This is a genomic window from Microbispora sp. H10830 (assembly GCF_014161375.1).
Taxonomy (GTDB): domain Bacteria; phylum Actinomycetota; class Actinomycetes; order Streptosporangiales; family Streptosporangiaceae; genus Microbispora; species Microbispora catharanthi.
Map to the genome: position 1 here is coordinate 1 of NZ_JABBWX010000018.1, position 55,400 is coordinate 55,400.

The following is a 55,400-nucleotide window of genomic DNA, read 5'->3' on the forward strand; positions in this document are numbered from 1 at the left end:
CGACAGGGACATGGTTCCGGAGAAGTCCTCGATGGGACTGATCTCCTCGAAGATCTCTTCGAGACCCGACTGGGCCGGGACGTCCTTGCGCCCGGCCTGGCGAGCCGCCTCAACCCGGCCCTTCCATTTCTCGTTCCCGAGCAGCCAATCAAAGGACTCGGTCTGCAGGGCGAGAAGGTCGGGTACTTCGAGCGGCTCCTCGATGCGTGCGAACGACACGGTTCGGGGACCAGCGGGTACGGCGGAGGCGTTGCGCGAGGCTGCCAACAGATGTCCTTCCGAGGGCTCGCGGACTGACTACACGCACGCCAGACGACCAGGACTAAGAGTTACTCAGAGAGACGGTCGTCAAAGGGCAGCGCAAAGGGGCAGTGTAGCCGATCGGCATACACCTGTCCACTCCGCTATCGCTCTGCGCTCCACGTTGGTGGCAGCATCACCCGTCAGCGCCGAAACGTCAAGCCCGAGAGTCGACATTTCGCCTAACCGACAGGCGTCACGCTGGGTTTTCCCGCCCTCGGGACCGAGCGAGCACCGGGGATCCAGTCCCTACCCGGGACCGGAGACGGGTAACGCTCAGTCACGCGAACGACCCAACGCTGACCGTCGGTCGACGCCGCCATGCCCTGCATACCCAGCCACTGGCACGGCCTAAACGTGTTCTTTGCTAACAATTTAGCCTCGGGCTCAGGGAACGGGCGTGTCACCCAGGAGCGTGGACAGCCGGGAGGCCCGCCAGCCGTCGCCCTGCGTCACCATGACCAGGCGCGCCCTCCCCTGGCTGACCTGCTGCTTCGGCTCCTCCTGACCCGGGCCCGACCGCGTCGTGACCATGTTCACGAACAGCAGCACCCGGACCTCTTCCGGCGTCGCCGACTCCACGCCGGCGGCGGCCACCACCGCGTGTTGCACCGTCCGCCGCTCGCGCGCCTGCGGCCCGAGCGTCGCCGCGAGCGTCCGGTAGTGCTCCGCCAGCTGCCCGGTGGCGTGCGCGCCCGCCCTCAGCATGTCCCGCTCGATCGTACGGTAGTCGTACGACAACATGTCCGGGGCGTAGGATCGGGCGGCCGAGAGGGCTTCCCTGGACGCCCTCTCGGCGGCCTGGACGCGGCGCAGGTCGAGCAGCAGCCACACGGCGGCGACGGCCAGCCCGGCCGCCACGAGGACCGCCAGCGCCCGCAGCAGGCGCCTCACTGCACCAGCTCCGCCCGCGAGACCAGCCACAGGCCCGAGGCCTTCGTGACGTCCATGCGCCAGCGGAAGAAGCGCTCCTCCGGAGGGGCCTTCCTGCCGTCCTCCCAGTGGATCACCGCATCGCCGACGATCAGCACCTGTGCCGTGCGCCGGTCGCCGTCGAGGGAGGCGAGCGCGGAGGCCCGCAGGACGCCCGTCTGGACGGCCTTGTTCTTCAGCGTGGCGGCCCTCAGGGCCGCCTGCCCGGCGGCGTACTGCGCCCGTTCCGGGCCCGTGGAGGTCGCCAGGGCGCGTTTGATGTCGTCGTCGATGCGGCGGTGGTCGATCGACATGAGGCTCACGGCGTGCGCCGCGGCGGCCCGTACGGCCATCTCGCGGTCCTGCGCCGCCGCGAGTGCCTCCGCACGGGCCCGGGCGAGAGAGTGGACCGCCAGGGCGAGCGCGGCCACGAGGAGGACGAGCCCGACGGTCAGCGCGCGCCGCATTCCCGCACCTCCTGAGCACCCGGTCGTCTCGGCCCGTTCACGTCGCGCGGATCCTACTTCCGCACGATAGATCAACGGGCCCGCCCTGCCCATAGGGTCTGGATCTCGTACGGGGTCCGGGCATGCGAAAGGGGCGGTCCCATCCGGCACCTGGATGGACCCGCCCCTTCGGTGAAGCGTGTTACGAGGCCGTCTTACTTGACGGTGACCGTGGCGCCGGCGCCCTCGAGGGCAGCCTTCGCCTTCTCGGCCTGCTCCTTGTTGACCTTGCCGTCGAAGACCGGCTTCGGAGCGCCGTCCACGAGGTCCTTGGCCTCCTTGAGGCCCAGGCTCGTCAGGGCGCGGATCTCCTTGATGACCTGGATCTTCTTGTCGCCGGCGGCCTCGAGGATGACGTCGAACTCGTCCTGCTCCTCGGCCTCCTCGGCGGCGGCCGGAGCGCCGGGGACGCCCGCGGCGGCGACGGCGACCGGAGCGGCGGCCTTGACGTCGAAGGTCTCCTCGAAGACCTTCACGAACTCGGACAGCTCAAGGAGGGTCATCTCCTTGAAGGTCTCGAGCAGCTCGTCGGTGCTGAGCTTCGCCATGATGTGTTCCTCCAGTGGATCTAGCAAAAAACGTGAAAAGGGACCGCGGTGCGCGCTTCCCCCGTCCGCTGCGCGGACCTACTCGCCGGCCTCTTCGCGCTTGGCGCGCAGAGCCTCGGCCAGTCGAGCCATCGTGGTGGGCAGCGCGGCGAAGGTGGCGGCAGCCTGGGACTGCTTGGCCTTCAGTGCGCCGGCCAGCTTCGCGAGGAGCACCTCGCGGGACTCAAGGTCGGCAAGCTTCGTGATCTCGTCGGGGCTCATCGACTTGCCGTCGACGACACCGCCCTTGATCACCAGGAGGGGGTTGGCCTTGGCGAAGTCACGCAGACCCTTGGCCGCCTCCACGACGTCGCCCTTGACGAACGCGATGGCGGTCGGGCCCTGGAACAGATCGTCCAGGACGGTGATCCCGGCGTTGTTGGCCGCGATCTTGGTAAGCGTGTTCTTCGCCACGGCGAACTTCGCATTCCCACCGAGAGAGACGCGCAGCTGCTTGAGCTGAGCGACGGTGAGACCGCGGTATTCGGTCAGAACGGCGGCGCTGGATCCCTCGAACTCACTCTCGAGCTCGGCGATCGCGACGCTCTTCTCCGCCTTCGCCATGGGCCTCCTTCCAGATGTGCCGCCGGCGAAGGCCCTCAGAAAAACAGACAAGCCCCGGCGCAGGCGCACGGGGCTTGGACGGACGTCGAACGTCCTCAAGCGTCTCCACACCTACGCGGGCCGTCCACTCACGTGGATCCTTCGGTCACTGGGCTGCACGCCCGGTGACGACCGGCGGTCTTCGGCAGGAGACAGACTACGTTGTCAACCGGCAGGACGCCAAATCAGCTTCCGGCGCCGGGCGACTGCTGCGTCGTGTGCGGCAGCGTCTGCGGCAGCTCACCGACCTGGTCGGCGGCCGGCGCCTCGATCGAGACCGGCTCGTTGAACGACTTGAACATCGCCGTGGCCTTGAACGTCCCGGCGTCCGGCTTGCCGCCGTTCAGCTCGACCTTGCGCGGCAGGCCCTGGGCGTCGATCCAGGCGTCGAACTTGACGTCCTTGGCGTTCGCGAGCTCGCCCTGCATGCGGCCGCGCTGGTCCTCGGGAAGCTGCTTGACCGCCTCGTCCACCGGGAACGAGCCCGAGTAGTGGGTCGTGTCCACCCCGCCGACCTGCTCGCTGCCCACCGACTTGACGTCCTTGGACGCCGTGAGCATGGCCACGCTCGTCTTCAGGTCGAACTGCTGGGCCTGGGCGAGGTACTGGTCGATGTTCACGCCGGCCTGCGAGCCGAGCTGCTTCAGGTCGAGCCTGATCCACGGCTTGGTGGCGCCCACCAGGGTCTTGAGCATGTCGAGCTTCACGTACGCCACGTCGCCCTGGAGGATCACCCGCACGCCGCCGGGCACGCTCTGCCCGTTGAACGCCACCTGGCTGAGGTTGATGTCCGAGGCGATCTGCGGGGTCTTCTGGTAGAGCATGGTGCCCTGAACGACCCCTCCCTGACCGCCCTTGGCGTCGGTGACGTTCACCACGAGGTCCGCGGCATAGGTGTTGACGTCGTCGGCCTTCTGCGCGGTCTGCTGGATGACCTCGGCCGCCGAGAGCTGTGCGTTCTCGAGAGACGGAGTCGCGGTCGTCCCGCATCCCGCGACCGTGATCGTGGCCACCGCCCCGGCGGCCACCAGTAGTCGTCGCATTGTGTCCATCCCTTCGGTGTCCCCCTTTACCTGCCCTTGACCCTATGCGCCTAACGCCATCGGCGCGCCGCTCCGGTGCAAACCCCCATGAGCTGTGCACAAAACCTCCACATCGCACTTGTTTGCCTTCTTATAGTTAGACTTCGTACTATCTGACGCGGAACCAAAAACGGACGGTGAAGGAGAGCCATGCGTACGCTGATCAAGGACGTGCGGGTGTTCGACGGGGAGCGTGCCATTCCCCGGGCAGACGTGCTGATCGAGGACGACCGGATCGCGGAGTGGGACGGAGGCCCGACCGACGCCGAGATCGACGGCTCGGGCGGGACGCTGCTCCCCGGACTGCTCGACGCCCACACGCACGTCTCCGACGGCATGCTCGCCCAGGCGCTGGCCTTCGGGGTGACCACCGAACTCGACATGTTCTGCCTGCCGTCCAACCTGGCCAGGCAGCGGCGGCTCGCGGCGGACCGCGACGACGTGGCCGACCTGCGCAGTTCGGGAGTGCTCGCGACCGCGCCGGGAGGGCACCCCAGCCAGATCATGGTGGCCGAGGCGGCCGGACTGTCGCACCTGGGCGATGCCGTGGGCCCCTTCGACACGATCGCGGACGCGGGCGAGGCCGAGGCGTTCGTCGAGGCGCGGCTGGCCGAGGGCGCCGACTACCTGAAGATCGTGATCGACGACGGTTCCACCGCCGGGCTGGACCTGCCCGTCCTGTCCCCCGGCGTCGTGGCAGCCCTGGTCGAGGCCGGGCACGCGGCGGGGCTCATGGCCGTCGCGCACATCGCCACCGCCCGGGAGGCCGCCATCGCCCTCGACTCGGGCGTCGACGCGCTCACCCACGTCTTCCACGATCTCGGGCCCGAGGATCCGTACGCGGCCGAACTGGCCGCGCGCATCGCGCGGCAGGGCGTCTTCGTGGTCAGCACGCTCAGCTACATCGAAGTCGTCAACGGAGGCGACGGCGCCGCGGAGGTCTTCGAGGACGAGCGCATCGCGTCACGCCTGCCGGAGGGGTCGGCCGGGACCGCGCGCAGGGACCCCGGGGCGGTCCCGGTGCACCCGCGGGGCCTCGTCAACGCCCTCGGCGCGGCCCGGGCGCTGCACGCCGCGGGCGCGGCCATCGTGGCGGGCACCGACGCCAACTTCCTCGCTCCGCCGCACGGCGTGAGCATGCACCGCGAACTGGCGCTGCTCACCGAGGCGGGCCTCACCTGTGAGGAGGCGCTCGCCGCGGCCACCGCCGTCCCCGCACGGCTGTTCGCGTTGCACGATCGGGGCCGGATCGCGCCGGGCCTGCGCGCGGACCTGCTGCTGGTGGACGGCGATCCGACTCGCGACATCACCGCCACACGCGCCCTCCGCGAGGTCTGGCGCCGCGGCGTGCGGCAGAGCCGGGCCTGAGTACGGCCTACGCGAGGGCGGTCAGGAGATCACGCAGCAACCGATCGAGCGTCAGGGCGTCCTTCGGGGCCAGCCCCGACGCGAGCCGGGCGAGGTTCGCCGCGTGGTCGGTGAGCGTCGCGTCGATGACCTCGCGCCCCTTATCCGACAACGTGATCTTGAAGCTGCGCCGGTCGGCCGGGTCGAGACTGCGCTCGACCAGTCCGGCGGCCTCCAGCCGGTCGAGCCGGCTGGTCATGCCGGCGCGCGACATCATCACCATGTCCGACAGCTCGGACGGGATCAGCGTGTACGGCGGGCCGGAACGGCGCAGCGCGGCCAGCACGTCGAAGTCCCCTGAGCGCAGGCCGTGCCGGTTGAGTACCTCCTCGACCCGGCCCTCGACCACCCGGGCCACCTGGGCGAGGCGACCGAAGACCCCCATAGCCGACAGGTCCAGGTCGGGCCGCTCGCGCCGCCACTGGTCGAGGATGTGATCGACGGAATCGCTGCGCTCTTCGGTCACGGGCCGAGTTTATTCGCCGTCTGATTATCGGCGGACGCGCGGAAGCCCCCGCCCGGAAAGGGCGGGGGCTTCCGTCGTCGTTATCGGCCTGGGTGACGGCTCAGGCGTCGATCTCGGCGGTCATCGCCCGCGTCACGTTCGGGTCGACCGGGATGCCCGGGCCCATGGACGTGGTGAAGGTGACCTTCTTGAGGTAACGGCCCTTGGCCGCCGACGGCTTGAGACGCAGCACCTCGTCCAGCGCCGCGGCGTAGTTCTCCACGAGCTGACGGTCGTCGAAGGACGCCTTGCCGATGATGAAGTGCAGGTTCGCGTGCCGGTCGACCCGGAACTCGATCTTTCCGCCCTTGATGTCGGTGACGGCCTTGGCCACGGCGGGCGTGACGGTGCCGGTCTTCGGGTTCGGCATGAGGCCGCGGGGGCCGAGCACGCGGCCCAGACGGCCGACCTTGCCCATCATGTCCGGGGTGGCGACGACCGCGTCGAAGTCGAGACGGCCCTTGGACACCTCGTCGATCAGCTCGTCGGAGCCGACGATGTCGGCGCCCGCCGCGCGGGCCTCCTCGGCACGGTCACCGGTCGCGAAGACCAGGACCCGGGCGGTCTTGCCGGTGCCGTGCGGGAGGTTGACGGTGCCGCGGACCATCTGGTCGGCCTTGCGCGGGTCGACGCCCAGCCGCAGGGCGACCTCGACGGTCGCGTCGAACTTCGTGGTCGCCGTCTTCTTGGCCAGCCGTACGCCCTCGAGCGGGTTGTACAGGGCCGCGCGGTCGACCTCGGCCGCCGCGTTCTTCCAGTTCTTGCTGCGCTTCACTTCATGCTCCTCGTGGAGATCGTGGTCCGGGCCTGCGCCAGCCCTCCCACTGCGTTTGATGAGGCTGAGAGTCAGTCGGCGATGGTGATGCCCATGGAGCGGGCGGTGCCGGCGATGATCTTCTCGGCGGCCTCGACGTCGTTCGCGTTGAGGTCCTGCATCTTGGTCTCGGCGATCTGGCGAAGCTGCTCGCGAGTCAGCTTGCCCACCTTGTCCTTGTGCGGGTTCGCGCTGCCCTTCTGCAGACCGGCGGCCTTCTTGATCAGCTCGGGCGCCGGCGGCGTCTTCGTGATGAAGGTGAAGGAGCGGTCTTCGAAGATGGTGATCTCGACGGGGATGATGTTGCCCCGCTGGGCCTCCGTCGCCGCGTTGTACTGCTTGACGAAGTCCATGATGTTGACGCCGTGCGGACCGAGCGCGGTACCGACCGGCGGCGCGGGGGTGGCCTGTCCAGCGGGAAGCTGGACCTTCACCAGTGCCGCGACTTTCTTCTTTGGAGGCATTTGTCCTTCTCCGGGTCCTTGGTCCTACAAAAGCCTCACAGGCACGCCGAAGCAGGGCGTGCGTGAGGACGGCTATCGAGTCTACGCGAGGCGGTCAGATCTTCGAGACCTGGTTGAACGACAGCTCGACCGGGGTCTCTCGACCGAAGATCGAGACGAGGACCTTGAGCTTCTGCGACTCGGCGCTGATCTCGCTGACCGTGGCCGGCAGCGTGGCGAACGGCCCGTCCATGACCGTGACGGACTCGCCGACCTCGAAGTCGACGGTCGCGGTGGTCGTCTTGGCCGTGGCCTTCTTGACTTCCTCGGAAGGCTCCGGGGCGAGCAGCTTGGCGACCTCGTCGAGGTTCAGCGGGCTCGGCTTGTTGGACAGGCCGACGAAGCCGGTCACACCGGGCGTGTTGCGCACCGCGGCCCAGGACTCGTCGGTCAGGTCCATCCGGACCAGAACGTAACCGGGAAGCACGCGCTCCTTGATCGGAGTCTTCTTGCCGCCCTTGAACTCCGTGATCGTGTGGGTCGGCACCTCGACCTGGAAGATGAAGTCCTCCATGTTGAGTGACCCGATACGACTCTCGATGTTCTGCTTCACGCGGTTCTCGTAACCGGCGTACGAGTGGATGACGTACCACTCGCCGAACTGGCCGCGAAGCTGACGCTTGAACTCCTCGACCGGGTCGACATCCGGGAGGACGTCGCCGTCCTCGTCGACCTGCGCGGCGGCCTCGGCCGAGTCTTCGCCGCCGTCACCGCCGTCTGAGTCGGCGACCGTGGTCTCCTCGACCTCTGCTACGGCCTCGTCCTGCTCGGTGCCCCACTCGTCATGCTCGTCATGGGAGCGGTCGGCCGGCATCGGGGACTCGGACACGGGACTCTTCCTTCTTCGCTTGGTGTCTTGACGTGCTGTGACGTCTCGGGCGGGATCAGGATCCGCCGAAGAGCCAGAGCACTGCCTTACCCAGCAGCGTATCGATCCCGAACACGAGCCCAACCATGATCACAACGAAGACCAGGACAACTACCGTGTACGAGATCAGGTCATTGCGCCGGGGCCAGATGACCTTGCGCAGCTCGGCGACGACCTGCCGGTAGAACAGAGCGGGCGAGGTGCGCTTTGCCTTCTTCTCACTGGTCGGCTTGCCTGGCTTGCCAGCGGTTTCACCGCGGGTGTCGATCGCCACAGTCCTCACCTGATCCGTCGTGTCCGTCGCAGTTGCGGCGCGCTTTCACGCCATTGTTGCGCGGACCGCACTCCGCAGGGCACGAGGGACTCGAACCCCCAACCGCCGGTTTTGGAGACCGGTGCGCTACCAATTGCGCTAGTGCCCTAAGCCGTGCACCACGATACCCGAGAAACGCGTCGAAGCGTCCGCCGTGGCGTTCACGTGGCCCACTAGTCGGTGAAGTGTACGCGGGATTCACCACTCCGTCGAACCACATGGTCGCCGCACCGCCCGGAGGCGGCCCGGGTGCCGTTCCTGTGCGGTCTAAAGCTACCGTGCGAACCCGTCCGCATCCTGGATATGGAGACGAAACCGCGTGGCGCGTCTGGAACGATGGAGGCATGACCCGACCTCGCATCTCCGCACGCATATCCGCGATCTCCGAGTCCGCGACTCTGGCCGTGGACGCCAAGGCCAAGGCGATGAAGGCGGCCGGTCGCCCGGTCATCGGCTTCGGCGCCGGCGAGCCCGACTTCCCCACGCCCGACTACATCGTCGAGGCGGCCGTCGAGGCGTGCCGGAATCCCAGGTTCCACAAGTACACGCCGGCCGGGGGCCTGCCGGAGCTCAAGCAGGCGATCGCCGAGAAGACTCTGCGCGACAGCGGGTTCCAGGTCGAGGCCGCCCAGATCCTGGTGACGAACGGCGGCAAGCAGGCGGTCTACGAGGCGTTCGCCACACTGCTCGACCCCGGTGACGAGGTCCTGGTCGTGGCGCCCTACTGGACGACGTACCCGGAGGCGATCAAGCTCGCGGGCGGCGTCCAGGTCGACGTGGTCACCGACGAGACGACCGGCTACCTGGCCTCGGTCGAGCAGCTCGAGGAGAAGCTGACCGACCGCACCAAGGTCCTGCTGTTCGTCTCGCCGTCCAACCCGACGGGGGCCGTCTACTCCCCCGCCCAGGTCGAGGAGATCGGCCGCTGGGCGCTGGACAAGGGCCTGTGGGTCGTGACCGACGAGATCTACGAGCACCTGGTCTACGGCGAGGCGAAGTTCTCCAGCATCGCCACCGCCGTGCCCGAGCTGCGCGACCGGGTCGTCGTGCTGAACGGCGTGGCCAAGACGTACGCGATGACCGGCTGGCGGGTGGGCTGGCTGATCGGCCCGTCCGACGTGGTCAAGGCGGCGACGAACCTGCAGTCCCACGCCACCTCGAACGTCTCCAACGTCGCCCAGGCCGCCGCGCTCGCGGCCGTCTCCGGCGACCTGTCGGCCGTCGCCCAGATGCGCGCGGCGTTCGACCGGCGCCGTCAGACCATGGTCCGGATGCTCAACGAGATCCCCGGCGTGGTCTGCCCCGAGCCGTTCGGCGCGTTCTACGCGTACCCGTCGGTCAAGGCGCTGCTGGGCAAGGAGATCCGCGGCAGGCGCCCGCAGACCTCGGCCGAGCTGGCCGAGCTCATCCTGGAGGAGGCCGAGGTCGCGCTGGTGCCCGGCGAGGCGTTCGGCACCCCGGGCTACTTCCGCCTGTCGTACGCGCTGGGCGACGACGACCTGGTCGAGGGCGTCAGCCGGGTGACCAAGCTCCTGGCCGAGGCGCACTGAGCGTCATCGAGGCCACCAGGACCTCGCGAACCCGGCACGAAGGCCCGGTCCCCACCACGTGGGACCGGGCCTTCGTCATGCCGACGACCTGTCGAAAGCAGTACGAAGATGACCCACTGCGGCGGTCGGGTCAGCCCGGGGCGGCCGCGCCTCCGGGCCCGCTGGGGACGCGGAGGCGCGGAACGGGACGGGGTCACTTGTCGAGGGTGACTCCGGCGGCGATCTTCTTGAGCTCCCTGTCGGCCGCCGCCTTGCCGAGCTTGGCCGCGTAGTCAGGGCTGATCATGACCTCGACCCCGACGCCGGGAGCGAGGGTCCACACGATCGTCCGGGTGCCGCCGTCCAGGATCCGGTCGCCGCCCTCCGACAGGCTGACCAGGTAGGCCTTTCTGCCGCCGGCCTCGACCGGCTCGGCGCCCTGTGCGGCGTAGCCCTGCATGCGCTTGGCCAGCACGCTCGCGGCGTCCTTCCGATAGACGATCATCTGGACGCTGTACATGCCGGGTTCGAGCCCGGGCTCCACCCAGCTCGTGGTGTAGCTCCGCTTGCCGAACCCGTCCTTGCCGGACCACTTGCCCCATTCAAGCCCTTCGGGCAGGTAGCCGACGTGCACGCCGCCGAGCGTCCTGCCGTCCCCGAGGTCGCCGAGGTCCTGGGGCATCTGCGGGTCCTGCGTGCCCTCCGTGGTGGATGGGGTCGGGCCGGCCGTTGTGGCGATCGTGATCGTGACCGCCGCCCCGGCGGGAGCGGCCGTCCCCGGCTGCGGCATCTGGGCGAAGACCGTCCCTGCCGGGGCCTCGTCGGTGACGACCTTCGTCACGCGCACCGTGTAGCCCGCCTCCTTCAGGAGGGCGTTGACCTCCGCGGCGCTCTTGCCGACCACGTCGGGGACGACCCCTTCCGGCGTGGCGACCGTGTCGCCGGAGGAGACCGCGGACGCGGCCGGGACTCCCGGGCCGGTGGCGCCGGTCCCGGCGAGGCTGCCGGCGGGCGGGGCGGCGTCGGGCCGGGCGGTCAACGCCACGGGCACGCCCACGGCGACCGCAGCGGTGAGCACGGCCGCCCCCGCCGTACGAAACCTGACGACGTGGCGACGGCTGCGCCGCCGCACGGCCTGGCCCAGCGACGGCGGCGCGTGCACGCCGGCGACCTGAGCGGCCATGGCATCCCTCAGCGCCTCTTCGACGTTCATGCGGACGCTCCTTCCAGGTTTTCCATGCGTGCGCGCACGCGTGCCAGACCGCGGGCGGCCTGGCTCTTGACGGTGCCGACGGAGCAGCCGAGCAGCGCCGCGGTCTCGGCCTCCGACAGGTCCTCCCAGTAGCGCAGGACCAGTACGGCCCGCATCCGGGCCGGCAGCTTCCTGAGCTCGGTGACGAGCACGTCCCGCAGGCCGAGGTCGGGCGACTCCACGGGTGTCTCCGGCGGCTGGGCGAAGGTGATCTCTTGGAGCACCTTGCGCCGCCTGGCCTTGCTGATCGCGCCGTTCACCACGACCCGGCGCGCGTACGCCTCGGGGTTGTCGTGCCGGATGCGCGGCCAGTGCCTGTAGACCTTCTCCAGCGCGTTCTGGACCATGTCCTCGGCGTCGGACGCCGAGGCGCCGCAGACCAGAATCGCGGTGCGCAGGAGGGCGGTGCTGCGCGCGGCCAGGAACTCGTCGAAGGCCGCCTCGTCTTCTTCGGTCATGAGCTCCCCTTTCGTCCCTCCCCAACGCGCCAACCCGGCGACGGGTTGAGAGCGACATGCGGCAACATATGGAGATGGCACGTCCACTAGACACGCTCCCCAAGGCACATCTGCACCTGCACTTCACCGGCTCGATGCGGCATTCGACGCTGATCGAGCTCGCCCGGGAGCAGGGCGTCCACCTCCCCGACGCGCTGGTGGAGGATTGGCCGCCGAAACTGCGGGCGACCGACGAGCGCGGCTGGTTCCGGTTCCAGCGGTTGTACGACATCGCACGGTCGGTGCTGCGCCGGCCCGAGGACGTCTACCGGCTGCTGCGCGAGGCCGCCGAGGACGAGGCCCGGGAGGGGTCGCGCTGGCTGGAGATCCAGGTCGACCCGTCCGGGTACGCCCAGCGTTTCGGCGGGCTGACCGAGACACTCGAACTCGTCCTCGACGCGACGGAGAAGGCGGCCAGGCAGGCCGGGATCGGCATGGCGGTGATCGTGGCCGCCAACCGCATCCGGCACACGCTCGACGCCAGGACGCTGGCCCGCCTGGCGGCCAGGTACGAGGGCAAGGGCGTGGTGGGCTTCGGCCTGTCCAACGACGAGCGGCGCGGCCGGGCCAGGGACTTCGAGCACGCCTTCCGGATCGCCAGGCGTGCGGGGCTGCTCGCCGTGCCGCACGGCGGCGAGTTGCTGGGCGCGGAGAGCGTCGCCGAATGCCTCGACGACCTGGGCGCCGACCGGATCGGCCACGGCGTGCGCGCGGCCGAGTCGCCTCGCCTGATGGAGCGGCTGGCCGACCGGCAGATCACCTGCGAGGTGTGCCCGCTGTCCAACGTGGGCCTCGGGGTGGCGGAACGCCCCGAGGACGTGCCGCTGCGGCGGCTGTTCGAGGCCGGGGTGCCGATCGCCCTCGGCGCCGACGACCCGCTGTTGTTCGGCGCCCGGCTGCTGCCGCAGTACGAGCTCGCGCGGGACGCCTACGGCTTCGGCGACGCGGAGATCGCCGAGCTCGCCCGGCAGTCGATCCGGTCGTCGACGGCGCCCCACGCGGTCAAGAAGGAGTTGCTGAGCGAGATCGACGCCTGGCTCGCCTCCCCCGAGTGAGTCTCCGGTTCATCGGACCGAGGAGGCGATCCGCAGCGCCTCTGCGCGGTCCGGCCCCTCCAGCCGCAGCCCGACCAGCTTGTGCTGCCAGATGAGCGTCGGCCCGGCCACCCGCTCCTCGCGCGGCGCGCCGCCGCCCGAGGGCACGTACGACACGCCGTGAGACCGCGGGATCCACCATCCGCCGACGACGCCCACCTGCTCCGGGAACGGTTCTCCGAGTTCCTTGTGCCAGACGACGCCCAGCGTGCCGTCGAACTCGTCGAGCCGGACGCCCGGCCACAGGAGTGTCACCACACGGCCACCGTCGGCGAGGCGGACGTCGGACGGCTCGCCGAGCGCGGACGGCACGGCGACCGGGAAACGGGCGGTCCGCCGCGCCTCCTCCAGCGTCACCCGGCGCTCGCCGGGCAACGGGCCCGGCACTCCCGTGGGCAGCGGTCCGGCGCCGCCCACGTGGATCTCGACGCCCGCGAAGCGCAGCACCGACACGACCGCGGCCCGGCCCTGCGGCGTGGCCCCGAGCAGCACGGCCATCAGCACCGCCACCGCCGCTGCCGCGACGCGCGGCGACGGCCGCCACGCGGCCCGCCGCCGTGCCCTGTCGTCGGCCCCACTGTTTTCGATGCGGGCGCGTACGGCACGCGCCACGTCGGCGGGAGGCGGCACGGGGGGCACGGCCAGCCCCTCGCCGAGGGCCCGGAGCCGCGCCTCGAGGTCCTCCGGTGCGATCGGATCGCTGTCATCCGAAGTGCTCACGGCCCACCTCCTCCCGCAGGCGCCGCAGGGCCCGGAACGTCCGCGACTTGACCGTGCCGAGCCGCACGCCGAGGACCTCGGCCGTCTCCGCCTCGGACAACTGCAGGAAATACCGGCAGACCACGGCTTCGCGTTCCCCGTCGGGCAGCGCGCGTACGGCCTCCAGCAGCCGGGTCCTGCCGTCGGCGTCCACGGCCGCGCCCTCCGGGTCCTCGGGATCCCCTGGTCCGTACGGCTCCCGCTCGCGGCCCAGCCGTACGGCGAGGTCGGAGCGGCGGCCACGTGACCGGGTGAGGTCGTGGGTCTCGTTGGCCACGATGCGCAGCAGCCAGGGGCGGAAGGACGAACCCCGGCGGAAGCCCTTGAGGTGACGGAACGCCTTGACGAACGCCTCCTGGACGACGTCCTCCGCCTCGTCGGCCGCCCCGAGCAGGCTCGCCGTACGGTGGGCGACCGCGCTGTATCGGGTGACCAGCACCTCGTAGGCGTCAAGGTCACCGGCCAGGGCGCGGGTCACTGCCTCGTCGTCGTCCATAAGGGGGCAATCGGGGGTCGGGACGGAGGTGAAGCCTACGATCAGGCGGGCATCCCGTCCACAGCGCCCGCCGAAAGATCCGAAAGAACGGTGCCGCGGAAAGATTCACAGTGCCGCCGGTGCCGCCGGAACAACCGTGCCGCCCGGAGCTCCCGTCGGCGGCCCCTCCGGCGAAGCGGACGCCCGCCGATGGGGCGGGCACTACACTTTCCACGACCGTCAGCGTGCAGATCGAGGATCCTATGTCTGGGTATGACCGAGTAGTCCAGCCGGCGGCCGGGGACGAGGCTCTGGAGAACCACCTCGGCGGCGACGAGGCCAAGAACTACCGGCAGTACGAGTTCGACATGGTCGCGCCGCACGTCGGGCGGTCGCTCCTGGAGATCGGGTCGGGTCTCGGGCATTTCGCCGAGCAGTTCCTGCCGCGCCTGGACAGGCTCGTGGTGAGCGACTTCGATCCCTACTGCGTGGAGCAACTGCGCAAGAGGTTCGCCGACCGCGACGACGTGTCGGTGCTCCAGTTCGGCCTGCCGACCGAGATCCCCTTGGCCGACCCGGTCGACACCGTCGTCATGATGAACGTCCTCGAGCACATCGAGGAGGACGCCGAGGCGCTGCGGTCACTGGCCAAGGTGACCGCTCCCGGCGGCCGGATCATCATCTGGGTGCCCGGTTACATGCAGCTCTACGGGGACTTCGACCGCAAGGTGGGGCACGTCACCCGCTACACCCCCGCCACGCTGCGCAAGACGGTCACCGCCGCCGGCCTCGACGTGCAGGTGCTCAAGCCGATCAACTTCCTCGGCGGCATCGCCTGGTGGGCGGCCGTGCGGCGGGGTGGCGTGGGCTACCCCGACCCCCGGCTCGTCAAGATCTACGACCGCACCGTCGTGCCGCTGACCCGGCTCATCGAGCGGTTCGTCCGTCCGCCGTTCGGCCAGACCGTGTTCTGCGTGGCCCGCGTCCCGCGCTGACGCACGAGTGCCGCGCGGAGCGGCCACGGAGACCCGAATTGTGCGACAAATGCCTTCTACCTGCACAATGGGTCCCCCATGAGTGAAACCAGGATCCTCGTCGTCGAGGACGAGCCAAACATCCGGGACATCGTGGAAGTCGCCCTCAGGTTCCACGGCTTCCGGGTGACGGCCGTGGGCACGGGGGCCGCGGCGCTCGGCGAGGTGCTGAGGAACCAGCCCGACCTGGTCGTCCTCGACGTCATGCTGCCCGACATCGACGGCTTCGAGGTGTGCCGGCGGATCCGGGCCGACGGCGTGCACCCTCCCGTGATCTTCCTGACCGCCCGCGACGCGGTCGCCGACACCGTGCGCGGGCTGACCCTCGGCGGCGACGACTACGTCACCAAACCGTTCTCGGTCGAGGCGCTGGTCGCGCGGATCCGCGCCGTGCTGCGCCGTACGACCGTGCCGGAGGCGGCCGAGCGGGCGCACGGGCCGATCCTCCGGGTCGCCGACCTGGAGCTCGACGAGGCGCGCTGGGAGGTGCGGCGCGGCGGCGTCCCGGTGGAGCTGTCGCCGACCGAGTTCCGCCTGCTGGCCTTCCTGATGGCCAACGCCGGCTTGGTGCTGACCAAGCGGCGCCTGCTTGAGGAGGTCTGGGGCTACGGCGGGAGCTCGCAGGTGCTGGAGACCTACATCTCCTATCTGCGCCGCAAGCTCGACCCGCTCGGCCCACCGCTGATCCACACCCAGCGCGGCATCGGATACTCCCTGCGCCCGGCCCAGGACATGTGACGGACCGGTGATGTCGCTCAGGACGCGCCTGCTCGCCGGGCTGCTCGGAGTGAGCGCGGTCCTGCTGGTCGTGTTCTCCCTCGTCAGCGTCGTCGTCCTGCGCGGCCACCTGCGTACGCGGCTGGAGGGACAGGTGGTGGCGGCGACCGTCACGGCGGCGCGCCGGGTGGTCGAGGGGGACCCGCTCGCGCAGGCGCTGACCGGCTCGACCTACGCCCTCGCGGTCTACAACCTCTCCGAGCAGCACGCGCATCTGGTCAGCGGCGACGCGGACGAGGCCGCGGCCGTGCCCGGCCTGACCGAGGCGCTGGGCAGGGACAGGCTGCTGGCGTACGCGGCGCAGGGCCGCACCTTCGACCTCGACCCGAGCGGCGGACACGAGCTGATCGCGGCCGCGGCGATGTCGCCGAGCGGTCTGCGGCTGATGGTCATCGCGGTGCCCCTGGACGCGGTGGACGACCCGGTGCGCCACCTGCTGATCAGCGAACTGGCGACCGGCGGGGTGCTGATCCTGCTGCTGGCCGCGGGCGGCCGGCTGCTGATCGCCGGCGGCCTGGCGCCACTCGGCAAGATGGCGCGCACCGCCCATCTCGTGGCCGAGCGAGTCGACCTGTCGGCCCGGATGCCCGAGGGACCGTCGGAGGTCGGCAGGCTCGGCGCCGCGATCAACCTCATGCTCGACAGGATCGCCGGCGCCTTCCGCGACCGCCAGGCGTCGGAGGACCGCGTGCGCCGCTTCGCCGCCGACGCCTCCCACGAGCTGCGCACCCCGCTGTCGACCATTTCCGGGTATGCGGAGCTGTACCGGGCCGGGGCGATCCCGGCCGAGGACCTGCCCAAGATCATGGGGCGGATCGAGGCCGAGGCCAACCGCATGGGCCGCCTGGTGGGCGAGATGCTGGAACTCGCGCGGCTCGACCGTGGCACCGCGCTCGCGCTCAACGAGATCGACCTGGCCGAGATGGCCCGTGAGGTGGCCGCCGACTCGGCCGCCCTCGACCCCGCGCACCCGGTCACGGTGGAGGCGCCGCCGTCCCTGGTCGCGACGGTGGACGAGGCCAGGGTCCGCCAGGTGCTCGTCAACCTGCTCGGCAACGTGCGAGCGCACACCCCCGGGGGCACCCGGGCCGCCGTACGGCTGCTGCGCGCCCCGGAGTCGGTGACGATCGAGGTGCGCGACACCGGGCCGGGGATGAGCCCGGAGCAGGCCGAACGCGCCTTCGACCGCTTCCAGCGCGGAGAGGACCACCTGTACGGCGGGGCGGGGCTCGGCCTGTCGATCGTGAAGGCCATCGTGGAGGCGCACGGCGGCCGGTGCCGGATCGTCTCCTCCCCCGGCGAAGGGACGGCCGTACACATCGCGCTTCCCGCGATGCAAGAGGCTACTGGCGGGTAGGTAACGAGGAGAGCTCGTTTCACCGCCGAGGAGGTCGATGATGACGACCGATTACGCCAAGGCCAGGGAGGTGGCCGAGCAGGCGCGCGAGACGGAGTGGACCCGCCCGAGCTTCGGCAAGCAGCTCTTCCTCGGGGACTTCCGGCTGGACCTCGTGCATCCCGCCCCCCGCCTCACCGAGGAGGAGATCAAGAAGGGAGACGACTTCCTGCGCGCGCTGCGGGCGTTCCTGCAGGAGAAGGTCGATCCCTCGCTCATCGAGCGCACCGCCGTGATTCCGGACGAGGTGATCAAGGGCCTGGCGGCGATCGGCGCGTTCGGCATGACCACCGAGGAGGAGTACGGCGGGCTGGGGCTGAGCCACCTGTACTACTGCCGCGCGCTGGCACTCGTGACGTCGTGCTCCCCCGCGCTCAGCGCACTGCTGTCGGCCCACCAGTCCATCGGGGTTCCGCAGCCGCTGCGGCTGTTCGGCACCCCCGAGCAAAAGCGCCGCTTCCTGCCCCGCTGCGCCCGGGGCGAGATCTCGGCCTTCCTGCTCACGGAGCCGGACGTCGGGTCCGACCCCGCCCGGCTGTCGACGACCGCCGTCCGCGACGGCGACGCGTACGTGATCAACGGCGTGAAGCTGTGGACGACCAACGGCGTCGTGGCCGACCTGCTCGTCGTGATGGCCCGGACCGGCACCAAGATCTCGGCCTTCGTGGTCGAGGCCGACTCGCCCGGTATCACCGTCGAGCACCGCAACCGGTTCATGGGCCTGCGCGGCATCGAGAACGGCGTCACGCGCTTCCACCAGGTGCGCGTACCGGTGGAGAACCTGATCGGCCGCGAGGGCCAGGGCCTGAAGATCGCTTTGACCACGCTCAACACCGGGCGCCTGTCGCTGCCGGCCACGTGCGTCGGCGCGGCGAAGTGGGCCACCAAGATCGCCCGTGAGTGGGGGTGCGAGCGGGTCCAGTGGGGCAGGCCGGTCGGGCAGCACGAGGCCATCGCCCGCAAGGTCGCCTTCATCGCCGCCACCGCGTACGCGCTCGAGTCGGTGGTGGACCTGTCCAGCCGGATGGCCGACGACGAGCGCAACGACATCCGCATCGAGGCCGCGCTCGCCAAGCTGTACAGCACGGAGATGGCCTGGCGGCTGATGGACGAGCTGGTGCAGATGAGAGGCGGGCGCGGCTACGAGACCGCCGAGTCGCTGCACGCCCGCGGCGAGCGCGGCGTGCCCGCCGAGCAGATGCTGCGCGACCTGCGGATCAACCGCATCTTCGAGGGCTCGACCGAGATCATGCACCTGCTCATCGCCCGCGAGGCGGTGGACGCCCACCTGTCGGTCGCGGGCGAGCTCGTCGATCCGAAGGCCGGCCTGCGGGCCAAGGGGCGGGCGGCCACCCGGGCCGGCGCCTTCTACGCCAGGTGGCTGCCGAGTCTGGTGACCGGGCCCGGCCAGGTGCCCACGTCGTACGCCGAGTTCGGCCCGCTGGCCCAGCACCTGCGGTATGTCGAGCGGACCAGCCGCAAGCTCGCCAGATCGACGTTCTACGGCATGTCGCGCTGGCAGGCGCGGCTGGAGCACAAGCAGGGGTTCCTGTCGCGGATCGTGGACATCGGCGCCGAACTGTTCGCCATCACCGCGGTCTGCGTGCGCGCCCAGGAGGACGCGGCCGAGTTCGGGCGCAAGCCGTACGAGCTGGCCGACACCTTCTGCCACCAGGCCAGGCAGCGGGCCGAGGCGCTGTTCGACCGGCTGTGGGACAACACCGACGCCAGGGACGTACGGCTGGCCCGGCGGGTGCTCGACGGGCGTTACACGTTCATGGAGGACGGGATCGTCGACCCGTCGCTGGAGGGCCCGTGGATCGCCCCTCAGCGCACCGGGCCGTCCATGTTCGACGACGTCCACCGGCGTATCGGCTGAACGCCACGGCCCCGTCCCCGCGCGAGCGCGGGGACGGGACCGTGGAACGAGGTATGACTCACACGTCGTAGCACCACATCCAGCCGTAGCCCGAGATGTAGCAGCGGTACCAGCCGTCAGCGGGCTGCATCGCGTGCGCCGGGCTGGACAGGACGCCGAAGGTGGTGACGGCGACGGCGGTGGTGGCGAGAGCGGCCGCAGCGCGCTTGATGGACTTCACGGGTATCTCCTGTGCAAGGAACGTCTCTTTGACGTGTTTGAGTACACAGGAACCCACTTGTCGCGATCTGGTATCCGACTTGCACGCCGCTTGGACGCTTTGGTGCGAAAAAACCCTTTGTCCCCGGCTGTGGCGCGTTGTTAGGGTCACCGGCATGTGGATTCTGTACGGCGACCGCTGATCAGCCCTCTGAGCCGCTGATCCGCTCAGCTTTCCCGGCCCTGTCCATCCGACGCGGCAGCTGAGTGACGGCACCTCGGTGCCGCGTTCCCGACGTACAAGGAGATCCCGTATGCGTACTCGCGCGTCCAGCAAGGGCGGCAAGCAGCAGAACCCGCGCACGCCGCAGCCCCAGCGCTCCTTCCCGCCGCCGCGTCAGATCCCGGCCCCGCCCATGCGGCCGGTGCGGCAGCCGCGGCGGCTGCCGAGAGCCAGGTAAGCCGCTTCGCGGCCGAAAGGGCATCCCGGGTGATCCGGGGTGCCCTTTCTCCACGTCAACGGCCCGGTGGCGTGCCCGGCGCCTCCGCCAGGAGCTTCTCGAGCCCGTCGAGCAGGCAGCGCAGCCCGAACTCCAGGGGCTCGGCCGCGGGCTGGGAGTAGCCGCCGCCCCGCATGGCCGCGACCAGGGCCGGATAGCGGTCGCCATGCCGGCGCAGCCGCTCCCCGAGAGCGGCCGACCACTCGTCGACGCGTAGCCGATCGGCTCCCGTCATGTTCTGCGCGACGCTGCGGACATGCCCGTTGAGGAGCAGGAACGCGTCGTGCTGCTCGACCGGCGGAAAACCGGCGTCCGCGAGGACGGCGAGCGCGGCGTCCAGCCAGCCCAGCTCGTTCGGCCCCATGATGCGATGCCCGCCGGTCGCCTCGATCAGCCAGCGATGGCGCACGAAGAGCCGCAGGCACTGCCGGGCCCAGTCCGCCAGCCGGTCACGCCACCCTCCCGGCACGGACTCCAGATCGGGGCGGTCGCCGATCGCCGTATCGATCATGAGGGCGACCAGCTCCGCCTTGCCCGGCACGTACCGGTACAGCGACATCGTCGTGAACCCGAAGGCGGCGGCGATCCGCTGCATGGAGACGGCCGCCAGCCCCTCGGCGTCGGCGATCTCGATCGCGGTCCCGGTGATCCGCTCCACGGACATGCTCGGCTTCGGACCCCGGCTGGGCCTGTCGGCCGTCCCCCAGAGCAGGTCCATGCCGCGGGCGAGATCGCCGCCGCCCTTGTCACCCTTTGCCGCCACCGGCCCTCCCGATTCACCTTGACCCTCTTCCAAAAACTGTATATAACATAGACAAAACAGTGTGCGACATAAACAGTTTTTGCATGAGCTGAGGAGATGGACGGAATGAGCAAGCTCGCGGGTAAGACGGCGCTGGTCACCGGTGGTTCGCGCGGAATCGGCCGGGCGATCGCCCAGCGCCTGGCGGCGGACGGCGCGTACGTCGCCGTGCACTACGGCCGCAACGAGTCCGCGGCGAAGGAGACGATCGCGACGATCGAGCAGGCGGGCGGCCGCGCCTTCGCCGTCCGGGCCGAGCTCGGCGTGCCCGGCGACGTCGACACGCTGTTCGCCGGGCTGGAGGAGGGCCTGGCCGGGCGGCCGCTGGACATCCTGGTCAACAACGCGGGCGGCGCGATGGGAACCGGCTCGATCGACCGGACGACCCCCGAGGAGTTCGACCGGCTGATCGCGCTCAACGTGCGCGCGCCGTTCTTCATCATCCAGCGGGCTCTGCCCCTGCTGCGCGACGGCGGCCGCATCATCAACATCTCCTCCGCCGACACGCGCATCGCCATCGCCCACGAACTCGCCTACTCGATGGCCAAGGGTGCGATCAACGTGCTCGGCAGGACGCTGGCCCATGCGGTGGGCGAACGAGGCATCACGGTCAACACGGTGGCGCCCGGCGTCACCGACACCGAACCGAACGCCTGGATCCACTCCAGCCCGGAGATCGAGGCGCTCACCGCGACGGCCTCCGCGCTCAACCGCATCGGCCAGCCGTCCGACATCGCCGACGTCGTGGCCTTCCTCGCCTCCGACGACGCCCGCTGGATCACCGGCGACCTCATCGACGCCACCGGCGGCACCTTCCTCGGCCCCCGCATCTGAGGACGGACGCGAGAGCCCCGTACGGCTCTGGGCACACCACGCCGCTCTCCTGCACGAAAAGGGCACCCCGGGGCGATCCGGGGTGCCCTTTTCGTGCGGAACGGTCAGAGACGCTCGATGATCGTGACGTTGGCCTGGCCGCCGCCCTCGCACATCGTCTGCAGGCCATACCGCCCACCGGTGCGCTCAAGCTCGTGCAGGAGCTTGGTCATGAGGATCGCGCCGGTGCCGCCCAGCGGGTGCCCCAGCGCGATGGCTCCGCCGTTGGGGTTGGTCCGCGCCGGGTCGGCCCCGATCTCCTTGAGCCAGGCCAGCGGCACCGGGGCGAACGCCTCGTTGATCTCGATGACGTCGATGTCCCCGATCGCGAGCCCCGCCTTGGCCAGCGCCTTGCGGGTGGCCGGGATCGGCGCCGTGAGCATGTAGATCGGGTCGTCACCGGTCAGCGCGAGCGTGACGATGCGGGCGCGCGGGACCAGCCCGTGGTCGCGCACCGCCTGCTCCGAGGCGATGAGCAGCGCGCCCGAGCCGTCGGAGATCTGCGAGGAGGTGGCCGCGGTGATCCGGCCGCCCTCGCGCAGGGTCTTCAGCTCGGCCATCTTCTCCAGCGTGGTGTCGGGCCGTGGGCCCTCGTCGTCGGTCACGCCGCCGACCGGGGCGATCTGGTCCTTGAAGTGGCCGTTGGCGATCGCCTTCGCGGCCAGCTGGTGGCTCTCGTAGGCGTAGCGCTCCAGATCGTCACGCTCCAGGCCCCACTTCTCGCACATCAGCTCCGCGCCGCGGAACTGGGAGATCTCCTGCTTGCCGTACCGCTCGACCCACTTGTCGCCGAACGGGAACGGCATGCCCTTCTCCAGCGCCGCCGTGATGCTCGACCCCATCGGGACGATGGACATCGACTCGACGCCGGCCGCCACGACCAGGTCCTGCGTGCCCGACAGCACTCCCTGCGCGGCGAAGTGGATGGCCTGCTGCGACGAGCCGCACTGCCGGTCGATCGTGACCCCGGCCACGGTCTCCGGGAGGCCCGCGCTGAGCCACGCGTTGCGTGCGATGTCCATGGACTGCGGGCCGAACTGCATGACGCAGCCCATGATCACGTCGTCCACGGCGGCGGGATCGACGCCGGTGCGCTCGACGAGCGCGGAGAGAGTGTGGGCGGCCAGGTCGACCGGGTGGACCGCGGAGAGCCCGCCCTTCTTCTTGCCGACCGGCGTGCGGACCGCCCCGACGATGTACGCCTCTGCCACAGTGCCTCCATAGGAAACCGAGCAATGTTCGGTTAGTGAGAGGTTACATCAGAACTTTCGTCGGGGGAGGCGACGGTATGGGCGTGGTCGATGGGCAGGGCTCAGGCGTATCGTCCGGGCAGCACGTCGCCGGCCTCGGCGAGTTGGAAACCCCGGCTGTCGGCCGCGATCCCCCGGAGCCCGTCCGCGAGCGCGAGCGCCACGGCCGCCCGCGCGAGCAGCGCCCCCTGCGCCTCGTCCGCGCTCGTCACCTCTTCCGTCCGGCCGTCGGCCGCATCTCCGGCAGCCGCACCGGCAAGCTCCGCGTCCTCGCCTCCCGTCTCCTCCGTACGCGCGGCCGGGGAGACCCGGGCGATCGCGATCTCCGTCAGGTACGGCCAGCGGACCTGGGCGGCGGGCGGCATGCGGTGCCCCTCCTCGACCGTGACCAGCACGTCGGCGCCCGCGTAGACGTCGGCCACCCTGCCACGGCGGACGGGGACGTGGACGACGCCCTCGATCAGCTCACCTTCCGGCCACCTTTCGGTGTCCACGGCGTCGGCGTGCCGCAGTGACTCGGCCAGGATCGGCAGGATCTCCTCGGGCTCCGGCACGGCCGGCAGGTAGACCAGCGGGTCTCCGCCGTCCTCCGCCGGATCGAGCGGCTCGCCCTGGCAGAGTGACCAGCCGCCCAGGCGGTATGCGATGCCCTCGGCCAGGCTCTTGTCGAAGAAGTCCACCGGCAGCGGGCCCTCGGCGGCGATCCGGCACGCCCAGAGCCTGTCCTCGTCGGGCACGCCGAGCTTGGCGAGGACGTCTCCGGTCAGTTCGACGGGCGGCTCGATGCGCGCCCCGCCCGCGAGGATGTCGTCGCCGTCGGTTCTCGCCTCGGGATCGGCGAGTTGTGCGACCGCCAGCAGTGTCTTCGGATCCGGCCGGGCGGGCAGCAGCGCCGTGGGCCCTGTGCGCAGCCGACCGGGCAGCAGGAGTTTCGAGAACCAGCCCATTGGCCCTCCTCATGATCGGTCGAAGAGACCATAGCCCCGACGGCCGCCGGCCACGAGCCCTTCCGGCGAGGTGCCCCGGCTCAGGACGTCGTTTTCGCCAGACGCGTTCCGGTCATCGTGGCGTAGACGATGACATTGTCGAAGTAGTGACCGGTCGAATAGTTGTATTTGCCGCCACAGGTGATCAGCCTGAGCTCGGCGTTGTCGGCGTGCCCGTACACCCGGTTGGTGGGGAACGTCTGCTTGTTCGCCTGCTCGATACCGCCCACGGTGAAGATGGCCACGGTCCCGTCGAGGCGGTACACCTCGATCTTGTCGCCGTACGCCAGTTCGTGCAGACGAGTGAAGACGGCGCTGCGCGAGGTGGTGTCCTTGTGGCCGAGCATGACCGCCGGGCCCGACTCACCCGCCGTCGGGCCTCCGCGATACCAGCCGACCAGATTCGGGTTGCTGATCGGGGGCGTCTGGATCGCACCGGAGCGGTCGAGACCGACCGACTTGATCGACGCGTTCACGCCGATCTTGGGAATGACCAGGCGCTTGGGCGTGGACGGCTGCATCGCCGGAGCCGCCGGAATGTTCGGAACCGGCGGAGGCGCGGTGGCGACCGCCTGCGTCAGCGGCTGCCCGGCGCCGCCCGGCCCCACGGAGGGGGCGAGCCCGTTCTGCGGCGCCGCGAGCTTCACCGTCGAGCGGGTCGGCGCGGCGTACTCGTCGGGGTTGTTCACCATGATCACTACGCCCACGATCACGACGACCAAGCCCAGGATGGCCGCCGTGATCAGCACCCGCCGGATGGCCTCCGCGCCGTCGCCGGGAGGCTTCTCCTCCGGCGGCTGCGGCGGGGGCACCGGCTGCACGTGCTGCATCTGGGGCAGCATGACCGGCTGGAAGACCGGCTGGCCGTAAACCGGCTGCGGGTAGCCCTGCCCGCCCGGCCCGGGAGGCATGCCGTACGGCTGGCCCGGCGGGTACTGTCCAGGTGGCGGGGTGGTCATGGCTCGTCCTACTGCCTCACCGGGCGGCGCCGGGTCCGGAGCACGAGTCCGCCGCCCCCCGCCGCCAGCATGAGCGCGACGCCGGTGAGGACGAAGAGGCGGGCGTCGGGGCCCGCGTCCCCTCCACCGCCGGTGGCCGCGCCACCCCCGGGAGTGTTCTCGACCTGGACGGACCTCGTCTTCTTCGTCTTGGCAGGCGTGGGCGACGCGAAGACCGTCTCGTACACCGTCCTGGTGTTACGCGGCGTGGGCGAGACGCTCGCGGAGGCACTGGGGCTGGCGCTGGCGCTGGCACTCGCGCTCGGGGACGCCGAGGCGCTCGTCACCGGAATCGTCGCCACGGCCGGCAGCGTGCTGCCCGTCGTCGCGACCACGCAGTTGTAGAGCGCGGTGGGCGTCGTGGTGGTCGTGCCCCCCGTGCCGGCGGGCGCGACCATGCTGATCTTGAAGTCCTTCGCCGTCAGCACGACGGAGGTGGCCCCGGTCGACGGCGTGACGGTCAGCGTCGCCATGGGGAGCGGCGGCATCGACCCCTGGGCCGCGACGGACGCGGTCAACGCCGTGCCGGTCGGCGAGGGTGTGGACACGCCCGCGGTCATGCCGGCCGGCAGCGCCGACGCCGACACGGTGGGCTGCAACTCGATCGCCGCGCCGCTCGCGATCTGCACCGGCGCGGGGAACGCCGAAGTCGTGACCGGCTGGATGTTCAGGGTCGCGGTGTACTGGGTGCCGGTCACCGCCGAGGTGCTCGCGGTGAGCGTCACCGTGAAATCGTGCGTGACGGCGGTGCCGCCCGTGCCCGGAGTGCAGCTGTAGGTCACGGTCTTCGTGTCGGCTCGCGCGCCGAGCGCGCCCAGGCCCAGGAGAAGGCCCGCGCTGACCACTCCGGCCGCGGCGGCCCTTCCGGCGACACGGCCCCGCGCCTTTGACTTCAGCACTGACTTCTCTCCACTTCCATGCTCGCAGTCAACAGGCGTACCAGCATGCCAGCATACGGTCACGGTCAGGTAGAGATCTTACGGACAAAAACCCCAAGACCGCCTCCCCTTGCTCAAACTTTCTCACGTTCTCGGCATGTCCGCGTCAGCCGGACACTAGGGAGTGTCTGACAAATGCTGCCCGTCGCGAGCGTGGATCCAGGTGGATGCATCGCAAGGCGGAGGAGGAGCCGATAACAGCGTTATCGGCGACGACGACAACGCAGCGAGGCGCCGCCTGGGCCACGCGCAGCAGGGCCATGATTTGTCAGACACGACCTAGTGCCTGCCGTACGAGCCGGGGTTGTATGAGCCGGGGTTCGGACCGAAGCGCCGGAGCAGCAGCCCTCCGGCCGCAGCCGCGGCCATCAGCGCCAGGCCGGTGAGCACGACAAGCCGGGCGTCCGGGCCCGCGTCGCCCCCGGCCCCGGTCTGCGCGCCGCCGAGCGGCGTGGTCTTGATCTGCTTGGTCGCCGTACGGGAGACCGTCGCGGTCGCCGTGACCGTGGTGGTCGCCGTGGTCCTCGTGGTCGGGGTCGTCGACGCTCCGGGGCTGGGAGTGGGCGAGCTGCTCGTGTTGCCGCCCGCGTTGTCGCTGCCGGACGGGCTCGGCGAGGGGGAAGGCGAAGCGGACGGTGAGGGGGACGGCGAGGCGGACGAGGAGGCGACGACGGTGAGCGCGAGCGACGCCCGGGTCGCGGACGCCGGCAGCGTGCACGTGTAGAGCGCCTCGCCCGTGCCGGTGGTGTCCCCCGCCGGGCGCAGCTTCAGCGTGAAGTTCCCTGCCGCGACTCCGACCGTGCCCACCGCCGTCGGAGTCAGCGTGACGAGCAGTTCGGGGATCGGCGTCAGCGTGGCCGACGGCGAGACAGACGACGGAAGCACCGTGGAGGCGGACGGGCTCAGCGTGATGACCGAAGGACTCTCCTCCTGCGTGCCGGTCTCCGTGTCGTCCGTGTCCTCGCCGGAGGGAGTCGCGCTGGCGGAGGGTGACGCACTCGCGGAGGGTGACGCACTCGCGGAGGGTGACGCATTCGCGGAGGGTGACGCGGAAGTGTTCGTGTCGTCCGAAGACGGCGAGGCCGAAGGGGAGGGGGTGGCCGACGCGGAAGGCGACGCCGACGGAGAGGGCGTGGGGGTCGGCGACGGGCTGGGAGTGGCGGACTCGCTCACGACGGGAGCGCCGGTCACCTCCACCAGGCCCTCGGCGACCATGACGTCGTTCGCCGCGATACCCGTCGCCGGTGCCACCATCGCGCTCTGGCCGCTCGACGGCGACGCGGGAGCGATCCGCCAGGTCACGGTCGCCGTGCTGCTCACCACCGGGTCGTCGGGCGCGACCAGGGTCACGTTCACCGGGTAGGTCGCGGCGGCGCCGCCGGCCGGAGTGCAGGAATACGGCACGGTCGTGGTTTCGGTCGCCGCGAGCACCGGCCACGTCATCAGGGCCAGCGCGGCCGTCGCTCCCGCCGCCGACCGGGCCGCGATGCGACGCCTGGCACTCCTGCGCCGGGCACTGGGGTCGGGCACGACGTCTCTCCTGCCACCACAGTCACGTACGAAGTAGCGAACAGTCTTCCAGGAGTTGACCACCCACATCACCGGCGGGCGCCGTATGTCAGGAAATTCTCAGGGAACCTTCATCGCCCTCCCACGGTAGGGAGGGTGGAGGTACTGAAATGAGACGACTGCTCGTGGCCCTCGCGGCGATGGCCGCGATCCTCGCGCCGGCTCTGCCCGCTCACGCGCGGGCCGGCTTCTGGGCCGTGACCGAACTCGACCCGCTTCCCGCCGAGGTGCGGCCCGATATCTCCTACACGGTGGGCTTCTGGGTCCTCCAGCACGGCACCCATCCGTACGAGGGGCCCGGCGGCCTCGAACCGATCGGCCTGCACCTGACCGGGGAGGACGGCACGACCCTGACGTTCGGCGGGACACCGCTGCCGGAGCCCGCCCATTACGCCACGACCATCAAAGTGCCGGCCGGACGGTGGCGGGTGCAGGGTCTGCAGGGCATGTTCGCACCGTACGAGATCGGCACGCTCACGGTGCCGGGCGGGCTGAAGGCGGCTCCGCCGCAGTATCCGGTGCCCGCCGGCACCGAGGTCATGGATTATTGGGGGCCCGTGAAGCCGCCCGGGTTCCCCTGGAAGGCGGCGGCCGTCATTCCCAACCGCCTTCCGGCCGCGACGCCCGCCGCGTCCGCGCAGCCGGCCCGGACCATCAAACCGGACCGCGCCACCCAGCCGGCCCAGGCCGCTGCGGCCGTCGGTGATTCCTCGCCGTGGCGTCAGCCGTACGCGCTGCTCGCCGTCGCGGTGGCGGCGGTGGCGGGCACGCTGCTGGTCCAGCGCGCGGCTCGGACGGCCGCACGGCGCAGGCCGCACGATCCGCCCGAGCGCGAGCCGCGAGAGGGCGAAGAGGTGATCAGCACGGGCTGATCACCCCGCGATCACTTGCCCTTGGTCTCGGTCAGCGTCGCGTAGACGATGATGTTGTCGGTGTAGTGGTGCTGCTTGGCGTTGTAGACCCCGCCGCAGGTGATCAGCCGCAGCGACGATGTGATCGTGTTGCTGTAGACCCGCTTGGTCGGGAACGTCGACTTGCTGACCTGCTCGATCCCGTCCACCGTGAAGATCGCCATCTTGCCGTCCGCACGGAGAACGGCGATCTTGTTTCCGCGCTTGAGTTCGCGCAGGCGGCTGAAGACGGCGGCGCCCTTACGGGTGTTCACGTGCCCGAGGATGATCGCCGGCCCCTGGTCGCCGGGGGCCGGTCCGAAGCGGTACCAGCCGGTGAGGCTGGGCTTGCTCAGCGGGGGCGTCTGGATGACGCCGGACTTGTCCACGCCCACCGAGCCCACCGCGGCCTTCACGCCGATCGCGGGAATGCTGATCTTGAGCGGCCTGCCGGTGACCTTCTTGGTCGTCGTCTTCTTCGCGCCGGACGACGAGGACGACAGCGGCTTCGAGGACGACGAGGCCACGCTCGTGAGGGTCAGCGGGGCGATCGGCTGCATCGCGGGAGCCGGCGGCGGCGCGGTCGGGTCCGCCGCCGTGAGCGGCACGCCCGGCCCGCCCGGGCCGACGGTCGGCGGCAGGAAGGCCACGCTGCCCGCGTCCTGGACGTTCACCGCGCCCGCGACCGGCCCGCTCTCCTGGGAGTCCGAGGGGCTCAGCACGGCGAGCATCCCGGCCATCACCGCCGCGATGCCGCCGAACGACCCGGCCACGAGCAGGCCCGCGAGGACCGGCTGGGGCAGCGGCTTGCGCGTCTTCTTGGCGTCGGTGCCCGTGCTGCCCTGCTCGGGAGCCCCGCCGTCAGGAGTGTCGTTCATCGTCATCCTCCTCAGCCCCGCTCGCCCGAGTGCGCCGCCCTGCGCCGGAGCATCGCCACACCGCTGAGCATTCCGATCATCAACAGCGCGCCGCCCGAGCCGATCAGCAGCATGCCCGAGGACGACACGCGTTCCGGAGCCTCACCGGTCTGCGCACCGCCCTGCGGCGTGATCGCCACCTGCGCCACGCTCGGCGTCGCGGTCAGCGTGACCGTCTTCGTCGCCGTAGGCGACGGAGTGCCCTGCACTGTAACCACGGTGACGACGTAGTTCTGTGTCGGCGCCAGGTTCGGGCTCCTGCTCGCGGACGGCGACGGCGAGGCCGACGGAGACTGGCCGCCGCTCGGCGACCCCGAAGGCGTGGGAGTGGCCGACGCACTCGGCGAGACGCTTCCTGAAGGGCTGGCCGAGCTGTCCGGAGAAGGCGAGCTGTCCGGCGAGCTGTCCGGCGACGGGCTGACCGGATTGTCGTCGCCGCCGCCGATGTTGACGCGAATCGCCGTCGGCTTCTTCACCGGCTCGCATTTCGCTCGGAACTGCTTCGGCGGATCGGCCATCTCCTCGGTGACCACGCGGAAGCCGTCGACCATCGCCCACTTGGCGTCGGTCTTCTTGACGACCAGCTCGTGCTCCTTGTACTGCAGGCCCCGCATGCCCCAGAGGGCGTAGTTGCCCTGGTTGGCAACCACTACGGGGTTGCCGTCACGGTCCTTCGACGCGTCGGCGGTCGCCGGGATGCCGGGCTTGCCGTCCACGGTGAACTGCACCTGGCCGGCCCGGTGGTCCTGCTCGGTGATGAAGTCGACACCCGTGCCGGTGAACTTGAAGTGGGCTTCCGCTCCCACCACCTCGGACGCGTGGACGTCCTCGTGGATGTCGTGATTCTGCGGCTCGCGATCGTTGAAGTCGGTCCAGTCGGTGCCGACGTACTGCACCGACGGGTGATCGTCGTTGACGACGGTCTCCGAGGCGGGCGGGGTGAAGTCGATGAGCAGCCGGCGTGGCACGACCTCGAAGACCCCGGCCTGGGTCGTGCTCACCGAACCGGACACCAGTTCGGGCAGTTCCAGAGGGCCGCCGTTCTGAAGGAGCAGTTGATCCTTCGAGCCCACAGAGTTGAGCTCACCGGTCCACAGCTCGTCGGTGACGCCGACCACACCTGTCGCGGTGACCCTGGCGCCGGGCTGGAAGAGGCCTGGCGACAGGAAGCGCGTGTTGTCCCGGTAGGCGAGCTTCCATCGCACGTCGAGCGGCTGACCGACAGCCAGGGCGGTCTGCATGGTGAGCGTCACCTTGAGGTTGACCTGACCAGCCCCCGCGACACCCTCGGTGCACCGGTAGTTCATGTCGACCTGCACGGTCTCCGCTCTCGCCGACGTCAGCGGAAGCGCGAGAATTGCTCCTCCGACCACGCTGACGACAGCGGCGGCGAGAGTGCGCCGCCTCGCTTTCCACCGAATCACCGCATACTCCGATCACAGGTCCGCCCTGGCGGGCCTATAGCAAACCGAAGGTAGATCTTAGGGGCATCCGAAGCGGTCAAAGGGGTCGTTATCGCGATGGTTTCGGAGTTGTGACCGTCCGTACAACCTGAAGCCGATCGACCGGGGGAGGACCAGAATCGTATTCTGGTGCGGCCAACAGATTCTGAGCCGGAAGGCGTACCCGATGCGGCGAGACCTCTTCGACGAGGAGCACGACCTCTTCCGCGAGACCGTCCGTGAGTTCATGGCCCGCGAGGTCGTCCCCCACCACGCGCAGTGGGAGAAGGACGGCATCGTCCCCCGCGAGGTGTGGAAGAAGGCGGGCGAGCTGGGCATGTTCGGCTTCTCGGTGCCGGAGGAGTACGGCGGCTCGGGGATCACTGACTTCCGCTACAACATGGTGATCGTCGAGGAGATCATCCGCGTCGGCGCCAGCGGCCTGGGATTCGGCCTGCACAACGACATCATGGCGCCGTACATGGTCGATCTGACCAACGACGAGCAGAAGCAGCGCTGGCTGCCCGGCTTCGCGTCCGGCGAGCTGATCACGGCCATCGCGATGACCGAGCCGGGGGCCGGCAGCGACCTGCAGGGCATCCGCACCACCGCCGTCCGCGAGGGCGACCACTACGTGGTGAACGGGCAGAAGACCTTCATCACCAACGGCATCAACTCCGACCTCGTCGTGGTCGTGACCAAGACCGACCCCTCGGCGGGCGCGCGCGGCACCTCGCTGATGGTGGTAGAGCGCGGCATGGAGGGCTTCACCCGCGGCCGCAACCTGGAGAAGGTCGGCATGCACGCGCAGGACACCGCCGAGTTGTTCTTCGAGAACGTCCGGGTGCCGGTGGCCAATCTCCTGGGCGACGAGGAGGGTCAGGGCTTCTTCCAGCTCATGAACAACCTGCCGCAGGAGCGGCTGTCGATCGCGGTGGCGGCCGTGGCCGCGGCGGAGACGGTGCTGGAGGAGACGATCGAGTACTGCCGCAACCGTACGGCCTTCGGCCGCAGCATCGGCAAGTTCCAGAACACCCGGTTCCTGCTGGCCGAGCTGGCCACCGAGGTGGAGATCGCCCGCCACTACGTGGACAAGAGCGTGCAAGCGCTCAACGCCAAGGAGCTCACTGCGGTGGACGCCGCGAAGGCCAAGTGGTGGACGACCGAGCTGCAGAACAAGGTCGTCGACCGGTGCGTCCAGCTCCACGGCGGCTACGGCTACATGCTGGAGTATCCGGTGGCCAAGGCCTGGCTGGACAGCCGCGTACAGACGATCTACGGCGGCACCACCGAGATCATGAAGGAGATCATCGGCCGGTCCTTCGGCTTCTGACCCCCGCCGGCCGATCAGCTGTGCTGCTGTCCCCAGATCAGCAGCATGGCCACGACGAACACGACCATCACGCCTCCGTAGGCCACCGGGCTCAGCCGGAAGAACCGGCGCACCTTGTTCAGCAGCCACGCGAACAGGAGCGCCAGGAAGACCAGAAGGATGAGTCCGGTGTCCACACTGATCAGTATGCGCGGGTTTCCCCGCCCCCGCGTGTCCCTCGGCACAAGCGGCGCGGGGAGACTCAGCGAGGGTCTTCGCCGCCTTCGAGGACGCTGCCTTCGACGATCACCCGCGCGACCAGCTCCGGGTCGTCGCTCATCGGCACGTGGCCGCAGCCCCGCAGCAGCAGCGCCCGCTGCCCCGCCCACCGCGCCGCTCGTACGGCCTGGCGGCGCGGCAGCAGCCGGTCGCGGTCGCCCCAGGCGATCGTGACCGGCACCTGGGGCGGCGCGGGCGGCGCGACCCAGGCCAGCGAGTCCAGCGTCTCCTCGAACCCCACGCACTCGCGCAGCGCCGTGGCCGCCGCGAGCACGGTCTCACGCGACAGCCGCTCCGGACGGGCCATGAACAGGCCCAAGGCCAACGCCTTCCCCTCGTCCGTGCGGGCCGCGAGCGCGGGCAGCCCGTCCGCCCGCGCCGCCAGCCGCAGCAGGCGCAGCACGGCCCGCGCGTACGCGTGCTCGGGCCGGGACCAGAACCCGGCGGGAGACAGCGCGACGGCCGTGCGAACGTCGGCGGAAGACGCCAGGTCGAGCGCGATGTAGCCGCCCAGCGAGTTGCCCGCGACGTGCGGCCGGCTCAGGCCGAGCCCGGTCCAGAACTCCCGCACCGCCCGCCCCAGCGTCTCCACGTTGTACGGCGTGCCGTACGGCAGCGGCGGGGACTCGCCGAAGCCGGGCAGGTCAACCGCGATGACGTCGTGCCGCTCCGCGAGCAGATCGAGGACCGGCAGCCAGCCGTGCCGGTGGTGACCGATGCCGTGGAGGAGGACCAGCGGCGGGCCGCTGCCGCGACGGTCGTGGGCGAGCTCCATGCGTCCGAGTCAAGCACCAGGGACGGCCGGAAAGAAGCGCGCAGCGTGTCGCGTCCGCCGTCCGTCCGTTGAGGCGGATCCCGTGCGTGCTCGTCCGCGCGGGCTGCAATCATGTTCCGTCGCATTGATTGAAGACGAAATGAACCGACAAATGACCATGACTAAGCCGGAGGAACACACCGGCGTCGCCGACCTGCCGGAGCCGGACGTGAAGGCCGGTGTCATCGACTTGCTGGAACGCAGCGGATCGGTCGTGGTGCCCATCGGCATCGCTCTCTACGCGCTGCTCTATCTCGGCATCCAGCAGGTGTACGGCATCTTCAACATCAGCCCGGAACAGGCGGGCATCGACCAGGCCACCATGTTCGGCCGCCTGGTGGGAACGCTGATCCTGCTCATCATCGCCGGCGCGCTGCTCGCGGGCGTCATCGTGGCGGCCGTCTGGCTGCTCGACAAGGCCACCCTCGGCCATCTGTTCCGCCTGACCCAGGCCGTACGCGTGCGCCCGTGGGCCGCCGCGACCGCCGGCGCGCTGTGGTGCGGAGCGAGCTACTGGGGCTTTCTCGGTTACCTCGGGCTGGGCGAGGGCGCGTCGCTGGCCGGCATCGTGATCACCGCGGTGGTGATCGGCGCCCTGGCCTTCCTCGTGCCGTTCCGGCTGCTGCGGCGGCGTCCTGCCGGCCGCGCGGGCATGAAGATCGTGGTGGCCGCGTTCACCGGCATCGGGCTGGGCTTCGCGCTGATGGGGCAGATGGAGAGCGACGCGCTCGCCGTCGCCGAGAAGGGCAGGCCCGCGAGCATGCTCCTGTCGATGGTGGGCTTCCAGGACCAGTGGGTGGTGCTCAACGACCGCGAAAGCGGCAAGGTGCTGCGCGGCGGTGTGGAGGTGCTGCTGCTCGGCGAACGCGAGGGCGCGTACGCGTTGTACGACTGCGCGAACCAGGAGACCTTCCGCATCTCCATGGAAGCGACCGTGCTGCGGCAGGTGACGCTCGAACCCGAACGCCCGAGCGGCTACAGCTGCATGAAGCAGAAGAACTGACCGTGACGTGCCCCCGCACAGGGGGCGCGTCACGACCTAACGACCGCCGATGGGGATCTCGAACCAGACCGCCTTGCCCTCGCGGGTCGGGCGGGAGCCCCAGCGTCGCGCCAGCTGGTCGACGAGATAGAGGCCGCGGCCGCCCTCGTCGTTCTCCCCCGCGCTGCGGATGCGGGGCAGGCGCAGGTCCTGGTCGAAGACCTCGACCCAGACGGACTCCCCGCCCCTGCGCAGCCGCAGGGTGAACTCCTTGTCGCCCGCGATCTCCTCTTCGAAGCCCGGCACGTCCCACGACTCGTCGAACGGCAGCGGCGGCCCGTCGAGCACCAGCTCGCGGCGCGGCACACTGGCGCTGGCGGCGTGCAGGACCACGTTGGTCACGACCTCGGAGACGAGCAGGCAGGCCAGCTCCGCGCGTTCCTCGGGCACCTGCCATCCCGCGAACGCCTCCGACGCCATCCGCCGCGCCTCGCTCACCATGATGGGCTGGGCCGGGAACGTCCGCTCCTGGGACTGCAGCTCCGTGCCCGCCGAACGGACGACGAGGATGGCCATGTCGTCGTCGATCTCGCCGGGGACGGCCACCGTGGCCAGGTCGGCGATGCGCTCGACGGACTCTCCCGACGCCTTGGCGAGCTTCTCCCGCAGGATGTCGAGCGCCTCGTCGTCGCCGGGGACGCCCGTGGCGGAGTCGCGCGGCGGCCTGCGATCGACCAGGCCGTCGGTGTAGAGAAGCAGGGTCGCGCCGGGCGGCAGCACCCTCGTCTCCTCCTTGTAGACCAGGTCGGCGTGCATGCCCTTGGCCCGCACTCCGAGCGGCTGGCCGACCTCGGTGATGTCCAGGTCTCTGACCTCGCCGTCCACGATCAGCAACGGCGGCGCGTGCCCGGCGTTGGCGAACGACAGCTGCCTCGACCACGCGTCGTACACCATGTATTGGCAGGTGACGATCGGCGGGTTGGTGATGTCGGCGCCGAAGTCGTCGTGTTCCGGCGCGGCGACGATCCTGGTCCACTCGTCCAGGCGGGCGAGGATGTCAGCGGGCGGTTTGTCGTCCTGGGCGAAGGCCCGCAACGCGGCCCTGAGCTGGCCCATGACCGCCGCCGCCTTGGCTCCCCGGCCCTCGACGTCTCCGATCACGATGCCGACGCGGCCGGCCGACAGCGGGATCACGTCGTACCAGTCGCCGCCCACCTGGGTCTGGATGCCCTGGCCGTGCGAGGCGAGCGGGGCGGCCGGGTAGTAGCGGACCGCGATCTCCAGGCCGTCGAGCGAGGGCAGCGGCTGACGCGGGAGCAGGTGCTTCTGGAACGACTCGGCGGTGTGCCGCTCCTCCTCGAACAGCAGCGCGTTGTCGACGGCGAGCGCGACGCGGGTGGCGATGGCGCCGACGAAGTCGCGGTCGAAGGTGTCGTAGTGGGGCGAGCGCCGGTTCGTGAGGTTCGACAGGCCGAGGTACATCAGGCCGAGCGTCTCGCCGCGCACGCACAGCGGGGCGACGATGGCCGAGGTCATCCCGATCTCGCCGCACAGCCGGGCCGCGCCCTCGCTCGGCGCCGGATAGCTGACCTGGGAGAGGTCCTCGACGAGGATCGTCTCCTGGCGGCGCACGGCGGCCTCGGCGTAGTGCCCGAGGGGGTATCTGATCTCCGCGCCCACGGGCCGCCAGGTGTCCGGCGGCGGCGTCCAGCCGTTCACGTGCGTGGAGACCTTGCGCACCAGGCGGTCGCCCTCGACCAGTTCGATGAAGCAGTGGTCGGCGAACTGCGGGACGAGCATCTCCGCGACCCGGTTGAGCGTCTCCTCGACGTACAGGGAGCCGGCGAGCCGCTCGCCGATCCGCTCGAGCAGGCCGAAGCGGTCCTTCTCACGCTCGTTGCTGCGCATCGCCTCGCGCGCGGTGATCACGATGCCGCTCACGGAGCCGGAGGGGTGCCGCAGCGGCACGGCCTGCGCGCGTACGTAGATCATGGAGCCGTCGCCGCGGGCCACGTCGAACGTGCCCTCCCACACACCGCCGCGCAGCACGTGCTTGGCCAGTTCGGCCGTGAGCGGATGGTCCTTCTCCGAGATCCCCAGGGTGTGCAGCGACTCCTTGCCCGGAGACGCGCCCACGCGGCCGAACAGCTGCTCGGCGAAGGGGTTCCAGTACAGGACATTGCTGAAGCGGTCGGTCACGACCACGGCCATCTCCGCGTGGTCGAGCACGGAACCGGCGGAAAGGTGGTCGTCGGCGTCCTGTGACAGATCTCCCCATCGCCTCATGCCACGACCGTCCCTTGACGAGGTGGGTTCGCTATGCCGGGCACGGGCGCTCCTGCGAAGGCTGGGTCGCGAGAAATGAAAGGACTCCCTAGGGGATTCAACCAGGCACAACTCATTCCGTCATCGTCTGGTGACAAAAACGTGTGAGGCGACGTCCCTCGGAAGGTCCGCGGTCGTGGTTCCCACCTCACCATCACCAGTCACCGTTACACCGTTGTCACTCGCCGCGAGCGTCACCTCGCGTCCGGGTTGTATCCCAACTTGCTTGAGTTTAAGCATCACGGCCGGGTCGCTTTGCACTTGTTCGCTGATTCGGCGCACTACAACGGGCACGGGGGCCTGTCCCGCGAGGGTCACCATGGGTGACACCATCTCATCTCCGGCCGAACCGGACTGAGGCACCCCCAGCTCGTCCAGACCGGGGATCGGGTTGCCGTGCGGGCACACCCGGGGGTTCTTGAGAAGGTTCACGAGCCGGGTCTCCACCGACTCCGACATGACGTGCTCCCAGCGGCACGCCTCGATGTGGACCTCTTCCCAGGGCATGCCGATCACCTGGGTCAGCAGGCACTCGGCCAGGCGGTGCTTGCGCATGACGCGGATGGCCAGCGTGCGGCCCAGCGCGGTCATGCTGAGGTGCCTGTCCCCCTCGACCTTGACCAGGCCGTCGCGTTCCATGCGCGCCACCGTCTGACTGACGGTCGGACCGCTCTGCTGCAGGCGCTCGGCGATCCGAGCGCGGAGCGGGACGATGCCCTCCTCTTCGAGCTCGAATATCGTCCGGAGGTACATCTCCGTAGTGTCGATCAGGCCGTGTGCGGTCAAGGCTCCTCCAGTCCTTGTAAATCGATGCTACGACCTCCCCGCGTGTTCGCAGCCGACCTTATTGGGGAAGCGACCCAGGGTGGGAAACATCGGAGCCCAGCGATTCCTTCCGGCGGAGATCAGCCTGCCCGCGCTCAGGGAGGCCGCACGACACTGCGAGGGGTGCGACCTCTACCGAGCCGCCACGCAGACGGTCTTCGGCGAGGGCGTTCCCGACGCACGGTTCATGCTGGTCGGCGAGCAGCCGGGCGACCAGGAGGACCGCGAGGGCGCGCCGTTCGTCGGGCCCGCGGGGCGCATGCTCGACAAGGCGCTCGAAGAGGCGGGCATCGAGCGCGAGGCGGTGTACGTGACCAACGCGGTCAAGCACTTCAAGTACGAGCCTCGCGGCAAGCGCAGAATCCACCAGAAGCCCACCGTGGGAGAGATCAACGCCTGCCGGCCCTGGCTCGAGGCCGAGATGCGCCTGGTGGACCCGGAGGTGACGGTGGTGCTGGGGGCCACGGCCGCCCGGGCCCTGCTGGGCCCGGACTTCCGCGTCACCAGGCATCGGGGAGAGCCGGTCCCCCGGCGCGAGGGGGCTTACTACGTGGCGACGATCCACCCCTCGGCGATCCTGCGCGCGCCCGACCGGGACGAGGCGTACTCCGGCTTCCTCGCCGATCTCACGGTCGCGGCCGGGCTGCCCTGATCGGAGCTGCTCTCATCGGATTTGGGGGCGGGACCTCAGGGGGCGAGACGCTCCAGCGTCCAGGTTCCGCCGGTCCGGCGATAGCGGAGCCGGTCGTGCATGCGGTCGGTCTGGCCCTGCCAGAACTCGACCTCCGCCGGCACCACCCGGAATCCGCCCCAGAAGTCCGGCAGCGGCGGGTCCTGCGGCCAGCGCTCGGCCAGCTCCCGGAACCTGGCGTCGAGCTGCTCCCTCGACTCCACGACCGCCGACTGACGGGAGGCCCACGCGCCTATGCGGGAGCCGTACGGGCGAGAGTGGAAGTAGGCGGCGCTGTCCTCGCGCGGGAGCCGTACGACGGAGCCCTCCACGCGGACCTGCCGCCTGATGGGATGCCACGGGAACAGCAGGCAGGCGCGCGGGTTCTCACCGAGGTCGCGGCCCTTGCGAGACTCGTAGTTGGTGAAGAAGACGAACCCGCGCTCGTCGAATCCCTTGAGGAGGACGGTGCGGGCGGAGGGACGGCCACCGGCGGAGCTGGTGGCGACGACCATGGCGTTCGGTTCGGGCAGGCCCGCGGCGACCGCGTCCGCGAACCACAGCGCGAACTGCGTCACCGGGTCGGCGGCCATACCGGATTCGAGCAGGGGCTCACCTTCATAGCTGTGCCGGAGCCCGGGGAGGTGCGAAGCGCTGTCCACGGAAAGGTATTCTCGCGTGCTCGGCATACGTCTCGCTCGGTGGCCCCTACCTGGGAGAACCCCGTTGGGTAGGGCCGGGGGCGCGACAGTCGGGCGCTGCGGGTTAAATTGACCCGCCGGTATCTCGACATCAAGGCTCTGGACTTCACAAGAGAGGGAGGCGGCCGAGAATGTCCGACTTCAAACCCGGGCTCGAAGGCGTGGTGGCGTTCGAGACCGAGATCGCGGAACCGGACAAAGAAGGGGGCGCCCTGCGATACCGGGGCGTCGACATCGAAGAGCTCGTGGGCAATGTCTCCTATGGACACGTCTGGGGCCTGCTCGTCGACAACACGTTCCAGCCGGGCCTGCCCCCGGCGGAGCCGTACCCACTTCCCGTCCATTCCGGCGACATCCGAGTAGACGTACAGAGCGCGCTGGCCATGCTCGCGCCTTCGTACGGCTTCCGCCCGCTGCTCGACATCGACGACGACCAGGCCCGCGACGATCTCGCACGCGCCTCGGTGACCGCTCTGTCGTTCGTCGCGCAGTCGGCTCGTGGCCTGGGCCTGCCCATGGTCCCGCAGAAGCGCGTCGACGAGGCCGAGAGCATCGTCGAGCGCTTCATGGTCCGCTGGCGCGGTGAGCCCGATCCCAAGCACGTGAAGGCCATCGACGCCTACTGGACGTCGGCCGCGGAGCACGGCATGAACGCCTCGACGTTCACCGCCCGCGTGATCGCCTCCACGGGCGCCGACGTGGCGGCTGCCCTGTCGGGCGCGGTCGGCGCGATGTCCGGCCCGCTGCACGGCGGCGCACCCGCGCGGGTGCTGCACATGATCGAGGGCGTCGAGAAGATGGGTGACGCCCGCAAGTACGTCCAGAGCGAGCTCGACAAGGGCCAGCGGCTCATGGGCTTCGGCCACCGGGTCTACCGGGCCGAGGACCCGCGCGCCCGCGTGCTGCGCCGTACGGCCAAGGAGCTGGGGGCGCCGCGCTACGAGGTCGCCGCCGCGCTGGAGACCGCCGCGCTCGAGGAGCTGCACGCCCGCAAGCCGGACCGGGTCCTCGCGACCAACGTGGAGTACTGGGCCGCGGTGGTCCTCGACTTCGCCGAGGTGCCGTCGAACATGTTCACCTCGATGTTCACCTGCGCCCGGACCGCCGGCTGGGCCGCCCACATCCTGGAGCAGAAGCGCACGGGCAGGCTGGTCCGCCCCAGCGCCGACTATGTGGGCCCGAAGCAGCGCTCCATCAACGAGGTGCCCGGCGCCGCCGAGGTCGTCGGCAAGGTCTGAGCCTCGGCGCGGGTCGTGGCCCTGCGGCGTGCCACAAGCTCCGAGAGGCCGCCGGGCCCGCCCGCGCACCGTCAGAACCCGTGACGGCTCGCCCCTTTCCGGGGGCGGGCCGTTTCCGCGTCACCGGGCGCCCCCGCGTCACCGGCCAGGGTCGGCGGCGTCCTTGCGCGGGCTCGCGGACGGGTGAGCGGACGAGACCGCCGCCGGGGCGTTTCGGGCCGCGCGCTCCCCGGCGTCCCCGTCGAGGTTCCGGCAGATCTCCTTGGCGTCCTCGGGCTCGGTGGTCGCCAGGCGCCCGCAGCGCTCCGCGACCTCGGACCTGCCGGAGTCGTTCACCTTGAGGATCGCGATGGTCTTGTTCTCGGGCTCGTGGGCGGCGGCGCCGAAGGAGATCACCCCGCCCGAACCGTTCCACCTGTCACGCGGGGAGACGAGGGAGATCTGGTAGAGCACGTCTCCCCTGCTGGGCAGCCCGCCCCGATAGGCCGCGTTGACGCGCTCGTAGAAGAGCTTCACGGCGTCGTAGCTGAGAATGAGGTTGTCGTCGGACTCCTTCGCGTGCCGGCCGCTCAGCAGGCTCTGCACGAAGCCCGTCGGCGCCGGGGCGCCGTCGCGCCACAGTTCACGGCTCGCCAGCGCCGCGTAGTAGACCTGGACGCGCCGGTAGTCGCCGATCACCGCGCCGCTGTTGGCCACCGCCTTGATGACGTCGTCGCCCGCGAGGACCTTGATCGGCTCCTTGCCACAGTCCTTGCCCTCGACGTAGCGCAGGAAGTCGAGGAAGTCGGCCGCGCGCCCCGCGTAGAGGAGCAGGTCGGGCCCGTGACCGCAGGCCCGGCTCACCGCCAGGTCCATGCCCGTTCCCCGGTCCTTGTACGCGACGCGGTCGCCGACCGTAATCCCCACCGCGCCGGCCTCGTCCGCGTAGTCGGCGGCGAGGTTGTTCGTGTAGTTGTCGTCGTCCGTCTGGTCCTGGACGATCACCGCGGACGGCTTGGGCACACCGTCGAGGAGCCGGTCGCGGGCGAACCTGGCGGCCAGCCGCGCCTGCCGCTGGTTCGACGGCCCCAGGCGGAACACGTACGGGGAGGGGTAGCCGGACCCGGACCGGGCGGGGTCGTCCGACAGGTACCCGAGCCGGTCGGCGGTCGCGGTGGTCACCAGCATCGGGATCTTCGCCGCGTCCAGCGTCCGGATGGCCTCCTCGACGCCGCCGACGCTGCGCTGGAAACCGATCACCCCGAGCACCCGGGGGTCCTCGGCCGCCATCTCGCTGACCAGCTCCGCCGTACGCCGCCCCTGGCCGAAGTTCGTGCCGGCGTTGGCCACCAGCACCTGGAGGCGGGGCGCGCCGGAGACGCCGCGCTGGTACTCCTCCACGGCCGTCAGCTCCGCCCGGGCCCCGACGAACGCGCTGTCGCTCTGATCCTGCGCGACGGAGTACTCGCCGAACAACACCACGCTCACGTACGTCCCGGCCTCCCTGGCCAGGGCGTTGTTGCGGTCGATCCGGGCGACGAGCCTCGTCAACTCGTCCGACGGGAAGAGCCCGTCCGGCGTGGTCCCGTCGGCGTTCACGACGCCCACGCACTCCTTGCCGACGCGCTCGACCCAGGACAGGCCGCCGCAGTGCGCGTTCCGGTCCTGCTGGATGCGCCCGAGCAGGACGACAGGACCGATGACCAGCAGCGCCATCACGCACCAGTAGCCGATCGCCCGCATCCGGCTGCCCAGCAGGTGCGGCCGGTAGTCGTCGTCCAGCGGGATCGCGGGCGCGCTGACCATCAGCCGCAGCGGCGGCACCCGCCGCCGCGCCGCCGTCCGCCACGCCGCCACCAGCGCGGACAGGTCCGACAGCCGGCCCGCGGTGACCGGCCGGCTGCCCGGGGCGAACGACTCGGGCACCGCGGCCAGCACCAGGAGCGGCGGCAGCAGCCCGGTCTCCTCGACCGTCTCCTCCAACGTGCGCAGTAACCGCTCGTTGACGTCGCCGGACCACCGCGCGTCGAGGGCCAGCATCGCGTACAGGCCGCGCCCCCAGCTCGGCCACGGGATCAGCCACTTCTGGTAGGCCTGGCACAGGTCCCGGCACAACGCGTGGACGAGCAGCCGCTCGACCTCCGCCTCGCTCGCGTTGGCGACGCGCAGCGCGTACTTCGCCAGGCGCTCGAAGGGCTTCCTGCTCAGGTAGGGCTGCTTCCTGAACCAGCCGTTGAAGAGGGACCCCCTGATCGAGAGCATGGCCTGGATCAACGTGCCGACGACGGCGACGAGCACGCCGAGCGCCCACGGGATCAGGCCGACCAGGTCGGAGGCGCCGCCGAGCCCCCAGGCGGCGAGCGTGCCCACCGGCACCCAGGTGGTGGCCGCGCGGCCGAGGAAGTCCGCCGCGGTCCTGCGCCCCCGGTCGCCGCCGTACCTGCCCCTGCGCCAGTCCTTGAGCCGCTCCTTGAACTCCTCCTGACCGGTACGCGACTGCGGGTCGGGCGGCCAGATCCGGCCCGGCACGTCGACCGGCTCCCCGGGAGGCGGCTCCTCGCGCTGGCGCCGCGCCCACAGCACGAACTGGACGAGCGGGAACCGCGGCGGGGGCAGGAACGAGCCGCCGACGGGCATGCCGAGCTGGCCGCGCTCCCCTGCCAGCGCCGCGACGAGCTCACGCAGCGTGTCGTACTCCCCCGCCCTGACCGTGGCTTGCGGGAGGGAGTCCTCGAACGGCGCGGCGAGCCGCCGGGCCGCGTCGAAGGCGCCGCCGTCGCGGCCGACCACGAGGACGAGGGGCAGGGGGCGGTCGGAGCGCCAGAAGAACGGCCTGCGAACCAGTGCCTCGATGACGGCGTGCGGGTCGGCCACGCGGATGTCTCCCGGGGGGTGGAGTCCGTTCTTGAGGTGGTGCGTGATCTTAAAACGAGACCATGATGTCTCACCATCCGGACCATGGTCTAGAGCATCCGCAGGTCTCACTACGCTTGAACCGTGGCTGACATCGTGATTCCCGCTGACATCAAGCCCGCCGACGGCCGCTTCGGCTGCGGGCCCTCGAAGGTACGCCCCGAGCAGCTCGCCGCTCTCGCCGACGCCGGGGCGAAGGTGATGGGCACCTCCCACCGGCAGAAGCCGGTGAAGAACCTCGTCGCCCGCGTCCGCGCCGGGCTCACCGACCTGTTCTCCCTCCCCGAGGGATACGAGGTCGTGCTGGGCAACGGAGGCACCACGGCATTCTGGGACATCGCGTCCTTCGGGCTGATCCGGGAGAAGTCGCAGCACCTGAACTTCGGGGAGTTCTCCTCGAAGTTCGCGACGGTCGCGAAGAAGGCCCCCTGGCTCGCCGACCCCTCGGTGATCAAGTCGGAGCCGGGCAGCCACCCGCTGCCGGTCGCCGAGGAGGGCGTGGACGTCTACGCGCTCACCCACAACGAGACCTCCACCGGCGTCGCCATGCCCATCAAGCGGCCGACCAGCGGTGGCGCGGACGACGAGTCGCTCGTCCTCGTGGACGCCACCAGCGGCGCCGGCGGCCTGCCGGTCTCCGCCGAGGAGTTCGACGTCTACTACTTCGCGCCGCAGAAGAGCTTCGCCTCCGACGGCGGCCTGTGGATCGCGCTGTTCTCGCCGAAGGCGCTCGCCCGGGTGACGGAGATCTCCGAGAGCGGCCGGTTCGTGCCCGAGTTCTTCAGCCTGCCGACCGCGATCGACAACTCGGTCAAGGACCAGACGTACAACACCCCGGCGGTCGCCACGCTGTTCCTGCTGGCCGACCAGATCGACTGGATGAACGCCCAGGGCGGCCTCGCCTGGACCACCGGCCGGTCGGCCGACTCCGCCTCGCGGCTGTACACCTGGGCCGAGAAGACGTCGTACACCACGCCGTTCGTGGCCGACCCGGCGCAGCGTTCCAACGTCGTCGGGACCATCGACTTCGACGACGCCGTGGACGCCGCGGCGGTCGCGAAGGTGCTGCGGGCCAACGGCATCGTGGACACCGAGCCCTACCGCAAGCTCGGCCGCAACCAGCTGCGGATCGCGATGTTCCCGGCGGTCGACCCCGCCGACATCGAGGCGCTGACCTCCTGCGTCGACTACGTGGTCGAGCGTCTCTAGTGGTTCTCCCGGCGGCCGCCTCTCCGGCGGCCGCCGATCTCGCCGACGGTCTCCGGACCGTCGGCTTTTCGTTTTTCCGGTTCTGTGCCGGGGTGCGGCAGCCGTTCGCGCGTCAGGTCGTCGCGATCTTTCGGCGGCGTAGCAGCCAGGCGGCGATCACGCCGCCGATGAGGCCGAACAGGTGGCCCTGCCAGGAGACACCCGGCTGGGTGGGCAGGGCCCCCCACAGGATCGAGTAGTACAGCACGGCGACCACGACGCCGAGCACGATGTCGAGGGCCCGGCGGTCGAACAACCCCCGGGCCACCACATAACCGAAATATCCGAAGACGAGGCCGCTCGCGCCGATCGTCAATGTGTCCGGCGGGCTGGTGAACCACACACCCAGCCCGCTGACCAGGATGATGACCAGGCTCGCCGCGAGGAACCTGCCGATCCCCCTGATGGCGGCCACGAACCCCAGGATCAGCAGCGGCACCGAGTTCGCCATCAGATGGCCGAACCCGGCGTGCAGGAACGGCGCGAACAGGATCCCGGGCAGGCCGTCCGGCTCGTGGGCGAGGATGCCGTATCTGTCGAGCCGTCCGTTCTCCACGTAGTCGACGATCTCGATCGCCCACATCACCGCCACGAGCACGATCATCAGGATCGCGCTGCCGAGGGCGCCGGTGAGCAGCGCGGACGTCCGCTCCCGCATCGACCGGCCCGGCCGGGGGAGCCCGGGCCCGGAATCACTCATGGCTTCACCGTACGCAGTCCCGCTCACGAACGAGCGGACTGCCCCGATCCGCCCGGATCATGCCGTCGGGTTTGCCACGAGAGGCAGGCGGCTGTATTAATAAATGAACAGTCATTTATAAACGAGGAGGGACCGGTGGCGGGACGCCCCCGCGGAGTGGACGATTCGGTGATCCTGCGTGCGGCGGCCGAGGTGATCGGCCGGGTGGGGCCCGCGGGGCTGACCCTCGCCGCGGTCGCCGACGAGGTGGGGCTCGTGCCCGGCACCCTCGTGCAGCGTTTCGGGTCCAAGCGCGGCCTGCTGGTGGCACTGGCGCGGCAGTCCGCGCACGAGGCGGAGGCACACCACGAGCGGCTGCGGCAGGGGCGCTCCTCCCCGTTGGCGGCGCTGGTGGCGCTGGCCGAGGAGTCGATGTCCCTCATGGACACCCCGGAGCGCTTCGCCAATCACCTGGCGTTCCTGTGCATGGATCTCACCGATCCGCAGCTGCGCGAGTACGCCCTGGCCATCCACGAGGCGCAGCGAAGGGCGATCCTGACCCTGCTCGACGAGGCGGTGGCCGAGGGAGAGCTGCGGATCGGCACCGACACCGCCGCGCTGGCCGCGTCCGTCCAGGCGTTGATCGCCGGCACCGGCCTGACGTGGGCTCTCGACCGGCAGGACACGCTGCCGGAGCGGCTCCGGCGGGCGGTCACCGCCCTCCTCTCGCCTCATACGCGTTCGAAGGAGATGTCGTGAACGACAGACAGCCGCTCGCCGGGAAGGTCGCCCTGGTCGCGGGAGGCACGCGGGGCGGCGGCCGCGGGATCGCCGTCGAACTCGGGGCCGCGGGCGCGACGGTCTATGTCACCGGCCGCAGCAGCACGGCGGGCCGCTCCGACCTGGACCGTCCCGAGACCATCGAGGAGACCGCCGCGCGGGTCACCGCGGCCGGCGGCACCGGCATCGCGGTGCGCACCGACCACAGCGACCCCGAGGAGGTGCGCGCCCTGGCCGACCGGATCGCCGCCGAGCAGGACGGGCGGCTCGACGTCCTGGTCAACTCGGTGTGGGGCGCCGACGCGCTGACCGACTGGGAGCATCCCCTGTGGGAGCAGGACCTCGACACCGGCCTGCGACTGCTGCGCCGGGCGGTGGAGACCCATGTCGTCACGAGCCGGTTCGCGCTTCCGCTGATGGTCGCCCGCCGGAGCGGCCTGGTCGTGGAGGTCACCGACGGCAACACCGCCCGCTATCGCGGCTCGTTCTTCTACGACATCGCCAAGTCCACCGTGATCCGCCTGGCCGTGGCGCAGGCGGCGGAGCTCAAGCCGTACGGCGTCGCGGCCGTCGCCGTCACGCCGGGCTTTCTGCGCTCGGAAGCCATGCTGGAGCACTTCGGCGTGACCGAGGCCAACTGGCGTGACGGTGCACGCAAGGACCCGCACTTCGCCCACTCCGAGACCCCCGCCTACCTGGGACGGGCCGTCGCCGCCCTGGCCGCCGACCGCGGCGTCATGGCCAAGACCGGACGCGCCCTGGCCACCTGGGGGCTGTACAAGGAGTACGGCTTCACCGACGTGGACGGCACCCAGCCGGACTGGGCCGCCCACTGGGCCGGCGTCCTGGAGGAGGAGCACGGCCCCCTCGGCGACCCGCTCTGACCTGGCCTCGCTCTCGCCCGCCGGAGGCGAGAGCGATTCCGTCGAGCGCCTCCTCGCCTGCGCCGAGCCGTCCTACGGCTTCGTCAGTGCGACGGCGTTGCGGTCGGAGGGGCCGACGGCGTGGGGGTCGGAGGGGTGGATGGCGTTGCGGTCGGCGTCGCCGTCGGAGGGGCCGACGGCGTGGGGGTCGGAGGGATGGATGGCGTTGCGGTCGGCGAGGTCGTGACGACCTCGGGCACGCTGGTCGCCATCAGCCTGCTCTCGGAGGTGACCCTTACGGAGTACTCCGAAGAGAGCTCGCACGTGAGGACCACCGGGCCGGGCGTGTCCAGCTTGGCTGTGACGAAGAAGGCGAGCAGGATGCCGCCGTCCGACTTGCTGGAGCCGGACTGCCGCGGCAGCGCGGAGGTCACGCCCGTGGGTGTGCTGACCTCGCAGGTGGCGGTCTGGCTCCCGGGAGACGGTGCGACGATCTTGGTGTTGACGCTGGTCTGGATCACGTAGTCTCCCGCCGGCACCTGGGGGATCCGCACCACCTCGACCCGCGTTCCCCTCTCATAGGTGGGGCTCTTCTGGGCGATGTAGGTCTGCCCGTAGGCGGCGCCCGGCTCGCCCTTGTCCCCCTTGGGACCCTGCGGGCCGGTCGCGCCCTGGGGACCGGTCGCGCCCTGCGGGCCCTGGGGGCCTTCGGGGCCGGCGACGTTCCAGGTGACCGTCCGCTCGCCGGGGCGGCACACCGACGCGGGCGCCGTGGCGGTGGGGGTGGGAGTGGGCGCGGCGATCCCCGCGAATCCGGCCTGGCCCGGCTCCAGTGTTGCGGCCATCCGCATCACGCCGTCGGCTCCCACGCAGGCCACGATCGACGAGGTCGTCGCCGCCGTCGTGGCCACGGCGATCCCCCCGCCGCCCACGAGCAGCCCCGCCACCGCCCCGGCCGCAAGCCAGGTCCCACGTCCTGTTCGCAGATTCATCTGTCTCCCCTTCGTGATGATCTTCACGAGAGAAGGTAGGCGGGCGGACCCGGGCTCCGCGTCACCAGAGCGGCCGATGCGCAGTCCGCCATGCGGGTTAGGACAGCGGCCCAACCGGACCCGGACACTACCCCGAGGTCCCGCCCCCGGCGGGGACACGCCGGGGACACCGGTCCCGGGAACCGTCCCGAGTCCGCACGGCGACGCTGCCGACGCCCCCGGACATGACTTGGGGCGCCCCTGCCCGGAGCGCCCCAAGCGGACACTGCGCGGAGCGCCCCGAGTGGCCTTACGACGCGAGGGTTACTCGCCCTTCCAGACGGGAGCGCGCTTCTCGGCGAAGGCCGCCGCGCCCTCCATCGCGTCCTTCGAAGTGAAGACCGGGCTCACGATCTCACCCTGCTTGCGGAACATCTCGTCGAGCGACCAGTCGGCCGACTCGACGATGACCCGCTTGGTCGCGGCGAGCGCCAGCGGCGCGTTCGCGGCGATCGTGCGGGCCAGTTCGAGCGCGCCGTTGAGCGCCTCGCCCGGGTACGTGATCCGGTTGACCAGCCCCAGCTCGTACAGCCGGGCGGCCGGGTAGTGATCGCCGGTCAGGGCGATCTCCATGGCGACGTGGTAGGGGATCCGGCGCGGCAGCCGCATGATCCCGCCCGCACCGGCCACCAGGCCGCGCTTGGGCTCCGGCAGGCCGAACTTGGCCTCCTCGGACGCCACGATGATGTCGCACGACAGCGCCAGCTCGAACCCGCCGGCCAGCGCGTACCCCTCGACCGCGGCGAGGATCGGCTTCTTCGGCGGCGCCTCGGTGATGCCGCCGAAGCCCCGGCCCTCGACCACCGGCATGTCCCCGGTGAGGAAGCCCTTCAGGTCCATGCCTGCCGAGAACGTGCCGCCGGCCCCGGTGAGGACGATCGCGGACACGTCGGGGCTTTCGTCCAGCTCGTCCAGAGCGGCCGCGATGCCGCGCGCCACCGCGCCGTTCACGGCGTTCCTGGCCTTGGGCCGGTTGATGGTGACGACGGCCACGCCGCCGTCGACGATCTCTACGAGTACCTCGTCCGGCTCAGCGGCCGGCCCGGAGTTCACCTCGGACACCTGACCTCACTCGGCTTACTTGGGCTGGAAGCGGATGCCGCCGTCGAAACGGATGACCTCGCCGTTCATGTAGTCGTTCTCGATCAGCGCACGCACCAGGTGGCCGAACTCGGCGGCCTTGCCGAGCCGCTTGGGGAACGCCACCGGCGCGATGAGCTTGGCCTTGAACTCCTCGGCGTTCTTGTCGCCGATCTTTCCGTAGATCGGGGTGTCGATGATGCCCGGGGCGATGGTCAGCACGCGGACGCCGATGGCCGCGAGGTCGCGGGCCGCGGGGAGGGTCATGCCGATGATGCCGCCCTTGGACGCGGAGTACGCCACCTGGCCCGTCTGGCCCTCGATGCCGGCGACCGACGCGGTGTTGATGACGACGCCGCGAGCGCCGTCCTCGTCCGCCGGCTCGGTCTTGGCCATGGCCGCCGCGCCGATGCGCATGAGGTTGAAGGTGCCGATCAGGTTGACGTCGATCACCTTGCGGTAGGACGCCAGGTCGTGCGGCGAGCCGTCCCGTCCGACGGTGCGCTGCGCCCAGCCGATGCCGGCGCTGCTGATCACGGCGCGCAACGGCTTGCCGGTGGCGACCGCCGCCTCCACCGCGGCCTGCACCGACGCCTCGTCGGACACGTCGGTGTGGGCGAACACGCCGCCGATCTCGTCGGCCAGCGCCTTGCCGCGCTCCGCGTTCAGGTCGGCCACGACCACGGTCGCGCCGACACGGGCCAGCTCGCGGGCCGATGCCTCGCCGAGGCCGCTGGCACCGCCCGAGATGATTGCTGCTGCTCCGTTCAGATCCATAGCCGGACCTTAACGCGCGAACCGAATGAAGTTCTACTCGGGGTGCTGCAAAATCGCGGTATCGACGTCGGGGTAGACCTTGATCCGCCGGTCCAGGCCGGTCGTCCGCAGGATGCGGGCCACCGGAGGCTGCGGTGAGGCGAGGCACACCCCGCCGCCCTCGCTCGTGGCGAGCCGCCAGGCCTCGATGAGCACGCTGAGCCCGCTGGAGTCCATGAACGACAGCGCGCCGAGGTCCAGCACGAGCGTCGGGCCGTCGTCGCGTATTGCGTCCCGTATCTCGTCACGCAGGAACGGGGCCGTGAACAGGTCGAGCTCCCCCTCCACGGCCACCACCACGGCGTTGGAAAGCGATTGGCGTGCGAGCCGCAGCTTCATCGTCGGGACCTCCTCAGCTCCGGCCCACTTTACTTATCCATCACCCCGGCTGAGCAGGGACAGCGAAGCCGTAGGGGAGTTCCAGCCGGTGCGCGGCGAGCAACCGCTCGTCGGCGAGCAGCGCGTGCGTCGTCCCGTCGGCGGCGATCACCCCCTCGGACATGATGAGCGAACGCTCGCACAGCTCCAGCGCGTACGGCAGGTCGTGGGTGACCATCAGCACGGTCACGTCCAGGCTCTTCAGGATCTCGGCCAGTTCGCGGCGGGACGCCGGGTCGAGATTGGACGACGGCTCGTCGAGGACGAGGATCTCCGGCTCCATCGCCAGCACCGTGGCCACGGCCACCCGGCGGCGCTGGCCGAAGGACAGGTGGTGCGGCGGCCGGTCGATCGCGTCCAGCATGCCGACCCGCTCCAGCGCGTCGCGCACGCGGCGGTCGAGTTCCGCGCCGCGCAGCCCGAGGTTGGCCGGGCCGAAGGCGACGTCCTCCCGTACGGTCGGCATGAAGAGCTGGTCGTCCGGATCCTGGAACACCAGCCCGACCCGGCGGCGGATCTCCCGCAGGGTGTCCGCGCGCACGGGAAGCCCGGCCACCTCCACCGTCCCATGCCCGGCTGCGAGGATGCCGTTGAGGTGCATGACGAGCGTGGTCTTGCCGGCGCCGTTCGGGCCGAGCAGGGCGACCCGCTCCCCCCGCTCGATCGTCAGGTCCACGCCGTACAACGCCTGCGTCCCGTCGGGGTAGGCGTACGCGAGCCTGCTCACCGTGAGCGAGGGGCTGCCGGAGGTCATGTCGTGCTCCACGCCAGTAGGGCCGTCACCGCGGCGAGGCAAGGCAGCATGCCCGCCACCGCCCAGTCTCGCCCAGTCGCCGATATATCCCTAATCGTCGGCATCTCGCCCGTGTAGCCGCGGCTCAGCATGGCGAGGTGGACCCGCTCCCCCCGCTCGTACGAGCGGATGAAAAGGGCGCCCGCCGACTTCGCCAGCACGGGGGCCTGCCTGAGGTCCCGGGCGACGAATCCCCGCGACTCCCTGGCGATCCGCATGCGCCGCATCTGGTCGAGGATCACGTCCAGGTAGCGCAGCATGAACGTCGCGATCTGCACGAGCAGCCGGGGCAGCCGCAACCGCTCGGCACCGAGCAGCATCATGCGGGGCTCGGTCGTGGCCGCCAGCAGGATCGAGGCGACCACGCCCAGCGAGGCCTTGGCCAGGATGTTCCAGGCCGCCCACAGGCCGGGGGCGCTCAACGACAGGCCGACCACCTGGATCCGCTCACCCGTGCCGATCAGCGGAATCGCCAGCGCGAACAGCACGAACGGCACCTCGATCGCCATGCGCCGCACGATCGCGCCCGCCGGCACCCGGGCGGCGGCCGCCACGGCGGCCAGCAGCAGCGCGTCGACGGCGAACGCCCAGAAGCGTTCGCGCGGCGTGGCGACCACGAACACCGCGAACGCGACGACCGCCGCCAGCTTGCACTGGGGCGGCAGCCGGTGGACGGGCGTGTCTGCGGGCCGGTAGATCGGGTGATGGTGCCCGGCGCTCACTTCGCACTCACCGTCTCATCATCGCCGACCCGCCCCGCCCAGCATGCGGGCAGGCCGCTCACGGCCTCATCGGCGCCGTGCTCATCGAGCTCATCGAACTCAGGGGACTCACTGGGCACCCGCGGGCGTCATCGCGTCGGCCGCGCGCCGGCGCCTGCGGATGACGTAGAACACACCGCCTCCGGCCACGACCGTCAGCGCGACACCCGCCACCCCGGCCAGGCCGCCGGACATCCGCTGGTTCTCCACGCCCTTGACGCTGTATCCGGCCAACGGGCCGCCCTCCACCGCGTGCGGCTTCTCCTGCGCGCTCAGGCCCTTGTCGGCCGCCACCTTCTCCAGCCCGTCGGGGGCGCTGGAGGCATAGAACGAGACGACGCCGGCCAGCAGCACGGCCACGAGCGCGCCGCCCACCAGGATCGGACGCAGGCCGATCCCGGCCGAGGGAGCCTCCGGAGCCGCCGGCCCGACCTGAACATCCCCATCGGCGGTGCGCAGCGTCAGCGCCCTGGTCATCCCGCGCGCGCCGTACACGAGATCGGGACGCACGGCCAGCACGCTGCTCACTGTGAGCGCGGTGATGAAGCCCTCGCCGAGCCCGATGAGCAGGTGCACACCGCCCATCGCGGCGGCCACCGAGCCCACCTCGATCGGCGCGGTGCCGCCGAGCCAGAACAGGGCCGTGAACACGAGCGCCGCCGCCGGGACGGAGACCAGCGCCGCCACGAACGACGCGGCCACCAGCGTCGCCCGCCCGCGGGGCCCGCCCCGGGTGATCAGCCGGAACACCGCCCAGCCGACGACCGCGGTCACGATCGCCATCAGCGTGATGTTGACGCCCAGCGCGGTCAGCCCGCCGTCGGCGAAGAAGAATCCCTGGACGAGCAGCACGACCGCGACGCACAACACGGCGGTGTACGGCCCGACGAGTATCGCCGCCAGGGCCCCGCCGAGCAGGTGACCGCTGGTGCCGGCCGCCACGGGGAAGTTGAGCATCTGCGCCGCGAAGATGAAGGCGGCCACCAGGCCCGCCATGGGGGCGGTCCGGTCGTCGAGCTCCCGTTTGGCGCCCCGCAGGCAGACGGCCACCCCGGCGGCCGCGAAGACCCCGGCACCGACGGACACGGGGACGTCAAAGAACCCATCGGGCACGTGCACGGCTATAACCCCTTCGAAACGGGCGAATCTCCTCCCACTTTAGAGCACCGGGTTGTAGTTGCAAATGATTCGCAATTAGTGCCGCCGCAGGACCCTGACCATCCGCCTGACCACGGTCAATGGGGTCGCCACCCGCACCGACACGCTGAGCCGCCGGTTGACCGCCGTGGCGTACGGCCGGACGGTCCACTGCGCCACCCCCCATCTCAGCGCGCCGCACCACCACCGCAGGGGCCGGCCCAGCGCGTCCGCTTCGGCGACCTTGACCGGGAAGCGCACCGGAGGACCGCCGAGGACGAGTTCGAGGTAGGCGTCCCAGGTGCCGGGCCGCAGGCCGGCCGTCTCGGCCGCGAACTCCCGTGGCCCGACCGCCACCGCCCGCTCACGGTGTTCCCGCCCCGACGCCCGCTCGCGCCAGATCAGATGCCGTACGGCCGCGGCGGCGGCCTCCTCGCCCACCAGCGCCTGTCCCTCGACCCGCAGCCGCCTGCCCCGCCACCACGCCCGCGTCAGCCGTACGACGGCGGGGACCCTGACGACGTGCCCCCCGGCGTCGAGGCCGAGGTGGCCGTGCGACCGGGTGAGGAAGGGCACCGCGACGACCCCGCCCACCAGATGGGCGGGTGGAACGCCGGCGCCGGGTTCGCGGCGGGAGCCGAGCCGGGCGAGCCTGCGCGCGCCCTCGCACTCGACGGCCACGTGGACGTCCCACATTCCGGGCGGCAGCGCGGCCACGTCGAGCACGGCGGTGAAGGATCCTGCGGCGCCGGTCCCGCCACGGGTCACGGAGGGCACGCGCTCCTCACGCGACATGCGCTCGCGCAACACCAGGCCCACAGTGCCGGTCAGCGCGGCGCCGTTCAGCGCAGCGCCGGTCACCCCCGTGCCGTCCGCCACGCCGTCCGTGCCGGCGAGGGCGGCCCACCCTTCGATCACCAGGCGGTCGCCCCGCCACTCGACCCCGGTCAGCCGATGCCGCAGCGGCGCCGCCTCGACGAGCGCGAGCCGTACGAGCCGGTCGGGGTCGTCGAGCGCGGCGACGCGGGCGGCGTCCACGCCGTCGAGACCGGCGCGCACGCCCGGCGTCAGCCACTGGCCGCAGATGTCGGCCACCTCGACGGCGATCTTCTCGCGTTCGGCCTCACAGGCCGTCAGGAACGGCACCCCGAGCTGGGCCAGCACGTCGCGGCGCAGGTGCCGCAGGAGCAGGCGGTCGCGCAGCGCGCCGGGCGGCACGTGCCGCGCCATGACCTCGATGGGCGTGCGGACCACCCGCAGCCAGCCGAGCGGATCCCGCGCGGACGCCTCACCCCCGCCCTCCGCGTGGTAGCAGTCGCCGTCCGCGACCACCGAGATCACCCGCGCGTGGCAGTACGCGTGGACGGCGAAGGTCATGTCCTCACCGCGCCGCTGCGTCTCGTCGAAGCGGATGGCGTGCCGTTCCAGGAAGTCCCGGCGGAAGAGCTTGAAGCAGGACAGATCATCGTAGGCGGCCGTTAAGGAGGCCCTGTCGGCGCTCTCCCGCAATCCCTGGCGCGCCCCGGCGACCTTCCCCACGACGACGTCGGCACCGTTCCCGTCGGCCGCGGCGACCAGGCGGGCCAGCGCGTCGGGGGCGAGGTGGTCCCCCGCGTCGCAGAAGAAGACGTATCTGCCGGCCGCTCGTTCCAGTCCGCGGTTGCGGGCGCCGCCGGGGGTGCCGGGCTGGGCGTCCCGGATCACGGTGATCAGCCGGGGGTGGTGCGCGGTGTAGAGGCCGAGCAGCGCGCGGGTTCCGTCCCGCGAGCCGCCGTCGACCACGATGATCTCCTTGGTGACCCGCTGCACGAGCAGCGAGGTGAGGCAACGGTCGAGTGACGCCCGGCGGTTGTACGCCGGGACGACGACGCTGACGTCGATCCCCCGATCGGCGCGCTGGTCACTGTCCGTATCCATCGCCCTTCATTATGTGCCGACGACCCGCCCCGACCCCGCCTTCGCCGCGCCGGGCGCGTCTCACCGGCCGGGGCCGGCGGCGGCCGTCTGAGTGGCGGGTCCGGCGCGCGACGCGGCAGACTGAGCGCTCACCGAGTCACCGGGGGTTTCGCGTAGATGCGCACCGCGTTGTTCCCAGAGGGTTTCGTCTGGGGAGTGTCCACGTCCGCGTTCCAGATCGAGGGCGCCACCGACCGCGACGGCCGGGGCCCCTCCATCTGGGACGCCTTCGCGGGTGGGGCGTACGGCGACCCGGCCTGCGACCACTACGCGCGCCATCCGGAGGACGTCCGGCTGATGCAGGACCTGGGCATCGCCGCCTACCGGTTCTCGGTCAGCTGGCCACGGGTGCTGCCGGACGGCCACGGCCGCGTCAACGGCCTGGGGCTCGACTTCTACGACAGGCTCGTGGACGAGTTGCTGGAGGCGGGCATCGCGCCGTACGCGACGCTGTACCACTGGGACCTGCCGCAGGCGCTGCAGGACGGCGGGGGGTGGACCTCGCGCGATGTGGCCCGCCACTTCGCCGACTACGCCCGCGTCGTGTACGACAGGATCGGCGACCGCGTGGACACCTGGTTCACGTTCAACGAGCCATGGGTCGCCGCCTTCCTCGGCCACGGCTCGGGGGTGCACGCCCCGGGCCTGCGGTCGGCGGCCGACGCCTTCGTCAGCGCCCACCACATGCTGCTCGCGCACGGGCTCGGCCTGGAGGCGCTGCGCGCGCAGGGCGCCGCGAGGGCCGGCGTCGTGCTGAACCTCTCCCCCGTCCTCACCCCCGCGCAGCTCGGGGACATGTCCACCGGCATCCCCGAAGAGGACGCCGAGGCGGTGGCGAGGATCGACGCCCTGCACAACCGGCAGTTCCTGGAGCCGCTGCTGCGTGGCCGCTACCCCGCCGAGCTGCTGCCCCTGATCGAGAAGACCGCCGGGCTCGGCCACATCCGCGACGGGGACCTCGACGTCATCGGGCGGCCCATCGACCTGCTGGGGGTCAACTACTACACCCCCATCGCGGTGCAGGCCCAGCCCAGCGCCCCGGCCGACCCGGCCTTCCCGGGCAGCGAGGGCGTCCTGTTCTGCAGCGTGCCCACGGCCGTCACCGCGATGGGCTGGCCCATCATGCCGAGCGGCCTGTCCCTGCTCCTGCGGCGCCTGTCCGGGGAGTATCCCGAGACCGAACTAATGATCACCGAGAACGGCGCCGACTTCGAGGACGTCGTGACCGGCGACGGCATCCACGACGTCGACCGGATCAGCTTCGTCGAGGAGCACCTGCGGGCCCTGCGGACCTCGATCGACGAGGGCGCCCGGGTCCGCGGCTACCTGCTGTGGTCGCTGCTCGACTGCGTCGAGTGGGCGGACGGCTACCGGCGCAAGTTCGG

Annotated in this window: 58 protein-coding genes and 1 tRNA gene (1 of these 59 running past the window's edge); 19 read left to right on the plus strand and 40 right to left on the minus strand. The window is 70.7% G+C overall.

All coding sequences use genetic code 11. The annotated features are described in order from the left end of the window. The 6 genes from HHX35_RS34595 to HHX35_RS34620 all read right to left on the minus strand — a co-directional run. Positions 1-267: hypothetical protein (locus HHX35_RS34595; RefSeq protein ID WP_139580521.1), on the minus strand; the 267-nt coding region annotated here is incomplete at its 3' end. A 420-nt stretch (positions 268-687) separates the two neighbouring features. Further along, positions 688-1,194, minus strand: coding sequence for a hypothetical protein (locus HHX35_RS34600; RefSeq protein ID WP_310739506.1), 507 nt, complete (start codon positions 1,192-1,194; stop codon positions 688-690). Then, complete coding sequence (locus HHX35_RS34605; protein WP_182902866.1) at positions 1,191-1,679, minus strand: hypothetical protein; 489 nt, start codon at positions 1,677-1,679, stop codon at positions 1,191-1,193. Before HHX35_RS34605 ends, HHX35_RS34600 begins: the two co-directional genes overlap by 4 nt. A gap of 194 nt (positions 1,680-1,873) precedes the next feature. Further along, a complete protein-coding gene (gene rplL / locus HHX35_RS34610; RefSeq protein WP_139580518.1) occupies positions 1,874-2,266 on the minus strand; it encodes a 50S ribosomal protein L7/L12 in 393 nt (130 codons plus the stop codon). A gap of 78 nt (positions 2,267-2,344) precedes the next feature. Next, the gene (rplJ, locus tag HHX35_RS34615) at positions 2,345-2,869 is read right to left on the minus strand and encodes a 50S ribosomal protein L10 (RefSeq protein WP_182902867.1); all 525 of its coding nucleotides are present in this window, start codon (positions 2,867-2,869) and stop codon (positions 2,345-2,347) included. 224 nt (positions 2,870-3,093) lie between these two features. Beyond that, positions 3,094-3,951 carry a DUF1396 domain-containing protein gene (locus tag HHX35_RS34620; RefSeq protein ID WP_182902868.1) on the minus strand — a complete coding sequence of 286 codons (858 nt, stop codon included), beginning with the start codon at positions 3,949-3,951 and terminating at the stop codon, positions 3,094-3,096. 189 nt (positions 3,952-4,140) lie between these two features. On the opposite strand from HHX35_RS34620, the gene HHX35_RS34625 reads away from it, so the two are divergent. Then, positions 4,141-5,358 carry an amidohydrolase family protein gene (locus HHX35_RS34625; protein WP_182902869.1) on the plus strand — a complete coding sequence of 406 codons (1,218 nt, stop codon included), beginning with the start codon at positions 4,141-4,143 and terminating at the stop codon, positions 5,356-5,358. A 7-nt stretch (positions 5,359-5,365) separates the two neighbouring features. Here HHX35_RS34625 and HHX35_RS34630 read toward each other — a convergent pair whose 3' ends face one another. The 6 genes from HHX35_RS34630 to HHX35_RS34655 form a co-directional block, all read right to left on the minus strand. Beyond that, positions 5,366-5,863 (minus strand): MarR family winged helix-turn-helix transcriptional regulator, encoded by a 498-nt coding sequence (locus HHX35_RS34630; protein ID WP_182902870.1) that lies wholly within the window; start codon positions 5,861-5,863, stop codon positions 5,366-5,368. 100 nt (positions 5,864-5,963) lie between these two features. Further along, entirely contained in the window at positions 5,964-6,677 is a 714-nt protein-coding gene (gene rplA / locus HHX35_RS34635; protein ID WP_182902871.1) for a 50S ribosomal protein L1, read from the minus strand. A 71-nt stretch (positions 6,678-6,748) separates the two neighbouring features. Further along, the gene (rplK, locus tag HHX35_RS34640; protein ID WP_139580512.1) at positions 6,749-7,180 is read right to left on the minus strand and encodes a 50S ribosomal protein L11; all 432 of its coding nucleotides are present in this window, start codon (positions 7,178-7,180) and stop codon (positions 6,749-6,751) included. A 94-nt stretch (positions 7,181-7,274) separates the two neighbouring features. Continuing rightward, positions 7,275-8,048 carry a transcription termination/antitermination protein NusG gene (gene nusG, locus HHX35_RS34645; protein ID WP_310739507.1) on the minus strand — a complete coding sequence of 258 codons (774 nt, stop codon included), beginning with the start codon at positions 8,046-8,048 and terminating at the stop codon, positions 7,275-7,277. A 55-nt stretch (positions 8,049-8,103) separates the two neighbouring features. After that, positions 8,104-8,361, minus strand: coding sequence for a preprotein translocase subunit SecE (secE, locus tag HHX35_RS34650; RefSeq protein ID WP_030510284.1), 258 nt, complete (start codon positions 8,359-8,361; stop codon positions 8,104-8,106). A 75-nt stretch (positions 8,362-8,436) separates the two neighbouring features. Beyond that, positions 8,437-8,509, minus strand: a tRNA-Trp gene (locus HHX35_RS34655). Between the two features lie 235 nt (positions 8,510-8,744). On the opposite strand from HHX35_RS34655, the gene HHX35_RS34660 reads away from it, so the two are divergent. Beyond that, positions 8,745-9,950, plus strand: a complete 1,206-nt coding sequence (locus HHX35_RS34660; protein WP_182902872.1) for a pyridoxal phosphate-dependent aminotransferase — start codon at positions 8,745-8,747, stop codon at positions 9,948-9,950. Positions 9,951-10,143: 193 nt separating this feature from the next. On the opposite strand, the gene HHX35_RS34665 is transcribed toward HHX35_RS34660, so the two are convergent. Then, positions 10,144-11,142, minus strand: coding sequence for a PASTA domain-containing protein (locus tag HHX35_RS34665; RefSeq protein WP_182902873.1), 999 nt, complete (start codon positions 11,140-11,142; stop codon positions 10,144-10,146). After that, complete coding sequence (locus tag HHX35_RS34670; RefSeq protein WP_079319144.1) at positions 11,139-11,639, minus strand: SigE family RNA polymerase sigma factor; 501 nt, start codon at positions 11,637-11,639, stop codon at positions 11,139-11,141. Before HHX35_RS34670 ends, HHX35_RS34665 begins: the two co-directional genes overlap by 4 nt. A 74-nt stretch (positions 11,640-11,713) precedes the next feature. On the opposite strand from HHX35_RS34670, the gene HHX35_RS34675 reads away from it, so the two are divergent. Further along, positions 11,714-12,733 (plus strand): adenosine deaminase, encoded by a 1,020-nt coding sequence (locus HHX35_RS34675; RefSeq protein WP_182902874.1) that lies wholly within the window; start codon positions 11,714-11,716, stop codon positions 12,731-12,733. A 9-nt stretch (positions 12,734-12,742) separates the two neighbouring features. On the opposite strand, the gene HHX35_RS34680 is transcribed toward HHX35_RS34675, so the two are convergent. Continuing rightward, the gene (locus tag HHX35_RS34680) at positions 12,743-13,492 is read right to left on the minus strand and encodes a hypothetical protein (protein ID WP_182902875.1); all 750 of its coding nucleotides are present in this window, start codon (positions 13,490-13,492) and stop codon (positions 12,743-12,745) included. Continuing rightward, on the minus strand, positions 13,476-14,027 hold the full coding sequence (locus tag HHX35_RS34685) for an RNA polymerase sigma factor (protein WP_182902876.1): 552 nt from the start codon (positions 14,025-14,027) through the stop codon (positions 13,476-13,478). Before HHX35_RS34685 ends, HHX35_RS34680 begins: the two co-directional genes overlap by 17 nt. Before the next feature lie 242 nt (positions 14,028-14,269). On the opposite strand from HHX35_RS34685, the gene HHX35_RS34690 reads away from it, so the two are divergent. The 4 genes from HHX35_RS34690 to HHX35_RS34705 all read left to right on the plus strand — a co-directional run bounded on the left by HHX35_RS34690 (position 14,270) and on the right by HHX35_RS34705 (position 19,092). Then, positions 14,270-15,001: a methyltransferase gene (locus HHX35_RS34690; protein ID WP_182902877.1), complete on the plus strand. Its 732-nt coding sequence runs from the start codon at positions 14,270-14,272 to the stop codon at positions 14,999-15,001. Positions 15,002-15,079: 78 nt separating this feature from the next. Then, positions 15,080-15,778, plus strand: a complete 699-nt coding sequence (locus HHX35_RS34695; RefSeq protein ID WP_139580506.1) for a response regulator transcription factor — start codon at positions 15,080-15,082, stop codon at positions 15,776-15,778. Between the two features lie 10 nt (positions 15,779-15,788). After that, positions 15,789-17,174, plus strand: coding sequence for a cell wall metabolism sensor histidine kinase WalK (locus HHX35_RS34700; RefSeq protein ID WP_182902878.1), 1,386 nt, complete (start codon positions 15,789-15,791; stop codon positions 17,172-17,174). Positions 17,175-17,214: 40 nt separating this feature from the next. After that, the gene (locus HHX35_RS34705) at positions 17,215-19,092 is read left to right on the plus strand and encodes an acyl-CoA dehydrogenase family protein (protein WP_182903002.1); all 1,878 of its coding nucleotides are present in this window, start codon (positions 17,215-17,217) and stop codon (positions 19,090-19,092) included. Between the two features lie 58 nt (positions 19,093-19,150). Here the strand turns inward: HHX35_RS34705 and HHX35_RS34710 are convergent, their stop codons facing one another. Then, on the minus strand, positions 19,151-19,312 hold the full coding sequence (locus HHX35_RS34710) for a hypothetical protein (protein ID WP_182902879.1): 162 nt from the start codon (positions 19,310-19,312) through the stop codon (positions 19,151-19,153). A 292-nt stretch (positions 19,313-19,604) separates the two neighbouring features. Here HHX35_RS34710 and HHX35_RS34715 point away from each other — a divergent pair, with 292 nt between their 5' ends. Beyond that, positions 19,605-19,751: a hypothetical protein gene (locus HHX35_RS34715; RefSeq protein ID WP_182902880.1), complete on the plus strand. Its 147-nt coding sequence runs from the start codon at positions 19,605-19,607 to the stop codon at positions 19,749-19,751. 55 nt (positions 19,752-19,806) lie between these two features. On the opposite strand, the gene HHX35_RS34720 is transcribed toward HHX35_RS34715, so the two are convergent. Further along, complete coding sequence (locus HHX35_RS34720) at positions 19,807-20,553, minus strand: TetR/AcrR family transcriptional regulator (protein WP_182902881.1); 747 nt, start codon at positions 20,551-20,553, stop codon at positions 19,807-19,809. A 105-nt stretch (positions 20,554-20,658) separates the two neighbouring features. Here HHX35_RS34720 and HHX35_RS34725 point away from each other — a divergent pair, with 105 nt between their 5' ends. Further along, complete coding sequence (locus HHX35_RS34725; protein ID WP_182902882.1) at positions 20,659-21,426, plus strand: SDR family oxidoreductase; 768 nt, start codon at positions 20,659-20,661, stop codon at positions 21,424-21,426. Positions 21,427-21,530: 104 nt separating this feature from the next. Here HHX35_RS34725 and HHX35_RS34730 read toward each other — a convergent pair whose 3' ends face one another. From HHX35_RS34730 to HHX35_RS34750, 5 genes are all read right to left on the minus strand, one after another. After that, positions 21,531-22,676: an acetyl-CoA C-acetyltransferase gene (locus tag HHX35_RS34730; protein ID WP_182902883.1), complete on the minus strand. Its 1,146-nt coding sequence runs from the start codon at positions 22,674-22,676 to the stop codon at positions 21,531-21,533. A 101-nt stretch (positions 22,677-22,777) separates the two neighbouring features. Continuing rightward, a complete protein-coding gene (locus tag HHX35_RS34735) occupies positions 22,778-23,662 on the minus strand; it encodes a hypothetical protein (protein WP_182902884.1) in 885 nt (294 codons plus the stop codon). An 80-nt stretch (positions 23,663-23,742) separates the two neighbouring features. After that, positions 23,743-24,660, minus strand: coding sequence for a class F sortase (locus tag HHX35_RS34740; RefSeq protein ID WP_182902885.1), 918 nt, complete (start codon positions 24,658-24,660; stop codon positions 23,743-23,745). Between the two features lie 8 nt (positions 24,661-24,668). Then, on the minus strand, positions 24,669-25,598 hold the full coding sequence (locus tag HHX35_RS34745; protein ID WP_182902886.1) for a hypothetical protein: 930 nt from the start codon (positions 25,596-25,598) through the stop codon (positions 24,669-24,671). A 318-nt stretch (positions 25,599-25,916) separates the two neighbouring features. After that, positions 25,917-26,444 carry a hypothetical protein gene (locus HHX35_RS34750; protein ID WP_182902887.1) on the minus strand — a complete coding sequence of 176 codons (528 nt, stop codon included), beginning with the start codon at positions 26,442-26,444 and terminating at the stop codon, positions 25,917-25,919. A 16-nt stretch (positions 26,445-26,460) separates the two neighbouring features. Here HHX35_RS34750 and HHX35_RS34755 point away from each other — a divergent pair, with 16 nt between their 5' ends. Both HHX35_RS34755 and HHX35_RS34760 read left to right on the plus strand, forming a co-directional pair. Then, positions 26,461-27,000, plus strand: coding sequence for a hypothetical protein (locus HHX35_RS34755; protein WP_182902888.1), 540 nt, complete (start codon positions 26,461-26,463; stop codon positions 26,998-27,000). A gap of 316 nt (positions 27,001-27,316) precedes the next feature. Continuing rightward, a complete protein-coding gene (locus HHX35_RS34760; RefSeq protein ID WP_182902889.1) occupies positions 27,317-28,078 on the plus strand; it encodes a hypothetical protein in 762 nt (253 codons plus the stop codon). A gap of 11 nt (positions 28,079-28,089) precedes the next feature. On the opposite strand, the gene HHX35_RS34765 is transcribed toward HHX35_RS34760, so the two are convergent. Continuing rightward, positions 28,090-28,974, minus strand: a complete 885-nt coding sequence (locus tag HHX35_RS34765) for a class F sortase (protein WP_182902890.1) — start codon at positions 28,972-28,974, stop codon at positions 28,090-28,092. 11 nt (positions 28,975-28,985) lie between these two features. Beyond that, positions 28,986-30,437: a hypothetical protein gene (locus tag HHX35_RS34770; protein WP_182902891.1), complete on the minus strand. Its 1,452-nt coding sequence runs from the start codon at positions 30,435-30,437 to the stop codon at positions 28,986-28,988. 205 nt (positions 30,438-30,642) lie between these two features. On the opposite strand from HHX35_RS34770, the gene HHX35_RS34775 reads away from it, so the two are divergent. Continuing rightward, on the plus strand, positions 30,643-31,788 hold the full coding sequence (locus HHX35_RS34775; RefSeq protein ID WP_182902892.1) for an acyl-CoA dehydrogenase family protein: 1,146 nt from the start codon (positions 30,643-30,645) through the stop codon (positions 31,786-31,788). Between the two features lie 14 nt (positions 31,789-31,802). Here HHX35_RS34775 and HHX35_RS34780 read toward each other — a convergent pair whose 3' ends face one another. Then, a complete protein-coding gene (locus tag HHX35_RS34780; RefSeq protein ID WP_167538831.1) occupies positions 31,803-31,964 on the minus strand; it encodes a hypothetical protein in 162 nt (53 codons plus the stop codon). 65 nt (positions 31,965-32,029) lie between these two features. Next, positions 32,030-32,821, minus strand: a complete 792-nt coding sequence (locus tag HHX35_RS34785) for an alpha/beta fold hydrolase (protein WP_182902893.1) — start codon at positions 32,819-32,821, stop codon at positions 32,030-32,032. Positions 32,822-32,972: 151 nt separating this feature from the next. Between HHX35_RS34785 and HHX35_RS34790 the strand changes: the two genes are divergently transcribed. Next, positions 32,973-33,863, plus strand: coding sequence for a hypothetical protein (locus HHX35_RS34790; RefSeq protein ID WP_182902894.1), 891 nt, complete (start codon positions 32,973-32,975; stop codon positions 33,861-33,863). A 36-nt stretch (positions 33,864-33,899) separates the two neighbouring features. On the opposite strand, the gene HHX35_RS34795 is transcribed toward HHX35_RS34790, so the two are convergent. Both HHX35_RS34795 and HHX35_RS34800 read right to left on the minus strand, forming a co-directional pair. Next, a complete protein-coding gene (locus HHX35_RS34795; RefSeq protein WP_182902895.1) occupies positions 33,900-36,128 on the minus strand; it encodes a SpoIIE family protein phosphatase in 2,229 nt (742 codons plus the stop codon). 120 nt (positions 36,129-36,248) lie between these two features. Further along, entirely contained in the window at positions 36,249-36,953 is a 705-nt protein-coding gene (locus HHX35_RS34800) for a metal-dependent transcriptional regulator (protein ID WP_139580490.1), read from the minus strand. Between the two features lie 79 nt (positions 36,954-37,032). Between HHX35_RS34800 and HHX35_RS34805 the strand changes: the two genes are divergently transcribed. Further along, positions 37,033-37,644 carry a UdgX family uracil-DNA binding protein gene (locus HHX35_RS34805; RefSeq protein ID WP_310739509.1) on the plus strand — a complete coding sequence of 204 codons (612 nt, stop codon included), beginning with the start codon at positions 37,033-37,035 and terminating at the stop codon, positions 37,642-37,644. 35 nt (positions 37,645-37,679) lie between these two features. Here HHX35_RS34805 and pdxH read toward each other — a convergent pair whose 3' ends face one another. Continuing rightward, entirely contained in the window at positions 37,680-38,324 is a 645-nt protein-coding gene (pdxH, locus tag HHX35_RS34810; RefSeq protein WP_240809481.1) for a pyridoxamine 5'-phosphate oxidase, read from the minus strand. 170 nt (positions 38,325-38,494) lie between these two features. Between pdxH and HHX35_RS34815 the strand changes: the two genes are divergently transcribed. Continuing rightward, the gene (locus HHX35_RS34815) at positions 38,495-39,601 is read left to right on the plus strand and encodes a citrate synthase 2 (protein ID WP_182902897.1); all 1,107 of its coding nucleotides are present in this window, start codon (positions 38,495-38,497) and stop codon (positions 39,599-39,601) included. 138 nt (positions 39,602-39,739) lie between these two features. Here the strand turns inward: HHX35_RS34815 and HHX35_RS34820 are convergent, their stop codons facing one another. Next, the gene (locus HHX35_RS34820; protein WP_182902898.1) at positions 39,740-42,454 is read right to left on the minus strand and encodes an ABC transporter substrate-binding protein; all 2,715 of its coding nucleotides are present in this window, start codon (positions 42,452-42,454) and stop codon (positions 39,740-39,742) included. A gap of 123 nt (positions 42,455-42,577) precedes the next feature. Between HHX35_RS34820 and serC the strand changes: the two genes are divergently transcribed. Next, positions 42,578-43,702, plus strand: coding sequence for a phosphoserine transaminase (serC, locus tag HHX35_RS34825; RefSeq protein ID WP_182902899.1), 1,125 nt, complete (start codon positions 42,578-42,580; stop codon positions 43,700-43,702). 112 nt (positions 43,703-43,814) lie between these two features. Here serC and HHX35_RS34830 read toward each other — a convergent pair whose 3' ends face one another. Then, complete coding sequence (locus HHX35_RS34830) at positions 43,815-44,441, minus strand: rhomboid family intramembrane serine protease (protein WP_182902900.1); 627 nt, start codon at positions 44,439-44,441, stop codon at positions 43,815-43,817. Between the two features lie 135 nt (positions 44,442-44,576). On the opposite strand from HHX35_RS34830, the gene HHX35_RS34835 reads away from it, so the two are divergent. Continuing rightward, a complete protein-coding gene (locus HHX35_RS34835; RefSeq protein WP_182902901.1) occupies positions 44,577-45,179 on the plus strand; it encodes a TetR/AcrR family transcriptional regulator in 603 nt (200 codons plus the stop codon). Continuing rightward, a complete protein-coding gene (locus HHX35_RS34840) occupies positions 45,176-46,084 on the plus strand; it encodes an SDR family oxidoreductase (protein ID WP_182902902.1) in 909 nt (302 codons plus the stop codon). Before HHX35_RS34835 ends, HHX35_RS34840 begins: the two co-directional genes overlap by 4 nt. 83 nt (positions 46,085-46,167) lie before the next feature. On the opposite strand, the gene HHX35_RS34845 is transcribed toward HHX35_RS34840, so the two are convergent. From HHX35_RS34845 to HHX35_RS34880, 8 genes are all read right to left on the minus strand, one after another. Further along, on the minus strand, positions 46,168-47,055 hold the full coding sequence (locus HHX35_RS34845) for a collagen-like protein (RefSeq protein WP_182902903.1): 888 nt from the start codon (positions 47,053-47,055) through the stop codon (positions 46,168-46,170). A gap of 303 nt (positions 47,056-47,358) precedes the next feature. After that, positions 47,359-48,156 (minus strand): crotonase/enoyl-CoA hydratase family protein, encoded by a 798-nt coding sequence (locus HHX35_RS34850; protein WP_240809480.1) that lies wholly within the window; start codon positions 48,154-48,156, stop codon positions 47,359-47,361. Positions 48,157-48,171: 15 nt separating this feature from the next. Next, positions 48,172-48,951 (minus strand): SDR family NAD(P)-dependent oxidoreductase, encoded by a 780-nt coding sequence (locus HHX35_RS34855; protein ID WP_182902904.1) that lies wholly within the window; start codon positions 48,949-48,951, stop codon positions 48,172-48,174. A gap of 33 nt (positions 48,952-48,984) precedes the next feature. Further along, a complete protein-coding gene (locus HHX35_RS34860) occupies positions 48,985-49,329 on the minus strand; it encodes an STAS domain-containing protein (RefSeq protein ID WP_182902905.1) in 345 nt (114 codons plus the stop codon). 40 nt (positions 49,330-49,369) lie between these two features. After that, the gene (locus tag HHX35_RS34865) at positions 49,370-50,122 is read right to left on the minus strand and encodes an energy-coupling factor ABC transporter ATP-binding protein (RefSeq protein WP_139580477.1); all 753 of its coding nucleotides are present in this window, start codon (positions 50,120-50,122) and stop codon (positions 49,370-49,372) included. After that, the gene (gene cbiQ / locus HHX35_RS34870; RefSeq protein WP_182902906.1) at positions 50,119-50,883 is read right to left on the minus strand and encodes a cobalt ECF transporter T component CbiQ; all 765 of its coding nucleotides are present in this window, start codon (positions 50,881-50,883) and stop codon (positions 50,119-50,121) included. Before cbiQ ends, HHX35_RS34865 begins: the two co-directional genes overlap by 4 nt. 108 nt (positions 50,884-50,991) lie before the next feature. Continuing rightward, positions 50,992-52,041, minus strand: a complete 1,050-nt coding sequence (locus HHX35_RS44860; RefSeq protein WP_182902907.1) for an energy-coupling factor ABC transporter permease — start codon at positions 52,039-52,041, stop codon at positions 50,992-50,994. Positions 52,042-52,116: 75 nt separating this feature from the next. Then, positions 52,117-53,976 (minus strand): glycosyltransferase family 2 protein, encoded by a 1,860-nt coding sequence (locus HHX35_RS34880; protein ID WP_182902908.1) that lies wholly within the window; start codon positions 53,974-53,976, stop codon positions 52,117-52,119. 156 nt (positions 53,977-54,132) lie between these two features. Between HHX35_RS34880 and HHX35_RS44865 the strand changes: the two genes are divergently transcribed. Beyond that, on the plus strand, positions 54,133-55,400 hold the 5' portion of the coding sequence (locus HHX35_RS44865) for a GH1 family beta-glucosidase (RefSeq protein WP_182902909.1). It continues 1,087 nt past the right edge of the window; only the first 1,268 of its 2,355 coding nucleotides appear in the window; the start codon lies at positions 54,133-54,135; the stop codon falls past the right edge of the window.

What these genes read in the sequence shown, in the direction of transcription:
- HHX35_RS34605 (WP_182902866.1), bottom strand. Translation starts at nt 1,679, where the DNA reads ATGCGGCGCGCGCTGACCGTCGGGCTCGTCCTCCTCGTGGCCGCGCTC.
- rplL (WP_139580518.1), bottom strand. Translation starts at nt 2,266, where the DNA reads ATGGCGAAGCTCAGCACCGACGAGCTGCTCGAGACCTTCAAGGAGATG.
- rplJ (WP_182902867.1), bottom strand. Translation starts at nt 2,869, where the DNA reads ATGGCGAAGGCGGAGAAGAGCGTCGCGATCGCCGAGCTCGAGAGTGAG.
- HHX35_RS34620 (WP_182902868.1), bottom strand. Translation starts at nt 3,951, where the DNA reads ATGCGACGACTACTGGTGGCCGCCGGGGCGGTGGCCACGATCACGGTC.
- HHX35_RS34625 (WP_182902869.1), top strand. Translation starts at nt 4,141, where the DNA reads ATGCGTACGCTGATCAAGGACGTGCGGGTGTTCGACGGGGAGCGTGCC.
- rplK (WP_139580512.1), bottom strand. Translation starts at nt 7,180, where the DNA reads ATGCCTCCAAAGAAGAAAGTCGCGGCACTGGTGAAGGTCCAGCTTCCC.
- HHX35_RS34660 (WP_182902872.1), top strand. Translation starts at nt 8,745, where the DNA reads ATGACCCGACCTCGCATCTCCGCACGCATATCCGCGATCTCCGAGTCC.
- HHX35_RS34665 (WP_182902873.1), bottom strand. Translation starts at nt 11,142, where the DNA reads ATGAACGTCGAAGAGGCGCTGAGGGATGCCATGGCCGCTCAGGTCGCC.
- HHX35_RS34670 (WP_079319144.1), bottom strand. Translation starts at nt 11,639, where the DNA reads ATGACCGAAGAAGACGAGGCGGCCTTCGACGAGTTCCTGGCCGCGCGC.
- HHX35_RS34675 (WP_182902874.1), top strand. Translation starts at nt 11,714, where the DNA reads ATGGCACGTCCACTAGACACGCTCCCCAAGGCACATCTGCACCTGCAC.
- HHX35_RS34685 (WP_182902876.1), bottom strand. Translation starts at nt 14,027, where the DNA reads ATGGACGACGACGAGGCAGTGACCCGCGCCCTGGCCGGTGACCTTGAC.
- HHX35_RS34690 (WP_182902877.1), top strand. Translation starts at nt 14,270, where the DNA reads ATGTCTGGGTATGACCGAGTAGTCCAGCCGGCGGCCGGGGACGAGGCT.
- HHX35_RS34695 (WP_139580506.1), top strand. Translation starts at nt 15,080, where the DNA reads ATGAGTGAAACCAGGATCCTCGTCGTCGAGGACGAGCCAAACATCCGG.
- HHX35_RS34700 (WP_182902878.1), top strand. Translation starts at nt 15,789, where the DNA reads ATGTCGCTCAGGACGCGCCTGCTCGCCGGGCTGCTCGGAGTGAGCGCG.
- HHX35_RS34705 (WP_182903002.1), top strand. Translation starts at nt 17,215, where the DNA reads ATGACGACCGATTACGCCAAGGCCAGGGAGGTGGCCGAGCAGGCGCGC.
- HHX35_RS34715 (WP_182902880.1), top strand. Translation starts at nt 19,605, where the DNA reads ATGCGTACTCGCGCGTCCAGCAAGGGCGGCAAGCAGCAGAACCCGCGC.
- HHX35_RS34725 (WP_182902882.1), top strand. Translation starts at nt 20,659, where the DNA reads ATGAGCAAGCTCGCGGGTAAGACGGCGCTGGTCACCGGTGGTTCGCGC.
- HHX35_RS34735 (WP_182902884.1), bottom strand. Translation starts at nt 23,662, where the DNA reads ATGGGCTGGTTCTCGAAACTCCTGCTGCCCGGTCGGCTGCGCACAGGG.
- HHX35_RS34740 (WP_182902885.1), bottom strand. Translation starts at nt 24,660, where the DNA reads ATGACCACCCCGCCACCTGGACAGTACCCGCCGGGCCAGCCGTACGGC.
- HHX35_RS34760 (WP_182902889.1), top strand. Translation starts at nt 27,317, where the DNA reads ATGAGACGACTGCTCGTGGCCCTCGCGGCGATGGCCGCGATCCTCGCG.
- HHX35_RS34765 (WP_182902890.1), bottom strand. Translation starts at nt 28,974, where the DNA reads ATGAACGACACTCCTGACGGCGGGGCTCCCGAGCAGGGCAGCACGGGC.
- HHX35_RS34775 (WP_182902892.1), top strand. Translation starts at nt 30,643, where the DNA reads ATGCGGCGAGACCTCTTCGACGAGGAGCACGACCTCTTCCGCGAGACC.
- HHX35_RS34785 (WP_182902893.1), bottom strand. Translation starts at nt 32,821, where the DNA reads ATGGAGCTCGCCCACGACCGTCGCGGCAGCGGCCCGCCGCTGGTCCTC.
- HHX35_RS34790 (WP_182902894.1), top strand. Translation starts at nt 32,973, where the DNA reads ATGACCATGACTAAGCCGGAGGAACACACCGGCGTCGCCGACCTGCCG.
- HHX35_RS34795 (WP_182902895.1), bottom strand. Translation starts at nt 36,128, where the DNA reads ATGAGGCGATGGGGAGATCTGTCACAGGACGCCGACGACCACCTTTCC.
- HHX35_RS34815 (WP_182902897.1), top strand. Translation starts at nt 38,495, where the DNA reads ATGTCCGACTTCAAACCCGGGCTCGAAGGCGTGGTGGCGTTCGAGACC.
- HHX35_RS34830 (WP_182902900.1), bottom strand. Translation starts at nt 44,441, where the DNA reads ATGAGTGATTCCGGGCCCGGGCTCCCCCGGCCGGGCCGGTCGATGCGG.
- HHX35_RS34845 (WP_182902903.1), bottom strand. Translation starts at nt 47,055, where the DNA reads ATGAATCTGCGAACAGGACGTGGGACCTGGCTTGCGGCCGGGGCGGTG.
- HHX35_RS34855 (WP_182902904.1), bottom strand. Translation starts at nt 48,951, where the DNA reads ATGGATCTGAACGGAGCAGCAGCAATCATCTCGGGCGGTGCCAGCGGC.
- HHX35_RS34860 (WP_182902905.1), bottom strand. Translation starts at nt 49,329, where the DNA reads ATGAAGCTGCGGCTCGCACGCCAATCGCTTTCCAACGCCGTGGTGGTG.
- HHX35_RS34865 (WP_139580477.1), bottom strand. Translation starts at nt 50,122, where the DNA reads ATGACCTCCGGCAGCCCCTCGCTCACGGTGAGCAGGCTCGCGTACGCC.
- HHX35_RS34880 (WP_182902908.1), bottom strand. Translation starts at nt 53,976, where the DNA reads ATGGATACGGACAGTGACCAGCGCGCCGATCGGGGGATCGACGTCAGC.